At 71.2% G+C, this 57671-nt stretch carries 45 protein-coding genes (1 of these 45 running past the window's edge); 30 read left to right on the top strand and 15 right to left on the bottom strand.

Features of this window, described 5'->3' with window-relative positions; all coding sequences use genetic code 11:
• The 9 genes from ACFZBP_RS35790 to ACFZBP_RS35750 form a co-directional block, all read left to right on the top strand.
• Positions 1–265, top strand: the 3' portion of a protein-coding gene (locus tag ACFZBP_RS35790) for an SLC13 family permease (RefSeq protein WP_391419566.1). It extends 1133 nt beyond the left edge of the window; only the last 265 of its 1398 coding nucleotides appear in the window; its start codon lies off the left edge, out of view; the stop codon is at positions 263–265.
• Between the two features lie 67 nt (positions 266–332).
• Positions 333–1808, top strand: a complete 1476-nt coding sequence (locus ACFZBP_RS35785; protein WP_391419564.1) for an AMP-binding protein — start codon at positions 333–335, stop codon at positions 1806–1808.
• Entirely contained in the window at positions 1801–3579 is a 1779-nt protein-coding gene (locus tag ACFZBP_RS35780) for a carboxyl transferase domain-containing protein (RefSeq protein ID WP_391419562.1), read from the top strand. Before ACFZBP_RS35785 ends, ACFZBP_RS35780 begins: the two co-directional genes overlap by 8 nt.
• Positions 3580–3684: 105 nt before the next feature.
• Positions 3685–4035, top strand: coding sequence for a CU044_2847 family protein (locus ACFZBP_RS35775; protein ID WP_383450831.1), 351 nt, complete (start codon positions 3685–3687; stop codon positions 4033–4035).
• Entirely contained in the window at positions 4032–5720 is a 1689-nt protein-coding gene (locus ACFZBP_RS35770) for a trypsin-like peptidase domain-containing protein (protein WP_391419559.1), read from the top strand. Before ACFZBP_RS35775 ends, ACFZBP_RS35770 begins: the two co-directional genes overlap by 4 nt.
• Before the next feature lie 31 nt (positions 5721–5751).
• On the top strand, positions 5752–6756 hold the full coding sequence (locus ACFZBP_RS35765; protein ID WP_383450237.1) for an AAA family ATPase: 1005 nt from the start codon (positions 5752–5754) through the stop codon (positions 6754–6756).
• Entirely contained in the window at positions 6746–11839 is a 5094-nt protein-coding gene (locus ACFZBP_RS35760) for an SAV_2336 N-terminal domain-related protein (protein WP_391419556.1), read from the top strand. Before ACFZBP_RS35765 ends, ACFZBP_RS35760 begins: the two co-directional genes overlap by 11 nt.
• Positions 11840–12068: 229 nt before the next feature.
• Positions 12069–13133, top strand: coding sequence for a rod shape-determining protein MreB (locus ACFZBP_RS35755; protein ID WP_391419554.1), 1065 nt, complete (start codon positions 12069–12071; stop codon positions 13131–13133).
• Positions 13134–13488: 355 nt separating this feature from the next.
• On the top strand, positions 13489–13791 hold the full coding sequence (locus ACFZBP_RS35750; protein ID WP_383450232.1) for a dsRBD fold-containing protein: 303 nt from the start codon (positions 13489–13491) through the stop codon (positions 13789–13791).
• Between the two features lie 24 nt (positions 13792–13815).
• Here the strand turns inward: ACFZBP_RS35750 and ACFZBP_RS35745 are convergent, their stop codons facing one another.
• The gene (locus tag ACFZBP_RS35745) at positions 13816–14499 is read right to left on the bottom strand and encodes a response regulator (protein WP_383450230.1); all 684 of its coding nucleotides are present in this window, start codon (positions 14497–14499) and stop codon (positions 13816–13818) included.
• The gene (locus ACFZBP_RS35740) at positions 14496–16175 is read right to left on the bottom strand and encodes an ATP-binding protein (RefSeq protein ID WP_383450228.1); all 1680 of its coding nucleotides are present in this window, start codon (positions 16173–16175) and stop codon (positions 14496–14498) included. Before ACFZBP_RS35740 ends, ACFZBP_RS35745 begins: the two co-directional genes overlap by 4 nt.
• A gap of 145 nt (positions 16176–16320) precedes the next feature.
• Here ACFZBP_RS35740 and ACFZBP_RS35735 point away from each other — a divergent pair, with 145 nt between their 5' ends.
• From ACFZBP_RS35735 to ACFZBP_RS35710, 6 genes are all read left to right on the top strand, one after another.
• Entirely contained in the window at positions 16321–17280 is a 960-nt protein-coding gene (locus ACFZBP_RS35735) for a tripartite tricarboxylate transporter substrate-binding protein (RefSeq protein WP_391419767.1), read from the top strand.
• Entirely contained in the window at positions 17277–17816 is a 540-nt protein-coding gene (locus tag ACFZBP_RS35730) for a tripartite tricarboxylate transporter TctB family protein (protein WP_391419550.1), read from the top strand. Before ACFZBP_RS35735 ends, ACFZBP_RS35730 begins: the two co-directional genes overlap by 4 nt.
• Positions 17817–17850: 34 nt before the next feature.
• Positions 17851–19335, top strand: coding sequence for a tripartite tricarboxylate transporter permease (locus ACFZBP_RS35725; RefSeq protein ID WP_383450828.1), 1485 nt, complete (start codon positions 17851–17853; stop codon positions 19333–19335).
• Positions 19336–19353: 18 nt separating this feature from the next.
• Positions 19354–19749 carry a universal stress protein gene (locus ACFZBP_RS35720; protein WP_062724219.1) on the top strand — a complete coding sequence of 132 codons (396 nt, stop codon included), beginning with the start codon at positions 19354–19356 and terminating at the stop codon, positions 19747–19749.
• Positions 19750–19759: 10 nt separating this feature from the next.
• Positions 19760–20902 (top strand): DUF475 domain-containing protein, encoded by a 1143-nt coding sequence (locus ACFZBP_RS35715; RefSeq protein ID WP_391419547.1) that lies wholly within the window; start codon positions 19760–19762, stop codon positions 20900–20902.
• 216 nt (positions 20903–21118) lie between these two features.
• Positions 21119–22858, top strand: coding sequence for a VanW family protein (locus ACFZBP_RS35710; RefSeq protein WP_391419545.1), 1740 nt, complete (start codon positions 21119–21121; stop codon positions 22856–22858).
• A gap of 29 nt (positions 22859–22887) precedes the next feature.
• Here ACFZBP_RS35710 and ACFZBP_RS35705 read toward each other — a convergent pair whose 3' ends face one another.
• The 3 genes from ACFZBP_RS35705 to ACFZBP_RS35695 all read right to left on the bottom strand — a co-directional run bounded on the left by ACFZBP_RS35705 (position 22888) and on the right by ACFZBP_RS35695 (position 25888).
• A complete protein-coding gene (locus ACFZBP_RS35705; protein ID WP_391419543.1) occupies positions 22888–23733 on the bottom strand; it encodes a BTAD domain-containing putative transcriptional regulator in 846 nt (281 codons plus the stop codon).
• Positions 23734–23892: 159 nt separating this feature from the next.
• Positions 23893–25059, bottom strand: coding sequence for an IS701 family transposase (locus ACFZBP_RS35700; protein WP_383450218.1), 1167 nt, complete (start codon positions 25057–25059; stop codon positions 23893–23895).
• A 166-nt stretch (positions 25060–25225) separates the two neighbouring features.
• Positions 25226–25888: a ScbR family autoregulator-binding transcription factor gene (locus ACFZBP_RS35695; RefSeq protein ID WP_383450217.1), complete on the bottom strand. Its 663-nt coding sequence runs from the start codon at positions 25886–25888 to the stop codon at positions 25226–25228.
• A gap of 152 nt (positions 25889–26040) precedes the next feature.
• Between ACFZBP_RS35695 and ACFZBP_RS35690 the strand changes: the two genes are divergently transcribed.
• On the top strand, positions 26041–26952 hold the full coding sequence (locus ACFZBP_RS35690) for a ScbA/BarX family gamma-butyrolactone biosynthesis protein (RefSeq protein ID WP_391419764.1): 912 nt from the start codon (positions 26041–26043) through the stop codon (positions 26950–26952).
• A 59-nt stretch (positions 26953–27011) separates the two neighbouring features.
• Here the strand turns inward: ACFZBP_RS35690 and ACFZBP_RS35685 are convergent, their stop codons facing one another.
• Positions 27012–27776, bottom strand: a complete 765-nt coding sequence (locus ACFZBP_RS35685) for an SDR family NAD(P)-dependent oxidoreductase (protein WP_383450216.1) — start codon at positions 27774–27776, stop codon at positions 27012–27014.
• Positions 27777–27928: 152 nt separating this feature from the next.
• On the opposite strand from ACFZBP_RS35685, the gene ACFZBP_RS35680 reads away from it, so the two are divergent.
• The 3 genes from ACFZBP_RS35680 to ACFZBP_RS35670 all read left to right on the top strand — a co-directional run bounded on the left by ACFZBP_RS35680 (position 27929) and on the right by ACFZBP_RS35670 (position 30804).
• Positions 27929–28501, top strand: a complete 573-nt coding sequence (locus ACFZBP_RS35680) for a GNAT family N-acetyltransferase (RefSeq protein WP_383450215.1) — start codon at positions 27929–27931, stop codon at positions 28499–28501.
• Positions 28502–28522: 21 nt separating this feature from the next.
• Positions 28523–29839, top strand: coding sequence for a nucleotide disphospho-sugar-binding domain-containing protein (locus ACFZBP_RS35675; protein WP_391419539.1), 1317 nt, complete (start codon positions 28523–28525; stop codon positions 29837–29839).
• Between the two features lie 92 nt (positions 29840–29931).
• Positions 29932–30804 (top strand): NAD(P)-dependent oxidoreductase, encoded by an 873-nt coding sequence (locus ACFZBP_RS35670; RefSeq protein ID WP_383450212.1) that lies wholly within the window; start codon positions 29932–29934, stop codon positions 30802–30804.
• A gap of 67 nt (positions 30805–30871) precedes the next feature.
• Here the strand turns inward: ACFZBP_RS35670 and ACFZBP_RS35665 are convergent, their stop codons facing one another.
• Positions 30872–31513, bottom strand: a complete 642-nt coding sequence (locus ACFZBP_RS35665; protein ID WP_383450211.1) for a TetR/AcrR family transcriptional regulator — start codon at positions 31511–31513, stop codon at positions 30872–30874.
• 220 nt (positions 31514–31733) lie between these two features.
• On the opposite strand from ACFZBP_RS35665, the gene ACFZBP_RS35660 reads away from it, so the two are divergent.
• Together ACFZBP_RS35660 and ACFZBP_RS35655 are read left to right on the top strand one after the other, a co-directional pair.
• Positions 31734–32879 carry an acyl-CoA dehydrogenase family protein gene (locus tag ACFZBP_RS35660; RefSeq protein WP_391419535.1) on the top strand — a complete coding sequence of 382 codons (1146 nt, stop codon included), beginning with the start codon at positions 31734–31736 and terminating at the stop codon, positions 32877–32879.
• A 99-nt stretch (positions 32880–32978) separates the two neighbouring features.
• Complete coding sequence (locus ACFZBP_RS35655) at positions 32979–34409, top strand: FAD-dependent oxidoreductase (RefSeq protein ID WP_391419533.1); 1431 nt, start codon at positions 32979–32981, stop codon at positions 34407–34409.
• A 56-nt stretch (positions 34410–34465) separates the two neighbouring features.
• Here ACFZBP_RS35655 and ACFZBP_RS35650 read toward each other — a convergent pair whose 3' ends face one another.
• The 6 genes from ACFZBP_RS35650 to ACFZBP_RS35625 form a co-directional block, all read right to left on the bottom strand.
• Positions 34466–35452 carry an aldo/keto reductase gene (locus ACFZBP_RS35650; protein WP_391419531.1) on the bottom strand — a complete coding sequence of 329 codons (987 nt, stop codon included), beginning with the start codon at positions 35450–35452 and terminating at the stop codon, positions 34466–34468.
• Positions 35453–35577: 125 nt separating this feature from the next.
• On the bottom strand, positions 35578–36963 hold the full coding sequence (locus ACFZBP_RS35645) for an NDP-hexose 2,3-dehydratase family protein (protein ID WP_383450204.1): 1386 nt from the start codon (positions 36961–36963) through the stop codon (positions 35578–35580).
• Positions 36960–37997 (bottom strand): dTDP-glucose 4,6-dehydratase, encoded by a 1038-nt coding sequence (rfbB, locus tag ACFZBP_RS35640; RefSeq protein ID WP_383450202.1) that lies wholly within the window; start codon positions 37995–37997, stop codon positions 36960–36962. Before rfbB ends, ACFZBP_RS35645 begins: the two co-directional genes overlap by 4 nt.
• On the bottom strand, positions 37994–39061 hold the full coding sequence (locus tag ACFZBP_RS35635; protein ID WP_391419528.1) for a glucose-1-phosphate thymidylyltransferase: 1068 nt from the start codon (positions 39059–39061) through the stop codon (positions 37994–37996). The genes rfbB and ACFZBP_RS35635 overlap by 4 nt, the downstream gene beginning before the upstream one ends.
• On the bottom strand, positions 39058–39672 hold the full coding sequence (locus ACFZBP_RS35630) for a dTDP-4-dehydrorhamnose 3,5-epimerase family protein (RefSeq protein WP_383450199.1): 615 nt from the start codon (positions 39670–39672) through the stop codon (positions 39058–39060). Before ACFZBP_RS35630 ends, ACFZBP_RS35635 begins: the two co-directional genes overlap by 4 nt.
• 32 nt (positions 39673–39704) lie before the next feature.
• Positions 39705–40859 (bottom strand): DegT/DnrJ/EryC1/StrS family aminotransferase, encoded by a 1155-nt coding sequence (locus tag ACFZBP_RS35625; RefSeq protein WP_383450198.1) that lies wholly within the window; start codon positions 40857–40859, stop codon positions 39705–39707.
• Positions 40860–41260: 401 nt separating this feature from the next.
• Here ACFZBP_RS35625 and ACFZBP_RS35620 point away from each other — a divergent pair, with 401 nt between their 5' ends.
• The 9 genes from ACFZBP_RS35620 to ACFZBP_RS35580 all read left to right on the top strand — a co-directional run bounded on the left by ACFZBP_RS35620 (position 41261) and on the right by ACFZBP_RS35580 (position 47986).
• The gene (locus ACFZBP_RS35620; protein WP_383450197.1) at positions 41261–41650 is read left to right on the top strand and encodes a YybH family protein; all 390 of its coding nucleotides are present in this window, start codon (positions 41261–41263) and stop codon (positions 41648–41650) included.
• A gap of 37 nt (positions 41651–41687) precedes the next feature.
• Positions 41688–42086, top strand: coding sequence for a DUF4440 domain-containing protein (locus tag ACFZBP_RS35615; protein ID WP_391419525.1), 399 nt, complete (start codon positions 41688–41690; stop codon positions 42084–42086).
• A 44-nt stretch (positions 42087–42130) separates the two neighbouring features.
• The gene (ccrA, locus tag ACFZBP_RS35610) at positions 42131–43456 is read left to right on the top strand and encodes a crotonyl-CoA carboxylase/reductase (RefSeq protein WP_383450194.1); all 1326 of its coding nucleotides are present in this window, start codon (positions 42131–42133) and stop codon (positions 43454–43456) included.
• Positions 43456–44454, top strand: coding sequence for a beta-ketoacyl-ACP synthase 3 (locus ACFZBP_RS35605; protein WP_391419522.1), 999 nt, complete (start codon positions 43456–43458; stop codon positions 44452–44454). The genes ccrA and ACFZBP_RS35605 overlap by 1 nt, the downstream gene beginning before the upstream one ends.
• A complete protein-coding gene (locus tag ACFZBP_RS35600) occupies positions 44451–45335 on the top strand; it encodes a 3-hydroxybutyryl-CoA dehydrogenase (protein WP_391419519.1) in 885 nt (294 codons plus the stop codon). The genes ACFZBP_RS35605 and ACFZBP_RS35600 overlap by 4 nt, the downstream gene beginning before the upstream one ends.
• A 69-nt stretch (positions 45336–45404) precedes the next feature.
• Entirely contained in the window at positions 45405–45935 is a 531-nt protein-coding gene (locus tag ACFZBP_RS35595; RefSeq protein WP_383450189.1) for a flavin reductase family protein, read from the top strand.
• Between the two features lie 36 nt (positions 45936–45971).
• Complete coding sequence (locus ACFZBP_RS35590) at positions 45972–46493, top strand: hypothetical protein (protein WP_391419517.1); 522 nt, start codon at positions 45972–45974, stop codon at positions 46491–46493.
• Positions 46494–46532: 39 nt separating this feature from the next.
• A complete protein-coding gene (locus tag ACFZBP_RS35585) occupies positions 46533–47756 on the top strand; it encodes a cytochrome P450 (RefSeq protein ID WP_391419515.1) in 1224 nt (407 codons plus the stop codon).
• Positions 47753–47986 carry a 4Fe-4S domain-containing protein gene (locus tag ACFZBP_RS35580; RefSeq protein WP_391419513.1) on the top strand — a complete coding sequence of 78 codons (234 nt, stop codon included), beginning with the start codon at positions 47753–47755 and terminating at the stop codon, positions 47984–47986. The genes ACFZBP_RS35585 and ACFZBP_RS35580 overlap by 4 nt, the downstream gene beginning before the upstream one ends.
• Positions 47987–48063: 77 nt before the next feature.
• Here the strand turns inward: ACFZBP_RS35580 and ACFZBP_RS35575 are convergent, their stop codons facing one another.
• Positions 48064–54555 (bottom strand): thioester reductase domain-containing protein, encoded by a 6492-nt coding sequence (locus tag ACFZBP_RS35575; protein WP_391419510.1) that lies wholly within the window; start codon positions 54553–54555, stop codon positions 48064–48066.
• 56 nt (positions 54556–54611) lie between these two features.
• Positions 54612–57671, bottom strand: a 3060-nt coding sequence (locus ACFZBP_RS35570) for a KR domain-containing protein (protein WP_391419508.1), incomplete at its 5' end; no start/stop codon positions are given.

The following is a 57671-nucleotide window of genomic DNA, read 5'->3' as shown; positions in this document are numbered from 1 at the left end:
CATCATGGGCGCCCTCATCCCGCTCGCGGTGCCGTTCCTGGCGCAGGGCGAGATCGGGGCCGTCGGCATGGTGGCGGCGCTCGCGGTGTCGGCGACCGTGGTCGACGTGAGCCCCTTCTCGACGAACGGCGCCCTGGTGCTGGCCGCGGCGCCGGACGTGGACCGTGAGCGTTTCTTCCGGCAGCTGATGGTGTACGGAGGGATCGTGGTGGCGGCGGTGCCCGCGGTGGTGTGGCTGGCACTGGTCGTGCCGGGCTGGGGGTAGGCCGGGACGACAAGCAACCGTGCGGATCAGTCGAGCAGTTGAGTCGAGTACTTAAGGAGTACGACGCGTGTCCTCTCTCTTCCCGGCCCTGGCGGACGCCCCGGCGGACCGAGCCGCCCTGCGGTTCGGTGACCGCTCCCTGACGTACGGCGCGCTGGGCGCCGCCTCCGGTGCCCTCGCGGCGCGGATCGCCGGGGCGGGCAGAGTGGCCGTCTGGGCGACCCCGGCGCTGGAGACGGCCGTGGCGGTGGTGGCGGCGCTGGAGGCCGGTGTCGCGGCCGTACCGCTCAACCCGAAGTCCGGGGAGAAGGAGCTCGGGCACATCCTGGCGGACTGCGGGGCGTCGGTGGTGCTGGCCGCGCCGGGAGACGAACTCCCCTCCTCCCTCGCCGACTTGGACCGCATCGAAGTCGAAGTCGATGTAGATGTAGATGTAGATGTCGACTTGCGGGCGACCGGCCCGCTCGCCGCCGCACCGGCGTCCGACGAGGACCCGGCACTGATCGTCTACACCTCCGGCACCACCGGCCCGCCCAAGGGCGCGGTGCTCCCGCGCCGGGCCGTGTCCCACACCCTGGACGCGCTCGCCGACGCCTGGCAGTGGACCGGCGAGGACGTACTGGTCCACGGGCTGCCCCTGTTCCACGTCCACGGCCTGGTCCTCGGCATCCTCGGCCCGCTGCGCCGCGGCGGATCCGTACGGCATCTGGGCCGGTTCGGCACGGAGGGCGTCGCGCGGGAGCTGAACGACGGCGCGACCATGGTGTTCGGCGTGCCGACGATGTACCACCGCATCGCCCAGGCCCTCCCCGAGGACCCCGGGCTGGCGCGGGCGCTGGGCAAGGCACGTCTGCTGGTCTCGGGCTCGGCGGCGCTGCCCGTGCACGACCACGAGCGGATCACGGCCGCGACCGGGCAGCGGGTCGTCGAGCGGTACGGGATGACGGAGACGCTGATGAACACGAGCGTCCGCGCGGACGGCGAACCGCGGCCCGGCGCGGTCGGCGTCCCGCTGCCCGGGGTGGAGCTGCGGCTGGTGGAGGAGGACGGGACGCCGATCGCGTCGTACGACGGCGAGACCGTGGGCGAGATCCAGGTGCGCGGCCCGAACCTGTTCACCGAGTACCTGAACCGCCCCGACGCGACGGCCGCGGCCTTCACGGCGGACGGCTGGTTCCGCACGGGTGACATGGCGGTGCGGGACCCCGACGGATACGTCCGGATCGTGGGACGTAAGGCCACCGACCTGATCAAGAGCGGTGGTTACAAGATCGGGGCAGGCGAGATCGAGAACGCGCTCCTCGAACACGCGGGGGTGCGGGAGGCGGCGGTCACCGGCGAACCGGACGCGGACCTGGGCGAGCGGATCGTGGCGTGGATCGTCCCGGTCGACCCCCAATCTCCGCCCGGCGCCGAGGAGTTGGCGTCCCACGTCGCCGCCCGCCTGGCCCCCCACAAGCGCCCCCGCAAGGTCCACTACCTCGACGCCCTCCCCCGCAACGACATGGGGAAGATCATGAAGCGGGCGCTGACCCATGACTGAGCGGCGCATGTCGGCACGCGAGGTCGTCGCACTGGTCGCCGACGAGGGTTCGTTCACCGAACTCCCCGCCCCGGAGCGGGAGTCCGGCTCCGGGCAGCCGGACGGCCCGCTGTCCTGGCAGGGCTACGACACCTCCCACGCGCGCGCCCGGGAGCGCACCGGCGAGGCCGAGTCGGTCGTCTGCGGCACCGCGACCGTGGCGGGCACGCGGGCCGTGCTGCTCGCGTTCGAGTTCGGTTTCCTGGGCGGCTCGCTCGGCGAACGCACCGGCGACCGGCTGGAGTCGGCGTACGCCCACGCCCGCGCCCACCGCCTCCCGGTCGTCCCGCTGGTCGCCACGGGCGGCAGCCGCATGCAGGAGGGCATGCTCGCCCTCACCCAGCTCCAGCGCGTGGCCCGCCAGTCGATACTCACCCGAGAAGCGGGCCTCCCCCAGATCGCCGTCCTCCGCGACCCCACCACCGGCGGCGGCTGGGCCACCCTCGGCGCCGGCGCGGACGTGACCCTCGCCCTCCCCGGCGCCCAGATCGGCTTCGCCGGCTCCCGGGTCCGCCCGCCCGACGCGGACCCGACGGCCTACACGGCGGAGGCGCAGGTGGCGGCGGGGGCGGTGGACGCGGTGGTCCGGGCGGAGGAGTTGCGGGGGGTGCTGGGTCGGTGGCTGGGGTTGCTGGCCGGGGCGGGGGCGCGCGGCGCGCCCCGGTCGGCGGTTCGGGGCGATTCCCAAGTGGCGGCTCAGGGTGGTCCCGGCACGGCGGCCCCGCAGGCTGCCGACGCGGCGACTGAGGACGCTGCCGACACGACAGCCCAGGACACGGCCGACACGACAGCTCAGGGCACGGTCGGCTCAGGGGCTCAGGAGGCTGCCGGCACGGCGGCCCAGGGCACGGTCGGCTCAGGGGCTCAGGAGGCTGCCGGCACGGCCGCCCAGGACACGGCCGGCACAGGAGCTCAGGACGCCGCCGACACGGCGGCTCAGGACGCCGCCGACCCGACCGGTGCGGGTACTCCCGGCCCGACAGCTCGACGCCCGGCGCCCGAGGCCCGCGCCGGGGCCGCCCCGGCGAAGAGGCCGTCTCTCGACCTCGCCCCCCACGAGACCGCACCCCCGCCCCCGGCCCCCCTCGGCGCCACGGGCCTCCCGGTCACCGGCTGGGACGCGGTTCAGGGTGCTCGGGCTGCTCGGCGGCCGCGGGCGGAGGCATATCTGGCAGCCTATTTCGAGCAGCGTGTCACGGTCAGCGGTGACCGCTGCGGTGGCGCCGACCCGGAGGGCATGCTCTGTGGGTTCGGTGCGCACGAGGGCCGTACGGTCGCGTACGCCGCGCAGACCGGCACGGCGACCCGCCCGGCGGGCTACCGGACCGCGGCCCGGCTGATCCGGCTCGCGGACCGGCTGGGGATCCCGGTGCTCACCCTGGTGGACACGCCGGGGGCCGCCAACGACGCGGAGGCCGAGCGGCAGGGGGTGGGCGCGGCGATCGCTGATCTGTTCGGGGCGGTGGCCGGGGCGCGTGTCCCGATCACCACCCTGGTCATCGGCGAGGGTGGCTCGGGCGGCGCGCTGGCCCTGGCGGCGCCCGGCAACACCTGGGCCACGCCGGACAGCTACTTCTCCGTCATCGCCCCGGAGTTGGCGGCGGCGATCCTCAAGCGGGGTCCGCGGGAGGTGGAGGCGACGGCGCACCAGTTGCGGATCCGGCCGCAGGACCTGGTGGAGCTGGGGGTGATCCGGGGGGTCGTCGGCGCGTCGAGCGGGAGCGTGTCCTGAACCCCGCAGGCGGATCCTGCCTACCTGAACCGGCGACATCACCAAGCGCCGTCCGTAACAATGGAGTTCGACGAGGTCACACACCACGGGGGAGCGAGCGGCGCCATGGACGGGTTGATGGAGTTCGAGACCGACGGCGGCGCGCGCGTCGTCGTGGAGGGCATCGACGACGAGGCCGGGGCACGACTCGTGTCGCGCGGTGACGGCCCCGCCCGGGCGACCCGCACGTTCGAGAACGCCCTGGACGGCGTGCGCGCGGCGGCGGACTCCGCGTTGCGGGTCTTCCGGGACGGCTCGCTCAAACCCGACTCCGTGGAACTCGAGTTCGGCGTGAAGCTCACGGCGGAGGCCGGGGCGGTGATCGCCAAGGGTTCGACGGAAGGCCACCTGGTGGTGAAGCTCAGCTGGTCACCCGACCGGGCGGCAGGGGGTCAGGACGCCGCCCCTCAATCATGAGCGGGGCAGCTTGGCACGCCCGGATCGCCTGTGGGAACGAGGTCGGCGCGGGGTTCCTGGTCTCGCCGCGCCGCGTGATCACCTGCGCTCACGTCGTGCGGTGGAGCGACACGTCGGCGGTGACGGTGTCCTTCCCCAACAGCAGGGAGCTCAGCCCCCTTTCGGCCACCGTCGCCATCCACGGCGGCTGGTCGGGTGGTGCGGCCGACCCCGGTGACCTGGCCGTTCTGGAGCTCGACCACGAAGTGCCGCTGGCGCCGGTCGAGTTCGCACCGCCCGGCGCGGAACTGGGCGACCCGGCCCCCACACTGGTGGCGTACGGCTTCCCCCGGGGTTACGACGAAGGCATGCTCGCGCGGTATCAGGCCCTGCCCGGCGCGCTGGTCTCGGACGAGTGGCGCCAGTTGGAGGCCGTGACGGCCCACGGACAGCCCCTGGCCGCAGGGTTCAGCGGCGCGGCGGTGACGCTGGCGGACGGCCGGGTGGTCGGCATGGTGGCTGCCGTGGCGGGCGCGCGGGACATCCGGGTCGGCCGGATGCTGCCCACCCAGGTCATCGCCCGCTACTGGCCCGAGCTGGGCGAGCGGGTGCCCACCCCTGACCACGACCCCGACGCCGTACGACGGCTGTACACGCTGGTACGCCGGGCGGTGGCGCAGGGGCTGGACTGCGACGCGAACCGGCTTTACGTCGATGCCGTCGGACCGTTCGGCCCGCTGCTGCCGGAGGGCGGCTTCGCCTCACTGGGCGCGGCCGCCGGGTATGTGCAGTGGGAGGTGCCCGGCGCCGAGGCGGTGACCCGTTTCGCCGACCGGCTGCAAAGCCTGCTGGCCCCTGCGCGCCCGCAGTCCGCTGCCGCCACCACGTCTGCCGCTGCCGCCTCCCCGTCGTGGTCGCCGATCCTGGTCGAGATCGAGCACAGCGGGGCCGGTCCCGACCAGGTCACCGTCGAAGTGTCCGCCTACCGCGAGGGGCATCGTCGGCGCGTGAGCGCGCGGCGGCTCGCGCGCGGTGCCGTTCGGGCATACGTCCAGGAGCAGATCGACGAGGCGTTCACGCAGCTGGCGCCCGACGCCGAGGAGCTGATCACCTTCGTACTGCCTCGTGAATGGCTGAACGAGCCGGTGGCGCGCTGGGAGTGCGGCGCGGAGGACTCCACGCCACTGGGCTGCGCCTATCCGCTCGTCGTGGTGGACCGGTCCCGGCACCGCAGCGGGCGGCTGCGCCATCAGCTCGTCAAGAAGTGGCTCAAGCTGGACGCCGGCTCCGAGACGCGGCTGCACCAAGTGCGCTGCGGCTCCGCGGAGCGCCCGCCGAGCCTGCGCAAGCGGCTGCGCGACGCCGACGCCGACCTGGCCGGCTTCTCTTTCCCGCCCGGCGCCGCGCGCCCGTACTTCGAGGTCGGCCTCAACACCCCGGTACCGGTGCTGCTGTGGCCGCGCTCAGGCTGCGCCGACGCCGGGCACGAGGGCCCCTGCTCCGGGGCCGTGTTCCTCGACGCGCTCACCGCCTCGGTCGCCGGCACACGGCCCACCGAGCTTCCCCGCCGTCTCAGGGAGCTCCGGGAGACCGCGGACGCGGACGACGATCCGGAACGGCACTGGGCGAACGACGTCCAGCTGCTGTGGGACGACCCTCGCTGCTTCCCCGAACCCGCCGCCGGCCTGCACTCCCCGGTCGCCTGAGCCGGCCCCGCCCTCAACGGAGAAGAGACCCATGCCCCTGTGGCCCGTCTACACCGGCACCAACGAGCCGCACGACGGCATCACCCGGCTGCCGCCGCCCCCACCCTGGCGGGCCTTCAACGGCGAGCCGGTGCTCGACGCTCTGGACCCGGCCACCGACGCCGACGCCGTCTCCCCGGACCGCACCCACCGCGCCGAGACGTACCAGGCCACGGCACAGACGGTCCAACTGGTCAACGCGGCCCTCTACTTGAGGCGTCCGCTGCTGGTGACGGGCCCGCCCGGCACCGGCAAGTCCTCCTTGGTCTACGCGGTCGCCCGCGAGCTGGGCCTCGGCCCGGTCCTGCGCTGGAACATCACCAGTCGCAGCACGCTCCACGACGGCCTCTACCAGTACGACCCGCTGTCCCGGCTGTACGCGGCCAGGAACGCACCCGCGGCGGGGATCGGCATCGAGGACCACCTCCGTCTCGGCCCGCTCGGCACCGCTCTCCTCCCCTACGCCCGCCCGCGGGCCCTGCTCATCGACGAGATCGACAAGAGCGACCTCGACCTGCCCAACGACCTGCTGAACGTCCTGGAGGAGGGGCAGTACGAGCTCCCCGAGCTGATCCGCGCCGCGCGCGACCACCCCACCGCCGAGGTGCTGATCGACGGCGCCGACCAGCGGGTGGCGGTGAAGGACGGCCGGGTCCGCTGCCGGGCCTTCCCCTTCGTCGTCCTCACCAGCAACGGTGAGCGCGAGTTCCCGCCCGCGTTCCTGCGCCGCTGTGTCACGCTGCGCCTGCGGCAGCCGGACGACCGTCATCTCGCCGACATCGTCCGCGCCCACTTCGACGAGGAGCCCGACGCCTACGCGCAGACGCTGATCAGCCGCTTCCTGTCCCGGATGGGCGGCGGCGACCTGGCCACCGACCAGCTCCTCAACGCGATCTACCTGGCTCGTTCCTCCGGCTTGGCCGTGGAGTCCCTGGACGAGTTGGCCGAGCAGTTGATGCCCTATCTGAGCGAGGCGTCCCCGACCGATGTCTTCTGAGCGCGCCGGCCGACGCCCGCCGCTGGTCCGCCTTGCCGATGTCCTGGCCGAGGCGGGCGGCGGTGTCCGCCCGACCCCGCTCGAACTGGCCGAACTCCTCTGGCTGGCCCGGCACATGGAGCCCGCGGAGCCTACGGAGCCGGCCCCGGAACCCCCGTCCGAGGACGTACGTCCTGCCGCCCCCCGCCCCGACGCCCCCTCGACGACACCGTCGCATCCGCCCGGGCCGCCACGCGCCCGCACCCCGCCCCGGACCACGCCTCCGCGGCCCCCGCGGCCCCCACGGGCCCCGCTCCATCTACCCGCCCCGCACGGCCGACCGACCTCGGCCGCGTCCGCCGTCCCGCACGCCACCCTTCTGGCCCCCGCGCCCCCGATGCTGCGCAACCCGCTGGCCCTGCAGCGCTCCCTGCGCCCGTTGAAGCGCCGTACCGACGCGCCCGACCGACTCGAACTGGACGAGCGGGCCACCGCCGACCGCATCGCCAGGCTGGGCGCCGCCCCCGAGTGGTGGCTGCCGGTGCTGCGCCCGGCGCGGGAGCGGTGGCTGCGGCTGACCCTGGTGTACGACGCCGGCCCTACGATGGCGGTCTGGCGCCCGCTGGTCCGCGAACTGCACACGGTCCTCGCCCAGTCGGGCGTCTTCCGGACGGTCACCCTGCACCGCGCCGATCCCGACAGCACCGTGCGCCCCGGCACCCCGGCCCCCACCGACGGCCGGACGGTCACCCTTCTCGTGAGCGACTGCATGGGTCCGCAATGGCGCCAGGGCCCGGTCGGTACCCGCTGGTTCGCTGTGCTGCGCCGCTGGGCGCGACGAATGCCGCTGGCCGTCGTACAGCCCCTGCCGGAACACCTGTGGCGGGACACCGCCCTGCCCGCCGCCCCCGGTCTGCTGTCGGCGCCGTATCCGGCGGCGCCTTCGGCCTCGCTCACGTTCCTGCCCTACGACGAGCCCGAGGAGGCGGCCGGGGCCCGGGTCGCGGTCCCCGTCCTGGAGCCGGGTCCGGACTGGCTGGCGAACTGGGTCTCGCTGGTCGCGTCAACGGGCGGCCGGGGCTTCCCCGGCGCGGCAGCCCGGCTGAGCGGGCCACCGCCGGCCGACTCGGCCGACCGTACGGACCTCATGGGCCTGTCCCCGGAGGAGCTGGTCCTGCGCTTTCGCGCCACGGCCTCCCCGGAAGCGTTCCGACTGGCCGGCCATCTCGCGCTGGGGCGGCCGGACCTACCGGTCATGCGCCTGCTCCACGCCACCCTCGAACCGCGCCCCCGCCCCCAGCACCTCGCCGAAGTCATCCTCAGCGGCATGCTCACCGGCGTGCCCGGTCCGCCCGGTTCCTACGCGTTCCGGGACGGGGTGCGGGAGCTGCTGCTGCGCAGCCTGCCGCGGACAGCGCGCGTTCGGACGACCGAACTGCTCGCCGATCTCGGCGCGTTGATCGACACCCGGGCAGGACTGGCGCCCGGTGAGTTCCGGGCCCTGGCCCCGGCACCGTCCGGCACCCGGGCCGACGCGGACGGCGATGTGTTCGCCACGGTCGACCCGGAGAGCGTACGGCGGCTGTCCGACGAGTTCGGGCCGGCCGGGGCGACCGCTTCGCAGACCTGGCGGCTTCCCGGAGACCTGATCGCCGCCGGGCGTTACCGTCTGGTCCGGCGTCTGGACGCGATGGGCACGCACTGGCTCGCGTCGGACACCCGAGAGGGCGACGAGCAGGTCATGGTGCGCACCTACCCGCGTCCGCCTCAGTGGTTCCGCGCGAGTTTCCCGGACATCGCCGAGCGGCTCAGCCGGATCCGGCATCCCGGTATCGGCGCGGTCCGGGATTTCGGCATCGAGGACGACGTCCCGTACCTGGTACGCGACTTCATCGACGGCCGTAACCTGCGCAATCGGCTCAGGCACGCACGCCACGGCCTGCCCGGTGACGAACTCCTCGCTCTCGTCCCTCCGCTCGTCGAAGCGGTCGACGCGCTGCACACCCAGGGCCGGCCACACGGTGGGCTGGACACGTCGCATGTCATCATCACCGCGCACGGCCCGGTCCTCTCCTGCCTCGATGCCATGTCCTACGGCACCGGGAGCCGCCAGGACGATCTACGAGCCCTGGGGCACATCGTGCGCACCGCGCACCGGGGTACGGACGGTCCCGACAGTCAGCAACTCCCGCTCCCCCTGGACGACTTGGCCGTACCCGCGTGGCTCTCGGAGGAACTGGACTCGGCTGTCGCGGAGCTCACCTCCGAGGATGCCGACACCCAGCTGCACGGTGTCGAGCGGCTCCTGCGTCTGCCCGCGCTCGGGGCCGCCCACCGCACCGACTTCTCCCTCCTCGGCCCGCTCCGCATCACGCGCGACGGCCGGCCCCTCGCCAAGGGGTCCCCGCAGGAGCAGGCCATGCTGGCCATGCTGCTCCTGCACAACGGCGGCACGCTGAGCCATGCCCAGCTCGTCGAGGGCATCTGGGGCCGGCGTGACGACCCCGCACGTGCGGCGGCTCTCGTGGGGTCGTACGCGTCGCGACTGCACAACGCGCTGGGCCCTGACGTACTGGTGAGACAGTCCGACGGATACGCCCTCCGGGCCGGCGCGGTCTACGTGGACGTGATCGCCTGCCAGCGCCTGGTGGAGCGCGCCAAGGCGGAACGCTCGGCGGGGAACATCGCGTCCGCCCGCGAGGCCACGCAGGAGGCGCTGAGTCTCTGGCGAGGCACCGCTCTGGACGGCATCCCGGGCCCGGCCGCCGACGCCGCCCGCACGCGGCTCCTCCAGCTCCGCCTCTCCCTGTGCGCGACGCGTGCCGAACTCGACCTGGAGGTCGGCGAGTTCGGGCGCGCGGCCGTCGACCTGGCCGGCCTCGTCGACGACCACCCGGCCCGAGAGGACCTGCGTCGCCTCTTCATCACCGCCCTGCGGCGCCAGGGGCGTGTCGAGGAAGCCCTTGAGGTGTACGAGGAGTACGAGCTGTCCGGTGGGCAGAACCCCGAACTGCTGGTCCTGGGGCGGGAGCTGCGTGACGAGTTCGGCGACGTTCCGGACGGCTCGGCGGACGGCCCCGGGGACGAGGAGCTCTCCGGCACGGCCACGGACACCGATATCGCGTACGGCTTCGTCACGGCTCCCGACGAACTGTCCGAGGGCTTCATCCCTGCGGAGGACGACCACCCGAGGCTGCGGGAAGAGCTGTCCGAGGACACTCCGCTCCCCCAGGACCACGTACCGGACAGCCTGTTCGCCGTCGAAGACACTCTGCTGGCCGAGCAGGTCGAGGACGCGTACGACGAGCCCCCGGAGTTCGAGCCCGACGACGAGCCGGAGACCGACCGGTGTGACTGCGCCTGCTTCGAGTTCGTGGACGGCCCGCCGACCGAGGACGCGCGCGACGAACTGCACCGCCTGGTCACGATTCTGCTGGAGGCGAGCGGGCTCGCCGCGGCGGAGTACGTGCTCGGGGACACGGATCGGGGCTTCACGCTGCTGACGCGGCCGTTCGGGGACGCGTCCCCCCTCTTGCGGATCACTGTGGCCGGGCTGGCGGAACTCCTCGGCCGTCTGGAGGGCCGCCGCCTACGGGTCGTGTTCTGGGAGGCGGAGTTCGGGCCCAACATGGGTTTCGGGCAGGACGAGAGTGCGGAGCACGGCGACCGACCGGCCACCGAGGCGGTCGTGGCCGAGCTGAACATGTCCGGGCAGCAGGCGATCATCGCCGTCTCGGAGTTCTGGCACTCCGTGGTGTTCGCGGACAATTCCATCGGCACGGAACGGTTCACGCGGTTGAGACTCGCCCCGGGTTGGTATCGCACCGTCCATCCCGCCGAGGTGCCCGACCCGTCCGCTGCGGCCGTACTGGTCGACATGACGGACGTGCTGCGCACTCCGGCGTTCACCGGCCCGCCCGCAACCGCACCCACGCCCGAAAGGACGGTGGCGGGCCCCTTCCCCATGCCGCGCGACGGGCGGATCCCCCCTCACCCGAATGAAGCCAGGATCGTGCTCCGGCTGCGCGGCGGCGAGCTGGTGCCCGCGGACTTCGCCCTCGTCCATTCGGCACCCGCGCATGTCCGGGCGGGCTGGCAGTACTTCGCGGTCGACCTGACCGAGCGGCGCCTCGCGCCCGAGCAGGTGCCCGGCGTCGAGGTGAGGTGGCGCGTCAGCGACCCCGTGGCGGCCGCCGCCGACGCGGTCCTGGACGTGCCCGGACTGCTCACCGCCACCCTGCTCGGTGCGCGGGGCGCCTACGGCAACGAGCTCAGGGAGGTGCTGGGCACCAAGCGCGTGCCCGGCCACCTCGTGCGCTGGTCCCTACCGACGGTGTTCCGGACCGCCGCGGCCGGCAGGCTCGCGCACTGGACCCGCCCCGCCCGGCCCTATCCGCCGGACCTGATCGTGCGCGCCGACCGGGTGCTGCTCGGCTTCGACGGAGTGCTGGCCCGGCTGTACACGGCGGAGACCGAGAGCCAGGTCCTCAGGGACGTCGCCCGGCTGCTCACGGAGGAGCGCGATCTGGAGGACGCCCTCTCCGGGCGCCCCCTGCCGGGGCGGGAGGACCCGCTGCAGCCGCTGGAACGGGACGCCAACTCCCTCGACATGCTACGGGCGTTCGCGGGACACGAACTGGCCCGGGAGATACGCGTCCGAGTCGACCTGCACGACGTGCGGGCCGCCGACCAAGCGCCGCCCGTCCCCTCCGCCGGCCAGTTGGTCACGGCTCTGCACGCCGGAGGGGCCCAACCGGCCGTGGTGACCGACCGGGCGCGGGAGGCGGCCGTCAGGTATCTGGAGAGGCACCATCTCCTCTCCCACCTGCCCGGCGGTGTGCACGGCCGCGGCACGGATCTCACCCGCCTCATGCCGGACCCGTTCCCCCTCCACCAGGTCCTCGACGAGCTCCAGGTGGACGCCGCCTCCTGCGTGCTGGTCGGTTCCACCGTCGCTGAACTGCTCGCCGCCCGCGCCGTCGGCATGCCCTTCATCGGCGTCTGCATCGACGAACAGACCCGCAGGCGGCTGCGCGAGCAGGACGGCGACGTGCTCCTCGTATCCGGCCTCGGTCTGCTGGTGACGGCCGCTCGGTACCGATGACCGCACAGTGCCGATGCGCCGCGGTATGGCGGACACCACCCCCCATTCAGCCGCACCCCACCCGGCCCCCTCCAAAAGGCGCCCTCCACCTGCAGACCGCACGATCGATGTCAAGGAGACCCGCCGCGCGGCGGCTCCGTGATCACGACCCCACACGTCCCACCCACCCCAAGCGAGGCCCGCCACCCACCCGGCGGACCCATGGTCTGCGTTATCGGGAGGACCCCCCATGACCGCCACGCTGGAGCAGCTCCGCCGCTGCCACTTCGCCGTCGACCTGGGGGCCGCCAGGACCCGCGTCTATGTGCGGGGCGCCGGACTCGTCGTCGACCAGCCCTCCGCCGCGGCCGTCAACACCCGGACCGGCGCCCTCATCGCGGTCGGTGAGTTCGCGGAGCGGATGACCGGCCGCACCCCGGACTACATCCGTGTCGTACGGCCCGTCTCCGGCGGCACCGTCGTCGACATCGAGATGGCCCAGCGCATGCTGCGGCATCTGCTCGGCGACAAGATGCGCCGCGCCCTGCGCCGCAAGCCCTTCCTGCGGGCCGCCGTCTGCACCCCGCACGACGCCGATCCGCTCGCCCAGCGCGCCGCCATCGAGACCCTGGTCGGCCTGGGCGCCCGGCGTGTCGAACTCGTCGACACGCTCATCGCGGCCGCGGTCGGGTGCGGACTGCCCGTCGAGCAGCCCGAGGCCAGCATGATCATGGTGTGCGGGGCGGCCGCGACCGAGATCGCGGTGCTCTCCCTCGGCGCCATCGTCACCGCCGAACGCATCCGCGTCGGCGGCGAGGCCGTGGACCACGCGATCGTGCAGCATCTGCGGCACCAGCACGAGCTGATGCTGCCCGCCCAGAACGTACGCCCGCTGCAGCTCGCCCTGTCCGGCAACGGGCTGACCTCCCAGGGCCCGACCTCGACCGAGATCCACGGCCGCGACATCTGCACCGGCCTCGCCCGTTCCGTCCAGGTGGACACCGCCGCCGTACGGGACGCCATCCAGACCCCGCTCACCGCCGTGCTCGACAGCATCGGCAAGGTGCTGCGCGACTGCCCGCCCGATCTGGTCGCCGACCTGGCCGACCGCGGGATCATGATGGTCGGCGGCAGCGCGCTGCTGCCCGGCTTCGACGAGATGCTGCGGCAGGCCACCAGCATGCCCGTGCATATCGCCGAGCGCCCCGACGTCTGCGCCGTACAGGGTCTCGGCACCATGCTGGAGGGCAGGATCGAGGCCATGAAGCCGGCCCGGGACCTGGACCAGGACGAGGACCAGGACCCTGTCGACTGAGGCGGGCTAGTACGGCAGGATCCGCCCCGAGGGCGTGCGCCGGTCGATCTCGCCCCTGGTGTCGCGGGGAGCGGCGGGCCGGCGGGTGACACGAACGCGAACGTGGGTCTGGCGGTTCATGGCGCCCTCCTCGTATCTCGGGTCCGTTGCGACCAGCCTTCTCTCCGCAACCTTTCGGCACATCGTGCCCACGGAGGCACTTGTCATGCCTCCGTGGGAGGAGCGGATGGGCGCGCGGCTACGTCCCCCGGATGAGACCGCCCCCGGGAGCGGGCCCCCGACCTGCGCTGGACCCGGCCCGGCAACAGGCGCACGCTCTTCTGTAGGGCCCTCAACCCGTACGGAAGTGATCTCGATGGCAGACAAGCAGAAGGACTGGACCGTCCGGATCCGCATCACCGAGGACGGCGACGACACCCGCGCCGAGGCCGTGCTGACCACCGAGGACGCGGCCGGGGACCCCTCGCCCGTCACCGGCCGGGGCGTGGCCCACCGCAACCCGATCGACCGGCCCATCCCGGAGATCGGCGACGAACTCGCCGCCAGCCGCGCCCTGGAGGACCTGGCGATCAGGCTGCACGACATCGCCTCCGACGACATCGTGGAACTGGCCGGCCCGGCCGACCTGGGCGGCAGCCGGGCGTGGGAGCGGCCGTAGGGCCCTCGCGGCTCTCGGAAGCCCTCAGGGTCTGTCCAGCCAGCTGTACCGGCGTTCCGGGCGGCCCGCCTGCCCGTACCGCAGGGACACCTCCGCCTGCCCCGTGCCGCTGAAGTGCTCCAGATAGCGCCGGGCGCTCACCCGTGACACCCCGAGCCGTGCCGCGCACTCCGCGGCGGAGAGACTGCCGTCGGTCGCCCGCAGCTCGCGTTCGATCAGTTCGGCGGTCTCCACGCTCATGCCCTTGGGCAGGGCTGCCGCCGGGGCGGACGGCGCCGCGCCCCGCGCCAGCGCTCGGTCCACGTCGGACTGTCCGCTGACGACCGCCGCGTAGAGGTTGCTGCGCCGCGCCGCGTACCGCTCCAGACGCGCCCGCAGGTCCTCGGCGTCGAACGGCTTCAGCAGATAGTCGACGACCCCCTGGCGTACGGCCCCGCGCACCGCCTCGGACTCGCGTGCCGCGCTGATCACCATGACGTCGCAGTCGTGCCCGGCGGTGCGCAGCCGGGGGATGATCTCCAGCCCGAACATGTCGGGGAGGTAGAGGTCGAGCAGCACCAGGTCCGGTTGCAGCTCGGCGACGGAGGTGAGCGCCTGCTCCCCGCAGTTCGCCGTGCCGATCACCCGGAACCCGTCGACGCCGTCGACGAATCCGCGGTGGATCCGCGCCACCATGAAGTCGTCCTCCACGATCAGCACATCGATCATCGGACCTGCTCCATCGCTCGGTCGGCCGGACGGCCGACGGACATCCGGGCGGTGAACATGGCGCCCGCCGACGTGTTGGCCACCGACACCTCGCCGCCCCGGCGTTTGCACACCAGCCGGGTCAGGGCCAGGCCGATCCCCCGGTCGCCGCCCTGTGCGGCCTTGGTGGTGAACCCGTGCAGGAACACCTCCTGCGCCAGCTCGGGCGCCACGCCCGGCCCCGAGTCCCGTACGACGATCTCCACGCTGGAGGCGTCCTGGCGCAGCTCCACCTCCACCCAGGCCTCGGGGTCGCCGTCCTCCGCCCGGGAGCCGCTCGCGGCCGCGTCGACCGCGTTGTCCACGAGGTTGCCGAGGACGGTCGCCACGTCCGCTGAGTCCGTCGGCTCCAGCCGGTCCAGTGCGGTGCGCTCGGAGATCCTCAGCCGTACCTTGCGCTCGGCGGCCAGCGCCGACTTGGCCATGAGCAGGGCGGCGACGGCCCGGTCGCGGACCCGGCTGGTGAGGTTCAGGTCCAGCGACTCGCGGTGTTTGCGCAGGGCGCGGACGTACCGTACGACCTCGTCGTGCTCGCCGATCTGGATGAGCCCGGAGATGGTGTGCAGCTGGTTGGAGAACTCGTGGGCCTGGGCGCGCAGCAGCTCCGTGGTGCTGCGGAAGGAGCCCAACTCCCGTTCCATCTGGGCAAGTTCGGTGCGGTCCCGCAGGGTGGTGACGGAGCCGAGGCGGCGGCCGTCCTTGGTGACGTCCATCCGGTTCATCACGAGGACCCGGCCGCGGCGTATGACGACCTCGTCCCGGGGCGCGGGATCGCCGGGCTCGCCCTCGCGCGGGGGGCCGGCCAGGACGTCGTAGAGCCGTCCCTCGATGCCGAGGTCGGCCAGGCTCATCCCGACGCAGTTCTCGGGCAGGTCCAGCAGTCCGCGGCCGACGGCGTTGACGAGCGTGAGGCGCTGCTGCGGGTCGAGGGCGACCACGCCCTCGGCGATCCCGAAGAGCATCGCCTCGCGGTGTTCGGCGAGCCCGGCGATCTCGCGCGGCTCCATGCCGAAGGTCTGGCGTTTGATCCGCCGGGCCAGCAGCCAGGAGCCGGCGATCCCGAGGACGCTGGCGACGCCGAGGTAGACGAGCAGATAGGACGAGGCGCCCACGAGCCGCTGCCAGACCGACGGCGAGGCCCGGCCGATCATCACGGTGCCCAGGTGGTCCCCCGCGTTGCGGTCCTCCGAGCCGAGGACCGGCGCCTGCGCCACCAGCTCGGTGACGCCGTTGACCGGCAGCTCGCCGGACCAGCCGCGGCCCTCGGTGATCTGCGGGCCGTCGGACGGCATCCGGGTGCCGACGAGGGTGGGGTTGGTCGAGGCGACGATCTCGCCGCCGGCGTTCGAGACCGTGGCGGAGGTGACGCCGGACCGGGTGAGGGTGGACTGCAGGAGCGGCGCGAGCATCTCGGCGGGGGCGGGCCGCACCAGCTGGTTGCGGACCAGCGGGTTGCCCGCCAGCTCCTCGGCGAGCGCGGTCACCCGGCGTCCCTCGACCCGGTCGAAGGTCGCCTTCGACTGTGCCAGGGACACCGCGGCCACGGCGGCCAGCACGATCACGACAATGGCGAGCTGCCATACGAGCAGCTCACCGGCGAGCGTCTGGCTCCGTTTGTGCCGTGCCGTTATGACCACTATGAACTCAACCTTCAATGGTCACAGAACCGAGACGGGGTGTCTCAGGAATCGCACAATCATGGCGCCGGATCGGGCCGAGCGAAAGAGATGAGCCATGAGAACTCGACGAGCCGCAGTTGTCGGAGCTCTTGCCGCCGTGTCGATGGTCGCGGTCAGCGCCTGTGGCGCCACCGCCGACAAGGGGGAAGGCAGTGGGGGCGGGGACGGCAAGCCCGTGACGGGGCTGCGCCTCATGGTCCCGAACACCCCGGGCAGCGGCTATGACCTCACCGCCCGCACCGTCACCCAGGTCATGCAGGACACCGACGTCGCCTCCGGCGTCCAGGTGTTCAACCTGCCCGGCGCCAGCGGCACCGTGGGCCTGCAGCGCCTGGTGAACGAGAAGGGCAACGGCAAGATGGCCATGCAGATGGGCCTCGGTGTCGTCGGAGCCTCGTACACCTCCAAGTCCGAGGCGACCCTCACGGACACCACGCCGATCGCCAAGCTGATCGAGGAGGCCGGCGCGATCGTCGTGCCGAAGAACTCGCCGTACAAGACGATGGACGACCTCGTCACCGCCTGGAAGGAGAACCCGAAGAAGCTCGCCGTGGGCGGCGGTTCGACGGCGGGCGGGCCCGACCACCTCCTCCCGATGCAGCTGGCGAAGGCCGTCGGCATCAAGCCGAAGGACGTCAACTTCGTCTCGTACGACGGCGGCGGCGAGCTGCTGCCGGCCATCCTCGGCAACAAGATCGCCTTCGGGGCGAGCGGGTTCGGTGAGTTCCTGGACCAGATCGAGGCCGGCCAGGTGCGCGTCCTCGCGGTGACCAGCGAGAAGCCGATCGACGCGCTCAAGGACGCCCCCACGCTCAAGGACCAGGGCATCGATCTGGTCTTCACCAACTGGCGCGGCATCGTGGCCCCTCCGGGCATCACCGCCGAGCAGAAGAAGACCTGGATCGACTCGCTGACGAAGATGCACGACTCCGACGAGTGGAAGGCGCAGCTGGAGAAGAACGGCTGGGTCGACTCCTTCGTCACCGGCGACGAGTTCGGCACCTATCTCGCCGAGCAGGACAAGGCGGTCGCCGACATCCTGGCCGAGCTCGGTCTCGCATGAGCTCCCAGGTGAAGGACGAACGGACCGTGGAGGACTCCCCTCCGCCGCGGGAGGGCGGGGACCGCGCGCAGTACGGCGTGTGCGTGTTCCTCGCCCTGCTGGGCACCGCCGTGATCGTGGACGCCCTCGGCATCCCGCACATCACCAGCGGCACCGACCCGGTCGGCCCGCGCGCGGTCCCGCTGCTGCTCGGCGGCCTGCTGGTGCTGCTCGCGGCGCTGTACGCCGTGGACGTGGCGCGGGGCGGCCGCGGTGAGCCGGAGGGCGGCGAGGACGTCGACCTGACGAGCGGCAGCGACTGGCGGACCGTCCTGCTGCTGATCGCGGTGTTCGTGGCGAACGCGCTGCTCATCGAGCGGCTCGGCTGGGTGATCAGCGGGGCGCTGCTCTTCTGGGGCACGGCGTTCGCGCTCGGCAACCGCCACTACTTCCGCAACCTGCTGATCGCGGTGACGCTCGCCCTGACGACGTTCTACGCGTTCGCGATCGGCCTCGGCGTGAACCTCCCCGCCGGTGTCCTGCAAGGAATCCTGTGAGGCCTGGCCCGTGACGGACAACCTGAACAACCTGATGCAGGGCTTCGCGGACGTCATGGATCCGCTGAACCTGCTGCTCGCCCTGGTCGGCGTCGTCATCGGCACCGCGGTGGGCGTCCTGCCGGGCATCGGCCCGGCGATGACGGTGGCCCTGCTGCTGCCGGTCACCTACGGCATGGAGCCGGTGCAGGCGTTCATCATGTTCGCCGGCATCTTCTACGGCGGCATGTACGGCGGCTCGACGACCTCGATCCTGCTGAACACCCCCGGCGAGTCCTCGTCCGTGGTCACCGCCATCGAGGGCAACAAGATGGCGAAGGCGGGCCGGGCTGCCCAGGCCCTGGCCACGGCGGCGATCGGCTCGTTCGTGGCGGGCACCATCGGCACGCTGTTGCTGGTCCTGATCACGCCGTTCGTGGTCGACTTCGCGGTCAGCCTGGGCGCCCCCGACTACTTCGCGCTGATGCTGCTGGCCTTCATAGCCGTGACGTCGGTACTGGGCTCGTCCCGTGTCCGCGGCTTCATATCGCTGCTGCTGGGCCTGACGATCGGCCTGGTCGGCATCGACTCGGTCTCCGGCCAGCAGCGGCTGACCCTCGGCATACCGCAGCTGGCCGACGGCATCGACGTCGTCGTGGTCGCGGTCGGCATCTTCGCGGTCGGCGAGGCGCTGTGGGTGGCCGCGCATCTGCGGCGCAAGCCGGCCGAGGTGATCCCGGTGGGCCGCCCGTGGATGGGCAGGAAGGACTGGAAGCGGTCCTGGAAGCCCTGGCTGCGCGGCACGGCCTTCGGCTTCCCGTTCGGCGCGCTGCCGGCCGGCGGCGCGGAGATCCCGACCTTCCTGTCGTACGCCACGGAGAAGCGGCTCACCAAGCACCCCGAGGAGTTCGGCAAGGGCGCGATCGAGGGCGTGGCCGGTCCCGAGGCCGCGAACAACGCGTCGGCGGCGGGCACCCTGGTGCCCATGCTGGCGATCGGCCTGCCCACGAACGCCACGGCGGCCGTGATGCTCGCGGCCTTCCAGTCGTACGGCATCCAGCCCGGCCCGCTGCTCTTCGAACGCGAGGCGAGCCTGGTCTGGGTCCTGATCGCGAGCCTGTTCATCGGCAACCTGCTCCTGCTGCTGCTGAACCTCCCGCTGGCCCCGGCGTGGGCGAAGCTGCTGCAGATCCCGCGGCCGTACCTGTACGCGGGGATCCTGTTCTTCGCGTCGATGGGCGCGTACGCCGTCAACGCCCAGCCCCTCGACCTGTTTCTCCTCCTCACCCTGGGCCTCCTCGGCTTCGCCATGCGGCGTTTCGGGCTGCCGGTGCTGCCGCTGATCGTCGGGGTGATCCTGGGTCCGCGGGCGGAGTTGCAGGGCCGGCGCTCCCTTCAGCTGTCCGGCGGCGAGTTGTCGGGTTTGGTGGGCGGCCCGGTGTCGTACTCGGTCTACGCGGTGATCGTGCTGGTCCTGCTGTGGCCGCTGGTTCGCCGTTTCGTGGTAAGCCCCTTGCGTGCGCGAAACGCCGCCGCCTGAGACGTCTGGAGTGCTGAGATGACCATCCTGGTCGGCTACGTCCCCTCCCCCGAGGGCGAGGCTGCCCTACGGGCGGGGATCGACGAGGCCCGCCGCCGCGGCGAGAAACTGCTGGTGGTGAACACGACCAGGGGTGATGCCCTGGTGGATCCGCGCTTCGCCCAGGAGCCCGATCTGACTCATGTGCGCGAGGACCTCGCGGCCCTGGGCGTCGACTTCGACATCCGTCAGGTCCTCGGCGCCCGTGACGCCGCGGCGGAGATCATCGACCTGGTGGAGCAGACGGACGCGTCCCTGGTGGTGATCGGCCTGCGCAAGCGCAGTGCCGTCGGCAAACTGATCATGGGGTCCGCGGCCCAGCAGATCCTGCTAGGGGTGGACTGTCCGGTCCTCGCCGTGAAGGCGGCGGGGTGAGGTGACGACGATGCTGCGAACCTTCGGCTGGTCGTTCGCCATCACGGTGGTCGGCCTGACCTTCGCCGCGTGGCAGTGGGGCTGGGAGGCCTTCGGGATCGTCCTGATCCTCTCGATCCTGGAGATCTCCCTCTCCTTCGACAACGCGGTCGTCAACGCCGGGATCCTGAAGAAGATGAACGCCTTCTGGCAGAAGATCTTCCTCACGGTCGGCATTCTGATCGCCGTGTTCGGGATGCGGCTGGTCTTCCCGGTGGTGATCGTCGCGATCAGCGCCAAGGTGGGGCCCGTGGAGGCGGTCCAGCTCGCCCTCGACGACCCCGACCGCTACCAGGACCTGGTCACCGACGCCCACCCGGCGATCGCCGCCTTCGGTGGCATGTTCCTGTTGATGATCTTCCTCGACTTCATCCTCGAGGACCGTGACATCAAGTGGCTGACCTGGCTGGAACGGCCGCTCGCCAAGCTCGGCAGGATCGACATGCTGTCGGTCTGCGTCGCCCTCGTCGCCCTGCTGGTGACGGCGATGACCTTCGCCACCCACGCCCACGTCAGCACGGGGCACGCGGACAAGGCGGCCACGGTGCTGCTGTCCGGGGTGGCGGGCCTGATCACGTATCTCGTCGTCGGCGGCCTCTCGTCGCACTTCGAGGAACGGATCGAGGAAGAGGAGGAGCAGGAGGAGGCGGCGGAGAAGAAGGCCAGGGCGGAAGGCAGGCCGGTCTCGTCGGTCGCCCTCGCCGGCAAGGCCGCGTTCTTCCTCTTCCTCTACCTGGAGGTCCTGGACGCGTCCTTCTCCTTCGACGGCGTGATCGGCGCCTTCGCCATCACCAACCACATCTTCTGGATGGCGCTCGGCCTGGGCATCGGCGCGATGTACGTCCGTTCGCTGACGGTCTACCTGGTCCGCCAGGGCACCCTCGACGACTACGTCTACCTCGAACACGGCGCCCACTACGCCATCGGCGCCCTCGCCGCGATCCTCCTGGTCACCATCCAGCACCAGATCAGCGAGATCATCACCGGCCTGATCGGCGTCGTCCTGATCACCGCGTCCTTCCTGGCCTCCGTCCGCCGCAACAGGGTGCTGGCGGCGCAGGAGGCGGACGGGAAGCCGCAGGAGGAGAAGGGGGAGGTGCGGTCGGGGGCGTGACGAGCGGCTCACGCCGGCCGGGGTGCCGAGGGTGCCAGGGGTGCCCCGCCCGGTCCCCCGGGACGGGCTCGGCTGCGGCGTGCGCGTGATCTGCGGTGGACGTGGTCTGCGACATAGGCGTTTTCGCCCGATTATGGCTAGCTGGATGTGCTTGCCTCGCGCACAGCGTCGCGTCATCGGGCGCGTTGTCCTGTCGTTCCTCCGCCTGGGAGACCCATGCGTCTGCGCGTACCCTCCGCTCCGCGAGACCCCTCCACCCCCCGGATCGCCTCGATTCCGTCGATCGTCCTGGCCGGCGGCGCCCTGGCCGTCGGTGTCGGCGGCCTCTACCTGGCCGGGCTGCTGCTGGCGGGAGGGGACATAGACGCCGGTACGACCGTACGCGGGGTGGACATCGGCGGGCTGAGCCGTACGGAGGCCATCCGGAAGCTGGAGGAGCGGCTGGGGTCGGCCGGCGCGCGGGACCTCACGGTGACCGTCGGTGACCGCGAGGGCGCGGTCGATCCGCGGCAGGCCGGCCTCACCTTCGACTTCGCCGGGACCGTCGACCGGGCGGCGCGGACCCACGCCGCCGATCCGTTCACCGTGATCGGCGGGCTGTTCCGCACGGGCGGCCCCGTCCAGCCCGTCGTACGCGTCGACGAGGACAAGGCGCACGCCGCCCTGAAGAGGGTGGCGAAGTCACTCGATCAGAAGGTCCGCGACGGCGCCGTCGGCTTCGCGGACGGCGAGGTCCGCCGGATCGCCCCGCACAACGGCTACGCGCTGGACACGGACGCCGCCGTGGCCCCGCTGCGTGACGCCTTCGTGCGCGGCGACGCGGGAGCCGTCACGGACCTGCCCGTGCGGGAGACGAAACCCGAGGTCACGGCGGCGGAGGTACGACGGGCGGTACGCGACTTCGCCGAGCCGGCGATGTCGGGTCCGATCAGGCTGGAGGCGGCCGACCGGCGGTTCACGCTCTCCCCGGACGACCTCGGCGCGTACCTGACGATGCGGCCGGACGCCAAGGGCCGGCTCACCCCGAAGCTCGACGCCGAGGGCCTGCGCGCCTCGCCCGTCGTGGCCCGCAACCTGTTCGGCCTGCCCGCCGAGCCCCGTAACGCCACGTTGCGTCTGGTCGGCGACCAGGTCGTGGCGGCCGACGACGCCAGGCCCGGCGTACGGATCACGGACGACGCGCTGGGCGCGGCCGTCATGCCCCTGCTGACCAAGTCGGGAGCCGCCCGCACCGGCGAGGTGGCCGCGCGGGTGCTCCAGCCGCAGGTGACCGATGACAACGCCGCGCGGCTGGGGCTGCGGGAGAAGATGTCGTCCTTCACGGTCAACTTCGAAGCGGCGCCGTACCGCACCCGGAACATCGGCCGGGCGGTGGAGCTCATCAACGGCTCGGTCGTCATGCCGGGCAAGACCTGGAGCTTCAACCGCACCGTGGGCGAACGCACCGAGGCCAACGGCTTCGTCGACGGCATCATGATCCTCAACGACGAGTTCACCAAGGCCCCCGGCGGCGGTGTCTCCGCCGTGGCCACGACCGTGTTCAACGCGATGTTCTTCGCCGGGGTCAAGCCCGTGGAGTACGGCGCCCACTCCTTCTACATCGAGCGCTACCCGGAGGGCCGCGAGGCCACGGTCGCCTGGGGCAGCCTGGACCTGCGCTTCAACAACGACTCCGGCAACGCGATCTACATCCAGGCCGAGTCCACCGACACCTCCGTGACCATCACGTTCCTCGGCACCAAGAAGTACGACGAGATCGGCTCCGTCACCGGGCCGCGCACCAACGTCAAACAGCCCGAGAAGAAGGTGAACGCCGACGAACAGTGCGTCCCCCAGACCCCGCTGGAGGGCTTCGACGTCACCGTCCAGCGCGTCTTCGTCAGCGACGGCCGAGAGGTCGGACGGGAGCCGTTCCGCACGCACTACACGCCGCGCGACGAGATCGTGTGCGAGTGATCCCTCGGCCGACCGCGTACGATCCGCGGTCAGCTGGCCACGGCCGAGGCCCACAGCGGGGTGTAGCCGGTGGTCGCGGACGGGTTCTTGGGGCGGGGCATCCGTACCAGGTGGTCGTCGGTGCTCGCGTTGAGGATCTCTGCTTGCAGCCGCTGCAGTTCCTCGGAGGGCTCCAGGCCCAGTTCCCGCCTGAGTACGGAGTAGAGGTTCTGGTAGGCCTGGAGGGCTTCCGCGCGGCGCCCGGCGCGGTGGAGTGCGGAGATGAGCCGACCGTGGAACCACTCGTGCAGCGGGTGGTCGTTGACCAGGATGCGCAGCTCCGGGAGGACCTCCCGGTAGCGGCCCAGCTGGAATTCGGTTTCCACGCGCAGTTCGAGTGCCCGGATTCTGAGTTCTTCCATATGGGCTATTCGGCCGGTGAGCACCCCGGCGATGGGCACATTGCTGAGCATCGGGCCGTGCCACAGCGCGCGGGCCCGGTCCAGATGGGCGGCGGCCTTTTCGGGTGCGCCCTGGTGGAGTTCCTGTTGGGCGTCCCGCACGAGTTCTTCGAAGACACAGGCGTCCACTTCGTCGCGGGTGATGTCGAGGAAATAGCCCGGGGCCTGAGTGAGCAGCAGCCTTCTCTCTCCGCGGACCACTCGTGCGTCATGCAGCATCCGGCGGGCGTGGTAGACGTGCGTCTGGAGGGTGCGTGGTGCACCGCTCGGCGGGTCTTCTCCCCAGAGCTCACGGACCAGCGTGTCCGTGGCGACGGCTTCGCGTGACTGGAGTGCCAGCACCGCGAGCATCTGACAGATCTTTGGTGCCTTCGGAGCGAACGTGTCGCCTTCATCGGTCGTGATCCGGAAAGGGCCGATGAGGTGGAACTGCACTGGTCACACGCTCCTTCCGCCGCCGTCAGGCGTCTGGTTTCGGTGCCTGGCTGGTCGATCCAGACAGCTTTGACGGTAAGGAGTGGAGGGCTGTGAGTCTTCTGTGGCGGACCGAGAGTGTCACATTACCGGACGGTAGGTCTGTTCATGTGGAGCACGTCACTTTCGAGCCGCGAGAGGAGCGCCGGAGAGCACCGGGGCACTTTCCAGGGCGACGGCCAGGTGGGCGGCGGAGGCCAGGGTGACGTGCCGGTGCCAGCCGGGGAAGGAGCGCCCGGCGAAGTCCCGTATCCCCACCTTGTCCGCGATCGAGTTGAAGTCGCGCGCGACGACCAACGGCAGCACGGTCAGCCGCAGGACCATCGGCAGCGACTGGACGCCCCCGCCGACCAGCCACAGCTTCCCGGGTCTGGCCACTGCTTTAGGCCACTCGCCCACCAGGGTCATGCCACCGCCGCCGGCGGTCGCCACGGCGGCCGTGACGGGTATCGCCACGGCTGTCGTGGGGCGCTCCCCCGAGTTGATCTGCTGCCGCAGGCTGACGAGGGAGGAGGCCAACTCCGCGGCCGTACGCACCCGATCGCCGTACTTCGGCAGCTTCGACCGGTCGATGCGCAGCTGTTCCTGAGGGTCGACCCGCACGACGAAGGGGACGCCGGCGGAGGCGAGGTGCCGGGCCAGGGCCACCGCGTCGATACCGTCGACGTCCACCACGACCGGCCCGCGCTGGACTCCGGCGATACCCGTGACAGCGTCCACGGACTCGCGTACGCACTCGTCGAGGGTGTCGGCCGTGACCCCGGCGGGGATGCCGGCCCGCTGCCGGAGGGGGTTGCTGAGCCAGCGGCCGGACAGCCGCAGCCGCCAGTCGACGGGAACCGCGGTGCGGCCGGACACCAGCCACGCCCCGATGGCCTGCTGACCGGTGACGGACTGCCCCATGTGCGGCAGGAAGTGCTGGTCGACGCCGATCGAGTGCGAGCCGACCTTGGGGATCATCGTGGACCTGACGACCCAGGCCTCCGGAGCCAGGTGCCGCTGCGTGTACCGGGCCAGGTCATGGCGCACCGGCGTCCATTCCCAGGGCGACTCGCTGATGAAGTGGTGGACGCTCTGCTGCGCCGCGCCGCCCTCGAACTGGGCGGCGATGGTGCGCAGCGTCTTGCGTCCCGGTGCGGTCAGCAGGCCGCGCACATAGCGCTCGGCCTTGAGTCGCTGACCGCTGCGCTGCAGGGATCCGAAGAGTTGAGCACCGAGTTCTTCCAGCTGGGATTCGCAGGACGAATCCAGGTGTGTGCAGACGGGTTTGAGCAGGCTCAGACGCACGGATCCCCCTGTTGACGTCGGTCATGCGATCGACGAGGTGCGGCGTAACGCGCGCACCCGCTCGTCCACTCTTACACAAACAGACACTCGGTCCGGTTTCTTTGCGCGAAGACCGACCTCAGCCGTTGCGGGGGGCACGGACGCCTTCAGGGCCGTGACCGCCGCGTCAGGACGACGCGACGGGGACGGGCCCAGCGTCGGCCGACCGGGCCGCCGCCAGCAGGTGTTCGGCCCGGTAGCTGGAGATGTCCAGCTTGGCCAGTACCTCGGCCGGCACGATGCTGGGCAGCAGCAGGGCGAACAGAGCCGACACCTCTTCCGACAGATCCTGCTCGGGCTGCGTCACGGTGACCAACTGGACGCCGGTCCACGCCCCGACCACGAGCCGGGCGATCTGCGCCGGATCGATGTGGAAGTGCAGTTCACCCCGTTCTTTGGCCTCCGTGAGCAGCTCCGTCGACACGGTGATCCAGTCCGGCCAGCGCGTGCCGAAGAGCGAGCGCGCCTTGGGGTCGACCGACAGCTGTATCGAGGCGCTGAGCACGGGCTCCCTGGGGACGCGGTAGGCAAGGAGGAGCGCCAGGTCCACCCATTCCTGCATCTTCAGGGCCTGGGGCACGACTCCTTCCCTGGTCACGGCCTCGTCGAGCACGGCACGGGCCAGCTGCTCCTTGGAGGTGAAGTGGAAGTACAGGCCGCCCCGGGTGAGTTGGATCCGCTCGATGAGCATGCCGATCGTGCTGGCCTCGTACCCCAGCTCGTTGAACATCTGAGAGGCGGCTTCGAGGATGGCTCTGCGTGTGCGGATCGCGCGTTCCTGCCTGGCCACTCACATCACCATGACCTTTCCTTTACTAGTGCTTGAGCTCACACTTACTCAACCTCCAAAACCGGACGAGGGGCCGGTACTTTAGCAACGCAACTCATGTAGCTGCCTTGCAGGCCAGATCCAAGGGGGAGATCTTGCCCGAAGTCCCTGTCGTGCCTCGCTTCTCGTCCCGGCCACGGGGTGAATCGCCGTCGCGGTTACTTCTGGGTGCCTACACCCACCTCAAACACGACGACGCCGTTCTCATAGACAGTTGGCAGCGGGTGAGCGAGAACTCGTTCACGCTGCGTCTCCACTGGCCGGCTGCCCCTCCCGGACAGCCCTACGACCCGCGCCTTCTCACTCAGACGATCCGACAGAGCGGCCTGGCCATCGCCCACGCGGAGTACGGCGTGCCGCTGGAGCACCAGACCCTGCTGAACTGGCTCGACCTCACCGTCTCGCCCGACTTCCGGGTGCCGGACACCACCTCCGCGACCCTGCTCGTCGACCTCACCGTCGCCCCGGGCAAGAGCGCCAGACGCGCCGCCCATGCGATGCACATGGACATCCGCACGGCCCCGGACGCCGCGCCGGCCGTCCGGGCCGACACCGAGTTCTGCTGGATATCGCCGGCCGCCTACCGACGGGTGCGCGGCGACCATCTCACCGTCGACTGGGGTGGCTGGCCGCTGCCCGCCCCCGTCGAACCCGAACTCGTCGGCCGTGACCACGTCGTGGACGTGGTGCTCGCCCCGACGGCAGTCCCCCACCGGTGGCAGTTGCGCAATGACACGGGCAATGCGCTGCTCTTCGACCATCCGGTCGATCACGTCCCCGGACTGGTGCTGTGGGAGGCGGCTGAGCAGGCGGCCCGAGCCCTCTTCGCCCCGAGCGTCTCCCTGCCCGTGTCATTCGCCATCACCTACCTGCGCTACGTCGAGTTCGACCTGCCCTGCTTCATCGAGGCACGCGTACTGCGTCCGCAGGGCCAGGGGCGGTTCGCCGTCCGCGTCACGGGCACCCAGGCCGGCGCACCGGCGTTCACCGCGGACATCAGCATGGGCACGCGACCGGCGAGCTGACGCCTCGGACCGGGGAGTGTGTCCGGCGCCGGGCACCGGACGCACTCCCCGGTCCTGTGTCACTGATTGACGAAGCCGCCGTCCACCGGCATCACGGTGCCGGTGAGGAAGGGGCAGCGGTCGCTCAGCAGCCAGGCGGCCGCCTGGGCGATCTCCTCCGGTTCGGCCGTACGCCCCTGTGGTGTCAGAGAGTTGACCAGGTCCTGAAGCCCCGGGTTGCGGCCGAACCAGTCGAGGGTGATCTCACTGCGCGTGGTCCCCGGCGCGATGGCGTTCACCCGGACCCCCTGCTTGGCGTACTCGTCGGCGGCGGCCCGGGTCAGTCCGACGACGGCGTGCTTGGACGCGATGTACGGGGCGGCGGTCGGAATGGCCACCAGACCGCCGACGCTGCTGTTGTTCACGATCGAACCGCCGCCGGTCGCGAGCATGGCCGCGATCTCGTGGCGCAGACAGTTGAAGACACCGCGGACATTGGTGTCCATGACGGTGTCGTAGACGTCGTCGGTCATCAGATGCAGCGGGGTGCGGTCACCGCCGATCCCCGCGTTGTTGAACGCGGCGTCGAGGCGCCCGTACTCGGCGACGGTGAAGTCCACCGCCCGTGCCACGTCCTCGGCGACCCGGACGTCACCCACCACGTACGCCGCCGTCGCCCCCTTGTCGCGAAGCTCGCCGACGAGAGCGGCCAGCCGGTCCTCCCGCCGGGCGGTGACCACCACTGTCGCGCCCTCCTGCGCGAACACCCGTGCCGCGGCCTCGCCTATGCCACTGCTCGCGCCGGTGACAAGGACGACTTTCCCCGTTAAAAGATCACTGGTCATGGGGGGAGTCTGACAGGCGCGCGCCCCGGGCGCCTGGGGCGGTTCGTGATTACCGGTCGATGACCAGGCCATTGACCGTGCGTCATACGTTGCTGGGGCTCTGGCTCGGCACAAGAGACGGAGAATGACGGCCCGTCACCACAGGAGACAGCATGCTCGGTGCAGACCTCGGCAACGGTGTCGAACTACGTCCGACGGAGCCATGGCAGGCCGCCGAGTTCGCGGCATTCATGGACCGCGTGCGTGCGGATCTCGATCCCTGGCTGCCGTGGGTGCACGAGGTCACGGAAACCGGGCCCGCCCGGTCCTGGCTGCAGGACCTGGCGGACAGCCAGGCCAAGGACGGGGCCCGGATCTATGGCATCCACCTCGGCGGCGAGCTGGTCGGCGGCACCTGTTTCGCGCTGTTCGAGCCGGCGACCGGGCTGTGCGAACTCGGGGTCTGGCTGGCACCGGAGGTGCGGGGCCGGGGTCTTGCGACCACCGCGGCGCACCTGATGACCGACTGGGCGGTCCGCGTGCGCGGCATGTCCCGGGTGCAGTGGCGAGTGGCGCCGGACAACCATCCCAGCATCGCCGTGGCCAAGCGGCTCGGCATGTCCTACGAGGGTGTCATGCGCAGCTACCTCCCCGTCCAGGACCGACGCCTGGACCTGGAGGTTTGGTCCGTGCTGGCCGAGGAGTGGACGGCCGACGTGCAGGGCCCCGCATACATCCGCGAATGAAGCCAAGAATCGGAGACACCTGTGCGCGTCTTGTTCACCGTCTGGCCCGCGGCGGCACACCTCTTTCCGAGTGTGCCGCTCGCCTGGGCCCTGCAGGCAGCGGGACACGAGGTCTGTGTGGCCTCCCGGCCGGCCCTGGCCGGCCCGACCAAGGCCGCCGGGCTGGCCGCCGCCCCCCTCGTCGACGAGAGCGATCTGCCCCGTTCGGTCGGTGCCGCCAACCCGGCTTCCGAGGAGTCCCGGCAGGCGTGGTCGCGCATCACCGAGGCGATGGCGATCGACCCCGTCGACGATCCGGTGGCCACGCACATCTGGCGCCTCCACCGCGACTATGTCGCCCCGGCACTGCTCGACCTCCAGCCGGCCGATGCCCGCCCCGACCGCCCGCAGCCGGTCCTGGACGCGCTGGTCCGGTTCTGCCGGAGCTGGCAGCCGGACCTGGTGCTCTGGGACCCCACGATGCCGGCCTCCGCGGTGGCGGCCCGAGCCGTGGGAGCCGCGCACGCGCGGCTGCTGTGGGGACTGGACCACGTGGGCTGGTCCCTGCAGCGCTACGCCCGGCGCAAGGAGGAGTTGGGTGAGGAGCTGTCCGACGGGGACCCCGTGGTGACGGCGGTGCACGCGATGGCCGAACGGTACGGCTTGGCGTTCGATGAGGAACTGCTGCACGGTCAGTGGAGCCTGGATCCGATGCCCGCCGCGATGCGGCTGCCGACGGAGCGGCACACCGTCCCGATGAGCTGGATCCCGTACACCGGTTCCGGCGTTCTGCCGGAGTGGCTGCACGAGCGCACCGGCCGGCCACGTGTGGCCCTCACCCTCGGCGCGTCGATGCGCGCCTTCAGCAAGGACAGCACGCCGCTGATCGCCAATCTCCTCGAAGCACTGGGTGAGATGGATGTCGACGTGGTGGCCACTTTGGACGCCTCGCAGTTGGAGGGTGTGGTCCGCGTGCCCGACAACGTGCGGACGATCGACTACCTCCCGCTCTCCCAACTGCTGCCGACCTGCTCGGCGGTGATCCATCACGGCGGCTACGGCACCATGTGCGCGGCCGCCGCGGCCGATGTGCCGCAGATCGTCGCGATGGACGGCGACGCGGTCATGGAAGGGCCGATCAGCGCGGCGCATCTGACCGAGCGGGGCGTGGGGCTTTTGCTGAGGCACGAGGAGTGCTCGGTGGACGACATCCGCAAGATGGTCACCAGGGTTCTGGAAGAGCCCTCCTTCCGTCAGGGCTCGCAGGCGCTGCGACGGGATCTCCTCGCCTCCCCGAGCCCCGCCGAAGTCGTACCGGTTCTCGAACGGCTGGTGGCCGAGTACCGCGTCGCGGTCTGAACTCAGTAACTAGAGCGTTCTTTTTAGCCTCGTGCTAGCCTGATCACTGGTTAGAACGATCGATCCAATGAGGAAGCGAGTTAGGGGTCTTCATGCAGAAGCAGCCGGTCACCGTCATCGGGTTGGGCCCGATGGGGCACGCCATGGCCAGCACGTTCCTCGACAACGGCCACCAGGTGACCGTGTGGAACCGGACCGCGAGCAGGGCGGACGACCTTGTGGCCAAGGGAGCCGTCCTGGCCCCCACCCCGGCGGAGGCCTTGTCGGCCAGCGAGTTGGTGGTCCTCAGCCTGACCGACTACGACGCGATGTACGCCATCCTGGAGCCCGCCACGCAGGCGTTGGCGGGCAGGACACTCGTCAACCTCAGTTCGGACACCCCGGAGAAGGCCCGGGAGGCGGCCAGGTGGGCGGCCCGCCACGGCGCCGAGTACCTCACGGGCGGTGTGCAGGCCTCCCCCACCGGTATCGGCCAGCCGGAGTCCTTCACCTTCTACAGCGGCTCCCGGCCCGTCTTCGAGGCGGCCAAGGAGACACTGGATGTGCTCACCAAGACCGACTACCGGGGCGAGGACCCGGGCCTGGCCGCGCTGTACTACCAGCTGCAGCTGGATGTCTTCTGGACGACCGCGCTCGCGTACCTGCACGCGCTCGCGGTGGCCGACGCCCACGGGATCAGCGCGCAGGACATGCTGCCGTACCTCTCCGGCACGGTGGGCTCGATGCCCGACTTCTTCGGCTTCTACACGCCCCGCATCGACGCCGGTGAGCACCCGGGCGATGTCGACCGGCTGGCCATGGGCGTGGCCAGCGTCGACCATGTGGTGCAGACCGCCAAGGACGCCGGCGTCGACGCCGCACTGCCCGCCGCGGTCCTGGAGATCTTCCGACGGGGCATCACCGCCGGATACGCGGCCGACAGCTTCACCAGCCTGATCGAGACCTTCAAGAAGCCCACGGCCTGAACCGCGTCGAGGGCGCGCGCACGCCACGGGCGTGCGCGCGCCCTTGGCGTGTGTGGGGGCGGTGTCGTCAGACCCGTTCGGCGGGGGCCCCGCGGAAGCTCGCGATCAACCGGGCCAGGTGCCGGCCCGCGGCCTCCAGCGGCGCACTGCTCCTGGTCACCTGAGCCGTCAGCTCGGCACCCTCCAGGGTGCCGATCACCGTGTGGGCGAGCGCACGGGCGTCGTCCTCGTCGATCCCCGCCTCGCGCAGCTTGTCGAACACCAGGAGGTGCCAGCGCGTGAACGCCTCCGAGGCCGCCGCCTGAATGTCGGGAAAGCGGCCCGAGGCGCCCAGCGCGGTGGTCGTGATCGGACAGCCGTCCATCCAGTCCGACCCGCGCAGTCCGTCGGCGAGCCTGCGGGTGAGGAGCACGATCGCATCGGCCGGGTCCTTCTCCTCGTCGAACACGGCACGCAAAGCGTCGATGAACTCCATATCGCCGCGCCGGATCGCCTCGACGGCCAGTTCCAGTTTGCCGCCCGGAAAGAAGTGATAGACCGAGCCGAGAGTCGCGCTGGCCTCGGCGGAGATCTGTTTGATCCCCGTGCCGTCGTATCCCTGGCGTTGCATCAGCCGCGAGGCCGCCCGGACGATGCGTTCACGGGTGGCGACGACTGGCTCGGAGGCATCCTCCGACCGCTTCTCGACACTCACGGGCTTCTTCTTCACAGGCCAAGGCTACCAGGTAGAGCGTTCTTTCCAATGCCCTCGGACGGGTACATCGGCGGTTCATCAGCCGGGGCGCTGATGCCCTGAGCCGGAATTACCGGCTCATTGACGGTGGCCCGATACCGTCCTTCCGAACCAGGCAGAAGCAATTTCCCCTGACCCACGGACCGTTGAACAGAGAGAGGGCTGAATGGTCGCCACGGAGAAGGATTTCGTGAAGGTGCTCGAAGCGATTCGGGAAATCGCTCCGACCCTCCGGGGCAACGGCGTGCGCGCCGAGGAGGAGAACTGGATACCAGAGGCGAACATCGAGCTGCTGGAAAACGCCGGCCTGTTCCGCGCCGCCGTACCCGAGCGATTCGGTGGGCTCGATCTGCCGGCCGAGCAGCAGGCCGCCCTGCTCACCGAGACGGCGCGGGCCTGCGGCTCGACCGGATGGGTCTCCATGGTCTGGGTGACGACGGCCTGGATGGCCACCCTGTACCCCGACGCCGCCCAGGAGGAGGTCTTCGCGGACGGGAGCGTACGGATCTCCGGCGGCTTCAGCCCTTCCGGTTCTCTCGTCCCGACCGAGGGTGGATACATCCTGAACGGGTCCTGGCGGTTCAACACCGGTGTCCGGGGCGCCCACTGGAACGTGTGCACCGCCCTGGTCGAGCACGAGGACGGGCGGGTCGAGGAGCTGTTTCCGCTGGTGCCCGCCGGTGAGCTGACCGTCGGCGACGACTGGGACGTCTTCGGCGGCGCCGGCACCGGCAGCGTCACCTCGACCGCCAAGGACGTCTTCGTCCCCGAGCACCGCGTGGTCGACGCGTCGGTGTACGAGGCCGCCACGGCGGACCGCTGGAACGCGGACCTCACCGGCCGCAACTACGGCCTGCTCAGCTACATCCTGGCCACGACGGCATCCGTGTTCATCGGACTGGGCCAGGCGGCCCTCGATGAATTCATCGCCCGCCTGCCCGGAAAGGGCATCACCTACACGAACTGGTCCGAGCAGAAGGAGCATCCGCACATCCAGATCCAGGTGGCCGTGGCCGCCAACAAGATCGCGTCCTGCGCAGGGCTTCAGCGAGCCCTGCTGGAAACCGTGCAGCGACGCGCGGACCACGGGGAGCGGATGACGCTGGAGGAAAAGGCCACGGTGCGCGGCCAACTCGCCTTCGTGGCACAGACCACGAAGGACGCCGTCGGCGCGCTGCTCACGCTGAGCCCGGCCTCGTCCATCGCGCGAAGCGCGGTGCTGCAGCGCGTCCACCGGGACGTCACGGCGCTCTCCCTGCATGGTCTGCTCGCCCCGATCGGCTCACTGGAGGCCCAGGGGCGGGTACTGCTCGGGTCTGATCCCGGCACCGAATACCTCTGATCGGGCCCCGCGCAGCCGCCCGACGGCTCGGGCGGCTGCGCGGGTGGCTCGTGCCCCGAGCCCGATCAGCGACGGAAGAACAACCAACAAGGAAACTCAGTGAAATCTCGCAGAACCGAACCCGCACGTCATCGCCGTGTCGCCCGGCGGCCTCTCCTCAAGGCAGCCGGAGCTGCCGTAGTCGCCGCCTCGGCAGGCGGCGTCTGGTCCGCCCACGCGGCGAAGTCACCCTCCGCGGCGGCGGACGAGTCCGCGGACGCCCTCATCATCGGTGCGGGCTACGCCGGTGTGACGGTGGCTCGCGAACTGGCCGCGCGCGGGCTGAAACCGCTCATCCTCGAAGCGAGGAACCGCACCGGCGGCCGAATATGGACCGACACCTTCTCCGGTGAGCAGGTGGAGATAGGCGGCGGCTGGGTGGGCGAGCAGCAAAAGCTCGTGCAGCGGGAACTCACCCGCTACGGCATCACCACGACCCCGGACATAGGCCCCGAGCGCATGCTGTTGCCGGGCGACAAGGAGTTGGAGAGCCTGACGCCGGAAGAGGCGGTCGGGGCGCTGAGCCCGCTGTGGTCGGAGTTCTACCGGGGCTCAGAGAGCTACTTCGAGCGTCCCTACGAGCCGCTCCACCGCAAGGACCTGCTCCAGAAGGTGGACGGCCTGTCCCTCGCCGACCGGCTCCGCCAGCTCTCCCTGGCGCCCAAGGAGTTCCAACGGCTGAACAGTGAGACGTCCCTGTACTCCGGCGGGCCGAGTTCCATCGGCGCCCTGACCGGGATGGCGCAGTGGTTCCAGCTCGCCGGCGGGACCTACGAGAGCTCCCTGTCGATGAACCAGAAGCCGGCCGGGGGCATGATCTCGCTGCTCAAGGCCATGCTGAAGGAAGCGGGCACCGAGGTACGGCTGCAGTCGGCGGTCACCAGGATCACCGAGTCGAAGGGACTCGTGGCCGTGGAGGTTTCGGGCGGGAAGCGGTACACGGCCCCGCTGGTGGTCGTCGCGACCCCGACGAACGTCTGGAAGGACATCGCCTTCCATCCCGGCCTGCCCCCGGCGCACGCGACCGCGGCAAGGCAGGGGATCGGCGTCCCGCACTCGAACAAGCTGTGGATCCATGTCCGTGGCCGGACCGAGGCACTGTTCGCCCAGACGCCGGAGGGCTCCCCGATCAGCATGATGCTGCCGCAGCAGCAGCTGTCGGACGGGCGCCTGATGGTCGCCTTCGGCGGACCGTCCCTCGACGCCGGGGACCCGGCGGCCGTCCAGAAGGCCGTCCGGCAGTTCCTCCCGGGCAGTTCGCTCATCCGGTACCGGACGATGGACTGGGGCAGGGACCGGTACTCGCGCGGCGGCTGGGGGCTGCGCAGGCCGAACCAGTTGCTGAACCTGTTTCCGCAGATCGAGGAACCGCACGGCCGGATCCTGTTCGCCGGCGCGGACATCGCGCAGGGCTGGCACGGCGCCTACATCGAGGGCGCGATCGAGTCCGGCCTGCGTGCCGCACAGCAGGCGATCACACTCGCCCCGTGACGGGCAGCGAAGCGCCGCCGCGGACCTTCCAGGGTGCGGCGGCGCTTCGGCATGCGCTACCGCGCCCATGCCTCCGGCCCCGGGCCGCCCCTTCCCACCGGCGGGAAGAGCTCGTCTAGGGTGCGCAGCACGTCGTCGCTCAGACTCACCCGCGTCGCCCGCAGGGCTCCCTCCAACTGCTCCACGCTGCGTGGCCCGATCACCGGTGCCGTGACCCCTGGCCGGGACATCACCCAGGCGAGGCCCACCTCGGCGGGGTCCGCCCCGAGGTCCGCGCAGAGCTTCTCGTACGCCGTGACCGCCTCGCGGTGGTCCTCCAGGGCCTCGGCGGCACGGCCCTGGGCGCTCTTCATCGCGCTGCCCTCGGCCAGTTTGCGCAGTGCCCCGGCGAGCAGCCCGCCGTGCAGGGGTGACCACGCGAGGACGGCCACGCCGTAGCGTTGGCAGGCCGGGATCACCTCCAGTTCGACGTGGCGGGTGACGAGGTTGTACACGCTCTGCTCGGAGACGATGCCGAGGAAATGGCGGCGTGCGGCGGCCTCCTGGGCCTCGGCGATGTGCCATCCGGCGAAGTTGGAGGAGCCGACGTAGCGCACCTTCCCCTGCTGGGTGAGGGTGTCCATCGCCTGCCACACCTCCTCCCAGGGGGCATGCCGGTCGATGTGGTGCATCTGGAACAGGTCGATCCAGTCGGTGCGCAGCCGCCGTAGCGACGCCTCGCACGAGGCGATGATGTGACGTGCCGAGAGCCCGGAGTCGTTGGGCCAGTCACTCATGGGATTGGCGACCTTCGTGCCGAGCACGACCTTCTCGCGCCGGCCGCCGCCGCGGGCGAACCAGGACCCGAGGAACTCCTCGGTGAAGCCCTTGTGTTTCTGCCAGCCGTACTGGTTGGCGGTGTCGAGGAAGTTCACGCCCTGCTCCAGCGCGGTGTCGAGGATGGCGTGGCTCTCCTCGTCGCTCGCCCTGACACCCAGGTTCAGGGTGCCCAGGCAGATCTCGCTGACTTTGAGGGCGGTCCGGCCCAGATGGGTGTAGCGCATGGTGATGTCTCAACCCTCGTTCCTCGAATCGGGACTCGGACGACGTTACGGAGGCGAACTCAGTCGCCGTCCACTGCGAGGTAATCGCGTAAGGGACAGACAACCGGTCCTCGATCAGCCCCGCGTCAGATCCGCACCGCCCCGCAGTTGAGTGCGGCGAGCAGTGTCCGCGCCTGGACGTTGACGTAACGTCCGTGTCTCACCAGCGAGTTGAGCTGCCCGGGTGTGACCCAGCGGTAGCCGGGTGGCGGTTCGTCCGGGGCCTGGTCCGCGTCCGCCGCCACGAACAGATAGCGGCTCTCCGCGTTGAGGAAGCGGCCGCCCTCCTCCGAGTGCACCGCCTCGTAGTGGACGCGCGACGGGTCGGCGGACAGCACGAAGTCGAGGAAGGGCGGACGCTGGTCGGCGCTGCGATGGGCGTAGTTGGCCGGGATGTACTGGACGGTGGGGGCCAGTTCGACCGTGTCGAGGAAGCCGCCCTCGACCCGGGCATGGACCAGGACGTGCGGGACGCCCCCGAACCGGCGCGTCACGAAGGCGACCACGCCGCGCGCGCAGGGTTCGATCAGCGGCTGGGTCCAGCTGGTCACCTCCCGGTTGTCCGCCTGCACCGAGACGGCGACCACGCTGAAGTACCGCTGTCTGACGTGCTCGATGGTGGTGGGTGTGCGTATCCAGTCGGTGACCTGGGTCAGGGGCACGCTGTCCACGCGTACGTCGTGCCGGGAGCGCTCCGCCGTGAACCAGGATCTGACCTCGGTGTCGGAACTCAGTGCGCCGTCCTCGGCGGGTTCCGTGGGAGCGCAGGCCAGTACGGTGCGCGCGTCCATGTTCACCACGTTGTCGCGGTGCAGGAGTTCGCCGATCTGTCCGAGGGTGAGCCAGCAGAAGTCCTCGTCGACCGGTACGTCCTCGTCCGTCTCGACGATCATGTTCCGGTTGGACTTGCGCAGGAACCAGGCGCCGTGTTCGGACTGCAGCACATCGGCGAGGACCCGGCCGCGACCGGGCCGGACGAAGTGGTCGATGTACTTCACGTCCGCGCCCCGGTGGACCTTGGTGTAGTTGCTGCGGGTGGCCTGGACGGTGGGCGAGAGCTGGAGCAGGTTCGGGTTGCCGGGCTCCATCTTGGCCTGCATCAGGAAGTGCAGTACCCCGTCGAATTCCTTGGCGAGGATGCCGAGGATCCCGACCTCCGGCTGGTTGATGATGGGCTGTTGCCAGCGCAGGCCCGGCTCGGGGCCGACGGTGACCGAGATCCCCTCGACGGTGAAGAACCTGCCGCTGCGGTGGCCGAGCTTCCCGAAGTCGTCGCGGAACGACCAGCCGTCGAGCTCCGCGAAGGGGATGCGGTCCACGCGGAACCGGTGTGCCGCGGCGCGCTGTTCGAGCCAGCCGGCGAAGGCCTCGGTGGGCATGGCGGCGCCGGCCCGGGTGGCGGCCGCGGACCGGGCGAAGCGGGCGGTCAGGGTGGTGTCGACGCGTGGGCGCAGGAGGCTCGCGGTGGTCATCGCGTCCCCTCCTCGGAGCGCGCAGCCGCGGGAAGCTCCTCGCGCTCGCCGTTCGATGGGCGGTGGCTGCGGTGCTTGGACGCCTTCCACCAGTGAGCGTTGTCCCGGTACCAGGCGACCGTGTCGGCCAGGCCCTGGTCGAAGTCGACGCCGGGTGCGTAGCCCAGTTCCTCGCGGATCTTGGTCTCGTCCAGCGAGTAGCGCTGGTCGTGTCCCTTGCGGTCGGGGACGTAGCGGATCCAGGAACCGTCGACGCCGACCAGCTCGATCAGCTGCTCGGTCACGGCCAGGTTCGTCCGCTCGTTGCCGCCGCCCACGTTGTAGATCTCGCCGGCCCGGCCGCGGGTGAGGACCAGCTGGATGGCGCGGGAGTGGTCGTCGACGTGCAGCCACTCGCGGATGTTGAGGCCGTCGCCGTAGACCGGGACCGGCTCGCCCTCCAGGAGGTTGGTGATGAACAGCGGGATCAGCTTTTCGGGGTGCTGGTGCGGGCCGTAGTTGTTGGAGCAGCGGGTGATGGACAGGTCCAGGCCGTGGGAGCGCCAGAAGGCCCGGGCGATCAGGTCGGAGGCCGCCTTGGACGCGGCGTAGGGCGAGTTGGGCAGCAACGGCCAGTCCTCGGTCCATGAGCCGTGCTCGATCGTGCCGTAGACCTCGTCGGTGGACACGTGCACCACTCGTTGCACGCCGGTGCTCAGACAGGCCTCCAGGAGTACCTGGGTGCCCAGGACGTTGGTGCGGATGAAGGCGTCGGCGGACGCCAGGGAGCGGTCCACGTGGGACTCGGCGGCGAAGTGGACGACCGCGTCGTGGCCGGGCAGGAGTTGGTGCAGCAGGTCGCGGTCGCAGATGTCGCCCACCACCAGGTCGAGCAGCGGGTGGCCGAGGGGGATGTTCTCGCGGTTGCCGGCGTAGGTGAGCTTGTCCAGGACGGTGACGTGGGCGTCCTCGTATCCCTCGTAGCCGCCCGCGAGCATGGTGCGGACGTAGTGCGAGCCGATGAACCCGGCACCGCCGGTGACCAGGACTCTCATGCGGCCACCTCCACGCGCGTGTGGTCGCCGACGACCAGCCGGTGGTGGGCGTCGACATGGGCGCTGGGCCCGACGGTGGCGGCCCGCCCGATCAGGGATCCGGCCAGTCCGGGGACCTGGGTGATGGTGGCGCCCGCCATGACGATGGAGTCGGCCAGTCGGGTGGCGCGCAGCAGGCAGTGCTCGCCGATGGCGCTGTCCGGCCCGATGTGGCTGTCCTCGACGACGGTGTGCGCGCCGATGATCGCCGGTCCCACGATGCGGGAGCGCACGACGCGGGCCCCGGCCTCGACGACGACGGGGCCGACGATCTCGCTGGTGGCGTCGACATCCCCGACGATGCGCGGGGCGAGCCGGGCCAGCAGCCAGCGGTTGCACTCCAGTACGTCCTCGGCGCGGCCGGTGTCCTTCCAGTAGCCGGCGTACTCCCCCGCGCGCACGTCGGCGCCCTGGGTGACCAGCCACTGGATGGCGTCGGTGATCTCCAGTTCGCCCCGCGCACTGGGCTCGATGGCCTCGACGGCCTCGTGGATGGCGGAGGTGAAGAAGTACACGCCTACCAGGGCGAGGTCGCTCGCCGGCCGTTCGGGCTTCTCCACCAGGCGCACCACGGTGCCGTCCGGGCCGAGTTCGGCGACGCCGAACGCCCGGGGGTCGGAGACCTTGCGCACGACGACCTGTGCGGCCGGGCCGTGCTTGTGGAAGTCGGCGGCGATGTCCTCGATGCCCTCGGGCAGCATGTTGTCGCCGAGGTACATGACGAAGTCGTCCTCGCCGAGGAACGACCGCGCCAGGCGCACGCAGTGCGCGAGCCCCAGTGGCTCGTCCTGCCGGATGTAGGTGATGCGGGCGCCGAAGCGGACGCCGTCACCGAGGACCTGCCTGATATCGGCGGCCCGGTCTCCGACGATGATCCCGATGTCGGTGACACCGAGGTCGCGGATGCTCTCCAGCACGTGCTCCAGGACCGGCTTGTTGGCGACGGGAATGAGTTGTTTGGGCATCGAATAACTGAAGGGGCGCAGGCGTGTACCCGACCCGCCCGACAGCACCAGAGCCTTCATGTCAGTGAATTCCTTACGGCGATGGATTGTGTGCCTTGTGTCGCTGCCGGCCACTTGGCGAGAACCCCGGCCGCTTCGGCCTCCGCGACGCCGGGGGCGCGCGCGTCCTTCTCCGACATCACCGGTGGCTCGTCGAAACCCCAGGGCAGGTCGAGATCGGGGTCGAGGGGGTTGATGTCGATCTGGGTGCCGGGCACATGCTCGCTGGACAGGACGTAGCAGATACAGGTGTCGTCGGTGAGGGCGAGGAATCCGTGCCCCACGCCTTCCGGAATGTAGAGACCGCGTCCCGATTCCGCGTCCAGGAGGGTGGTCTCGTAGGTGCCGAATGCCGGTGAGCCCACGCGCAGGTCCACGACGATGTCGCGCAGTGCCCCGCGGACACAGGTGACGTATTTGGCCTGTCCCGGCGGGATGGCCACGCTGTGGATGCCGCGCAGGGTGTTGCGGCGGGAGACGGAGTAGTTGATCTGCCGGGGGACGAAGGGATGCCCCAGCGTCTCGGCGAGCAGCTCGGCTCGGAAGTGCTCGAAGAACACGCCGCGCTCGTCGACGAGGTGGTGGGGGGTGATGACGTACGCCCCGGGAACCGCTGTTTCGGAGATGCGCACGGACCGGTCCGCCTTCCTTCTCGCGGGCGGTGTCAGCGGCCGGTCGCGGCCAGGCGGTGCTCGACCGCCTTGCGCAGTTCGTCCGCCACGGTGCGCACCTCGGAGTCGTCCAGGCCCTGGTGCAGGGGGAGCAACAGCGTGGTCTCGGAGGCCTCTTCGACGCCGGGAAGGTCCAGGGGTGCGGAGGCGTAGGCGGGCACCTTGTGCAGCGGCGGGTAGCGGAAGGTGGTGTAGATGCCGCGGGACAGCAGGTCGGCGGCCACCTGGTCACGGATCGCCGGATCCATCTGCACCCAGTAGAAGTAGTGCGTGCTGTGGTGTCCGTCGGGCAGGGCGGGCGGCAGTACGACGCCCTCGATGCCGGCCAGCAGCTGGTCGTAGAGCCGGGAGATCTCCTGGCGCCGTGCCACGAAGGCGGGCAGACGGCGCAGTTGCACGGTGCCGATCGCCGCGGTCAGGTCGTTCCCGATCAGTCGGCGGCCGAACTCCTTGACCTCCAGGTCCCACCAGCGGTCGGACACCTTGGCCTTGGCGAAGCCGGTGGCCTTGTTGTCCAGGCCGTGGTAGGCCAGCCTGCGGGCCTTGCGGGCGAGTTCGGCGTCGCGCACGTACAGCATGCCCCCGTCCCCGGTGACCAGGACCTTCATGGCGTCGAAGCTCCACACCCCGAGGTCGCCGAAGGTGCCGCAGCTGGTCCCGTCGGCGCCGGAGGCGACGGCGCACGCGGCGTCCTCGATCAGCGGGACGCCGCGGGAGCGGCACAGCTCGGCGACGGCGGCCACCTCGCCGGGCAGGCCGCCGTAGTGCAGCAGGAGCACCGCCTTGGTACGGGGGGTCAGCGCGCTCTCGACGTGCGCCGGCGTCGGGTTGAGGGTGCGCGGGTCGACGTCGCAGAAGACCGGGCGGGCACCGGTGGCCGCCACGGCGTTGGCGGCGGCCACGAAGCTCACCGAGGGCAGCACGACCTCGTCGCCGGGCCCGAGGCCGAGGAGTTCGGTGGCGAGGAACAGTCCGGCCGTGGCGGCGTTGATGAAGATCGTGTGGTCCGGGGAGACGCCCAGGTGCTCGGCGAACAGGGCCTCGAACTCCTTGGTCCGGGGGCCGTGTCCCAGCCAGTTCGCGGCGAACACTTCTGAAACGGCCTCGAGTTCCTCAGCACCCAAAGTGGGCTGAAACACGTTGATCATCGTGATGCTCCGATCGGGGGTCGCGGTGCATTTCACTGCCGCACGGCAGCGGCGGATACGGGACCGCTTCCACGGCCGAGAGGCGGGGGATCCGGGACCGAATGGGCAGCGGAATTCGAGCCACCGCCGCCTGACGCCTGACGCCTGACGCCTGACGCCTGACGCCTGACGCCTGAGGAAGCTACACGCGCCTTTCAAGAAGGCAGTAACGGCGCAGTAACCACCGGCTCTTGACCGAGCTGACGGCCTCAAGCGACGCGGAGGGAACCTGCGATGCCAGCCGATGACCGGCTGATGGGACGGCCGCCCATAGCGTGTGAGGGAGCTTTCTGAGTTCCGTGACTCAGCCGTGCCGACGTGCCAGCCGAGTCGAATACACAGAGAATGGGAGCGGTATCGCCATGACCGATATCAGCGACGAACTCACCAAGGAAGTCCTCGCCCACGCCGAGAACTATGTCCGCGCCTTCAACTCGGGCGACGCGGCCGCCGTCGACCGGCTCTACACCGATGACGCGGTTTCCGTCTGGGAAAAGGGAAAGCCGGTGAGCGGCGCCGAGCGGAGGGCCGGTCTCGCGGAATACCTGGCGCAGCGGCCGGTGATGCAGATCGAGGTTCTCGAGTCCTACGTCATCTCGGACACCGCGCTCCTCGCCGTGGACTGGACGATCGACATTCCCACGGCGCAGGGCACCGAGCGCCAGCAGGGCATCGGCGTGGACGTGCTGCGGCGCGGCGCCGACGGCCAGTGGCGCTTCGCCGTCGACAACCCGTACGGCACGGACATCTGACGTTCCCCACCCCACCTGGAAGCGAGGAATCCCGACCATGAGCCAGGCCCTGGATCTCACCCTCACCGACGACCCGCACCAGCAGAACGACGTGTTCACCGACGCCTTCAACTCCGGTGAGGGCGCCATCTTCGACCAGCTGTACCGGTCGGACGCGATCTCCAACCTCACCGGCCGGCCCCTGACCGGCCCCGCCCGCACCCAGGCCATCACCGAGTTCCTCGCCACCAAGCCGAAGCTGACCGCCAAGGTGCAGCGGACCTACCGGACCGGGGACACGATGCTGCTGATCGTGGACTTCTCGGTGGAGACCGTCGGTGCGGACGGTACCCCGGAGAAGCTCGACGGCAGGTGCACGGACGTCCTCGTACGGGACGCGAACGGCAAGTGGATCATGGCGATCGACCGTCCGGTGATGCACGCCCCGAACGCCTAGGACCGCCGCCCCCGCAGGCCCACATCTCACGAGAACGGATCACGATGGATTCTCTGACCGAGGCTCTCCTTTCGGGTGCTCCGGGGGAGGTACTTGAGCGCGAGAAGCTGCCGGACCACTTCGACGCCGCCCATCTGCGCGCCGAGGACGTCGGCATGTTCGAGGGAGCGCAGGACAAGGACGTACGCCGGTCCATCCGGGTCGGCCCGGTGGCCATGCCGGAACTGGCGCCGGACGAGGTGCTGGTGGCGGTCATGGCCGGCGCGATCAACTACAACACGGTGTGGTCCGCCACCTTCGAGCCGGTGCCGACCTTCCGGTTCCTGGAGCGCTACGGCCGCCAGGGCGGTTACGCCGCCCGGCACGACCTGCCGTACCAGGTGATCGGCTCGGACGCCTCCGGTGTCGTGGTCCGCGCCGGCGCCGCGGTACGGCGCTGGCGCCCGGGCGCCCATGTCGTCGTCTCCTGCGTCCAGGTGGACGACCATGAGCCGGCCACCCACGCCGACGCCATGCTGGGCGAGGAACAGCGCATCTGGGGATACGAGACGAACTTCGGCGGCCTCGCCCGGTACACCGTGGTCAAGGCCAGCCAGCTGCTGCCCAAGCCGGGCCATCTGACCTGGGAGGAGTCGGCCGGTGTGCTGCTCACCGCGGCCACCTCCTACCGCATGCTGATCAGCGACAAGGGCGCCCGCATCAAGCTCGGCGACGTGGTGCTGATCTGGGGTGCGACCGGTGGCCTCGGGGCGTTCGCGGTGCAACTGGTCAAGCAGGCCGGGGGGATCCCGGTCGGTGTGGTCAGTTCCGAGCACAAGGCGAAGGCGCTGCGCGCCCTGGGCTGCGAGGTGATCATCAACCGGGCGGAGATCGGCCTGGGCGAGGCGACGACCCCCGAGGAGACCATCGAGCAGGGCAAGCGCCTCGGGCGGATCATCCGCCGCGAGGTCGGGGAGGATCCCAGTGTCGCGTTCGACTACATCGGCCGCGCCACGTTCGGCGTCTCGGTGTTCGTCGTACGCCGCGGCGGGACCGTGGTCACCTGCGGCTCCAGCACCGGCTACCAGCACGTCTACGACAACCGCTACCTCTGGATGAACTCCAAGCGGATCGTGGGCAGTCACGCCGCGAACCTCCAGGAGCAGGCGGAGCTGAACCGACTGGTCGCGCTCGGGAAGATCTCCCCCGTGCTGTCGTCGGTGTACGGCCTGGACGAGGTGGGCGAGGCGGCCCGGCTCGTGCAGACGAACCAGCACCTGGGGAAGGTGGCGGTGCTGTGCCAGGCGCCCCACGAGGGCCTCGGGGTCACCGATCCGCAGCTGCGGGAGAAGATCGGTGCCGATGCGCTCAACCCGCTGCGGAGCCTGTGATGGACGAGCGGCCCGTCGGGATCCTGGGCACGGGCTCCTATCTGCCCAAGGACGAGGTCGGCAACGCCGAGATCGCCGCCCGGGTGGGAGTCACCCCGCAGTGGATCGAGGAGCGCACCCACATCACCGCCCGCCGATTCGCCGCGCCCCACGAGGCGACTTCGGACCTGGCGGTGCGGGCCGCCGAACGCGCGCTGGAAGCGGCGGGGGTGACCGCGTCGGAGATCGACTACCTCATCGTGTCCACGTCCACGCCGGACTCCCCGCAGCCGCCGACGGCGTATCACGTCCAGCGTGGTCTGGACGCCCATGCCGCGGTCTGCTTCGACATCAACGTCGTCTGCACCGGTTTCGTGTACGCCCTGGAGGTCGCGCGCCGGCTGCTGGCCGGGCGGCCGGGCGGACGTGCGCTGGTCGTGGGGGCCGATGTGTACTCGCGGATCCTCGACTTCACGGACCGGCGTACGGCCGTGCTGATGGCGGACGGTGCGGGCGCCGCCGTGGTCGGCGAGGTCGGGGAGGCTCGTGGGTTCCTCGGCGTGGAGCTGGCCAGCCGGGGTGACGCCCACCGGCTGATCCGGGTCGAGGCGGGCGGCAGCCGGCTGCCGGCGTCGGAGCGGACCGTGCGAGAGGGGTCCCACTTCTTCCGCATGGAGGGCCGTGCCGTACGGGACTTCGTCCTGGAGAACTTCCCCGGCCTGGTGGAGACGCTGTGCCGGCGTACGGGGGTGCCTCGCGACCGGATCGACCACTTCGTGCCGCACCAGCCGAACGGGGTCATGCTCTCGCAGATCGTTCAGCGGTCCGGCCTGGAGACCGCCACGACCCACCGGACCCTGCACCGGTACGGAAATCCCGGAAACGCCGCCGTCGCCGTCACGCTCGACGCGGCGGTGCAGCAAGGCCATCTCAACGACGGCGACATCGTGCTGCTCGCGGGCTTCGGCGGCGGCATGTCCATGGGCGCCGGACTCATCCGCTGGGGAGTGACAGCATGACCACGACTGTGCCGACCGCGCCGGACATCCATCGGGTGGGGATCGTCGGCTGCGGCCAGATGGGCGCCGGGATCGCGGAGATCTGCGCGAAGGCGGGCCTGGACGTGACCGTGGTGGTCTCGCGTCCGGAGTCGATCGCGCCGGGCCGACGCCGTATAGAGGCCTCGCTCGATCGTGCGGTGGCCAAGGGGAAGCTGGCAGCGGACGAGCGGGACGCCGCCCTGGCCGCCATCACCCTGACGTCGGACCTCGACGAGCTGGCCGACCGGCAGTTCGTCGTCGAGTCCGTACGCGAGGACGAGAGCACCAAGGTCGAGCTGTTCGCCCGCCTCGACGGCATCGTCAAGGACCCGGAGGCGATCCTGGCCTCCAACACCTCCTCCATCCCCATCATGCGGCTGGGACGTTCCACCGGCAGCCCGCAGCGGGTGGTCGGGGTCCACTTCTTCAGCCCGGTGCCCGTGCTCCCGTTGGTGGAGCTGACGGGGTCGCTGCTGACCGACGACGACGTCCGCGACCGCACCGAGCGCTTCGTGACGGAGGTGCTCGGCAAGCAGGTCGTCCGGACCGAGGACCGGGCCGGCTTCGTGGTCAACGCCCTGCTGATCCCCTACCTGTTGGCCGCGGTGCGCATGGTGGAGTCGGGGTTCGCCACGCCCGACGTCATCGACCGGGCCATGCAGCTGGGCTGCTCCCATCCCATGGGCCCGCTGCGGCTCGCGGATCTGATCGGACTCGACGTCGTCGCCTCGATCGCGGACTCGCTGTACGAGGAGTTCAAGGAACCGCTGTACGCGCCGCCGTCGCTGCTCGTCCGCATGGTGGAGGGCGGCATGCTCGGGCGGAAGACGGCACACGGCTTCTACTCGTATGCCGGCTGAGCCGCCCGACGGCGACCCGACGCCTCCCCCGATCACGTTTCCTCGCCCCAGTCTTCCGGAGGTTTCAGGATGAGTTCCCCCACCGCCGCGCAGGGCGCCGAGGCGCTGCGGGCGACGCCGGACGAACTGCGCGAGGCGATGTCGCGGTTCGCGACCGGTGTCGTCGTACTCAGCGTGGGCGGCGACAACATCCACGCGATGACCGCCAACGCCTTCAGCTCCGTCTCCCTCGCCCCGCCCAGCGTGCTGTGCTGTGTGTCCCACAGCGCGGTGATGCACAAGGCGATCACGGCCGAGCGGCGCTTCGGCGTGTCGGTCCTGAGCTCGGAACACGAAGGGCTGGCACGTCACTTCGCCGACAAGAACCGGCCCCTGGGCGCCGAGCAGTTCGACGGGGTGGACTGGGAGCCGGGCCCGCTGACCCGGGCGCCACTGCTGCGGGGCGCGCTGGCCTGGCTGGAATGTGAGCTGTCCGAGTCCCATGACTCGGGCGACCACTCGATATTCATCGGGGACGTGGTCGGCGCCCGCAGCGGCTCCGCCGACGCCGGTCTGCTCTTCTTCGGCGGCCGGTTCCAGCACACCGCGCCCCGTCACTGAGATCCACTGACCTTCCGCCCGGGGGGCTGAGCAGCCATGCACACCGACATCGAAGCAGAGGACAGCCTCGGCGTGGTGGACGCGGCCGCCGCGGGCCGCTGGTTCACCGAGGCGCTCAACGAGGGCCTGGCACGGGCGACGGCACAGCGCGGCCGTACCGCGGCCGGCCGGCCGCCCACGGGCCGTCCCTCCGCGGGACACGTTTCCGCAGCCGGCCGCGGCCCGAGTCCGGAGCCGGCCGCCCCCTTCCCCACCGCCGTGCTGACCGCGTTCGAGGCGTCTCTCGCCCGCGTCCTCACCACGGCGGAACAACGTGACAGCACCCTGCGGGCCGCTCTCTCCCGAGAGGCCCGCAGGGTGCTGTTCGCCGTCGGCGGCGGCCCGGCGGAGCTGTCGGCCGGTCACCGGGCCCTGGTCTCGGCGCTCGTCCTGGAGTGCCTGGTCCTCGTCCTCGCCGAGAACCCCGCCGCCGTGGACGCCTCCGTGCGCCTTCACTCACTGGCACGTGAACTGGGCAGGTCGACGCGTGCCGCGTTGCCGCGCATCAGTTCCCCGTGAGCCACCACCTCGTCTCCAACCCAGTTGAAAGGGTCTTCCATGACGACATCAGCGCCGCCCAGCGAACTCTTCGGGTTCGACTACTACCAGAACCCGTATCCGACGCTGGAATGGCTGCGCGAGAACTCCCCGATGCACCAGTTCCACTTTCCCGTCGGCGACATACCCCTGTGGATAGCCACCCGCTTCGACGATGTGCAGAAACTCCTCGGCGATCCTCGTTTCAGCACCAACCCGTCCTGGGCGAGCAAGGAGTTCGTCGACGGCGGGATGGCGGTGGGCAGGGGCACGGCGATCGAACGGATCATCACGATGCTCGATCCGCCGGACCACACGCGGGTGCGCCGACTGGCGATGAGCACCTTCACGCCGCGGCGCGTCGCGGAATGGGAGGAGCCGACCCACGCGGTCGTCGAGGCGGAGCTCGATCGGCTGGAGAAGCAGGACCGGCCCGATGTCATGGACTACGCGGGTGCGATCCCGGCGGCGCTCATGGGCAACGTCCTCGGCTTCCCGCTCGATCGCTTCAACGAGATGATCCACGCCATCGAGCGCGCCTTCCACACCGATCCGGAGGACGAGGGCGCCAACCAGCGGGCGTTCGAGGAGATCGCGGAGTACGGTCGCGGACTTATCGCCCACAAGCGTCGCAACCCCGCGGACGATCTGGCGTCCGCACTGATCGAGGCCCGGGACGGCGAGGACCGGCTCGACGAGACCGAGCTCGTGGCCATGATCGCCGTATTGATCATGGCCGGCCTCGACACCACCCGGAACCTGATCGGGACGTCCATCCTGTCCCTGCTGGAGCGGCCCGACCAGCGCAGACTGCTCCTGGAGCGGCCCGAGCTCAAGGACACGGCCGTTGAGGAGTTCCTGCGCTTCAACGGCGGTGTGGCGGTCGGCTTCTTCCGGTTCGCCAAGGAGGACCTGGAGTTCGCGGGGGCCACACTGCCCGCGGGTGCGCCGGTGATACCCGCGGTCGGATCGGCCAACCGGGATCCGCGCCGCTGGCCGGACGCCGACAAGCTCGACATCACCCGTACCGGCCCGCGCCATGTGGGGCTGGGGCACGGCCTGCACAACTGCATGGGGGCGGCGCTCGCCCGGCTGGAGGCGGGGATCGCCATTCCCGCGATCATGCGGCGTTTTCCCGACATGAGCCTCGCGGTGCCCGCCGAGGAGCTGCGCTACGACGAGATGTGGCTGGTGCGCAGCATCAAGTCGTTCCCGGTCCATCTGCACGGCGAAGGAAAGCGGTGAACGCCCACCGCCGGGAGGGCGACCTCATGGCGAGGCTTCGGGTCGACCAGGAAGCGTGTGTGGCCTCCGGGCTGTGCGCCGCCATGCATCCGGCTCTCTTCCGGCTCACGGAGGAGGGCCGGGGCGAGCCGGTGCGGGGCGATCTCACCGATGCCGACGACATCGAGTCCGCCGAGGACGTGGCCGCCTGCTGCCCGGGCGCGGCGGTCACCGTGTCGGACTCGGACTGACCGACGACCTACGAAGAGGGAGCCGGCCTTCACGGGCCGGCTCCCTCTTCGCGTGCCAGGGATTTCAGGACGGTGCGTCAGCCCTGCTCACGAGCGGGAAGATAGCCGTTCTCCGCGAAGAACCCGATGTACCTGTCGAGGAGTTCGTCCGAGACCGGCGGGCAGCTGATGCCGGTGCCTTCGAGGGCTGCGGCTGTCTGGGTGGTGGAGATCGCCGGGTAGAAGGACTCACTGTCCTCGATGAGCAGTTCGACAGCGTCCAGCAGGGGCGCGACGGCGTTGTCCGGGTCGGCCCTGACCAGGTCGAACCAGTCGCCCTGGGCGATCTCGGCAACGTGGTGGCCGGCGGCGCGCAGCCGGGTCACGATCCGTTCCAGCGTCACATGGGTGTCGTTGTAGAGGTGGAAGGTGCCTCCGGCGGCGTCCTCGGTGCGCGACAGGGCGACCAGGGCGGCGCTGGCGTAGTCCACCGGCATCAGCCGGAACACGCCGGGCAGGTCCCGGGGTACCGAGCCCGCCTGGAGGACACCCTTGACGGTCAGCCAGACGAAGTCGCGGGTCTGGCAGGCGCCGTTGACCTGGTCTCCGGCGACCTGGTCGACGCGGTAGACGTTCACCGGAAGGCCCCGGGAGCGGGCGATGCCGATGATCTGCTCGGCCACCCACTTGCTCTGCGTGTAGCCGTTGGGCAGTGCCGCGCCGGGGCCGGTCGGGTCGGTGACCTCCAGCGGCACGCCCCGGGTCACGGGCCCGGGGAAGACGCCGGTGGTCGAGACGTGGTGCAGGGGCACGGTGCGGTGCCGGGCGGCGAGCCGCAGCAGTTCCCGGGTACCGGCGACGTTGGCCGCGCTCAGCGTGGGGTACGGCTGGATCCAGTTGACCGCCGCGCCCGCGTGGTAGACGGCGTCCACGGTCCGGGCGAGCCGGTCGAAGTGGTCCTCGTCGAGCCCGAGCCCGGGCGCGGCCAGGTCGCCCACGACGACACGGATGCGGTCCGGGTCGATCTGGTCCAGGATGCGGTACCACTCCAGGTTGGCCCTGATCCGCCGCAGCCCCTCGTGCTCGTCGGCGGCCCGGACCAGGCAGTGCACCGTGGCCTCGGTCGACGTGACGAGGTCACGCAGCAGGAAGGCACCGAGGAACCCGGTGACGCCGGTCAGCAGCACCTCGCGGGGGCTGCTGGTGACGCGCACCACCTCCTCGGCGGGCCGGATGTCCTCGTCGAGCGTGATCTCCGCGGCGAAGTCGGTCTTCGCGGCCGGGGCCGAGGTCTGGTCCCCGCCCGGCAGCACCTCGGCGCACAGGTGGGCGGCGAGCTCACCCGGGGTGGGCCGGTCGAAGACGAGGCTGGCCGGCAGTCGGCTGCCCACCGCCTCGCCCAGGCGGTTGCGCAGTTCGACGGAGGTGAGCGAGTCGAAGCCCAGCTCGGTGAAGCGGTGGTCCGACCGGATGGCGCCGGGGTCGGGGTGGCCGAGGACCGCGGCCACCTCGGCGCGGACCAGGTCGAGCACGATGTCGTACCGCTCCTCGGCCGAGCGGCCCTCCAGGAGGGCGGCCAGCGAGTCCGCGCCGAGGCCGCCGTCCTGGGCGCTGCGGCGCAGCGGTGTGCGGGCCAGGTCCGCGAACAACAGGGGTGCCCGGGTGGGCTGTTCGCGCAGGGTGGCCATGTCGACGGGCACGCCGACCAGGGTGGCGTGGCCCAGCCGCAGCGCGAGGTCGAGGGCGGCGGGTCCGCGGTCGGAGGCCACGAGCCCGAAGCCCGAGCGGACGATGCGGTCCACATCCGCCTCGTCGAGGTTCGCCGCCATGGCGCTCAGCTGCTCCCACAGGCCCCAGGCCACGGAGGTCGCGGGGAGCCCGTGGGCCTTTCGGTGCAGGGCGAGGGAGTCGAGGAAGGAGTTGGCCGCGGCGTAGTTGGACTGACCCGCGCCGCCGATCACTCCGGCGAGGGAGGAGAACAGCACGAACGCCGACAGGTCGAGGTCGCGGGTGAGGTCGTGCAGATGCCAGGCGGCGTCGACCTTGGGGCGCAGTACGGCGTCGAGGCGTTCGGGGGTCAGCGCGGTGATGAGGCCGTCGCTGAGGACACCGGCCGCGTGCACCACACCGGTCAGGGGCCGGTCGCCGGGGACGGCGGCGAGAAGTTCGGCGAGGGCGGAGCGGTCGGCGGTGTCGCAGGCGGCGACGGTGACGTGGGCGCCCAGGGCGGTGAGCGCGGCGCGCAGTTCGCCGGCGCCGGGTGCGGCGGGGCCGCTGCGGCTGGTCAGCAGCAGGTGTCGTACGCCGTGCTCGACGACCAGGTGCCGGGCGAACAGGGCGCCGAGGGTGCCCGTGCCGCCGGTGATCAGGACGGTGCCGTCCGGGTTCCAGGTGCCGCTGGGCGCGGTGCCGGCGGTCGCGGCGTCGACGCGTGCGACGCGCGGGACGAGTGCCTGGCCGGCCCGGATCGCCACCTGGGCCTGCCCGGAGCGAACGACCGCGGGCAGCGCCGCGAGGGATGCCTCGTCACCGTCGGTGTCGACGAGGACGAAGCGGCCGGGCGACTCCGCCTGCGCGGAGCGCAGCAGGCCCCATACGGCGCCGGCCGCGAGGTCGGTGACGTCCTCGTCGCCGACCGCGACGGCCCCCTGGGTGACCAGGACGAGCGGGGTGGATTCGAGCCGTTCGTCGGCGAGCCACTCCCGGACCAGGGCCAGGGCGCGGTGGGTGGCGTCGTACACGGCCCGGACCGGGTCGGCGTCCGTCGGTGCCGCATGCCGGGAGAGCACGGCGGCCGGGGGGCGCGGCCCGGCGGCGGCCGCCCCGACGGCGGCCAGGTCGGCGGTCCGTGCCGTATCGAAGTGGTCGGTGTCCAGCTGCAGCAGGGCGAGGGGTTCCGTTTCGGTGCTGAGCCGGACGGGCCGCCAGCCGACGTGCAGCAGGTCGTCCTGCACACGGGCGGCGCTGCGGCCCAGTTCGTCGGTGGTGACGGGGCGCGCGGTGAGCGACTCGATCGTGGCCAGCGGCCGTCCTTGCTGGTCGGCGACGGTCACGGACACGGTGTCGGACCCCAGGGGGCGGATGCGGACCCGCAGGCCGGCGGCTCCCGTGGCGTGCAGTCGGAAGCCCTGCCAGCGGGAGGCGAGCCACGCCCCCGGGGCACCCGGCAGGTCCACGGTGAGCGGCAGCACCTGGAGGGCGGCCTGAAGGAGTACGGGGTGGAGGCCGAAGTCCGTCGCTTGGCGCTGGAGTTCGTCGGGGAGGCGGACCTCGGCGTACAGCTCGTCGCCGCGGCTCCACACCCCGGTCAGCGGGCCGTCGTCCGTCGCGGTCGCCCCGAGGCGTTCGCCGATGTCGTGCGGTGACAGGGGCACGGCGTCGGCGGGCGGCCACTGGGTCAGGTCGGCGGCGCCGCCGGTGCCGTGCCGACCGAGCCGGCCGGAGGCGACGCGCTGCCAGGTGACGTCGCCGACGTCGGGCCTGGCGTGCACGGTGAAGGTGCGTGCCGAGGCGGAGTCGTCACCGGCCACGGCGAGCTGGATCTGGAGTCCCTGCCGGTCGGGCAGCACCAGGGGCTGGTGGACAGTGAGTTCGTCGACGGCGTTCAGGGCCAGCTCGTCGCCGGCCCGTACGGCCAGTTCCGCGAGGAGTGCGGGCGACAGGACGGCGGCGTCGTGGACGGTGTGCTCGGCCAGCCAGGGGTGGGTGCGTGCCGAGAGCCTGCCCGTGAGGAGGGTCTCCCCGGAGGAGGCCACGGTGACGGCGGCGCCGAGCAACGGGTGTTCGGCCGCGGCCACGCCCAGCCGGCCGGCGTCGGTGCCGGCTGCGGATGCCTCGTACCAGTGGCGCTCGCGCTGGAAGGCGTACGTGGGCAGGGGCACGCGACGGGCCTCGTGGCCGGCGAAGAGGGCGTGCCAGTCGACGGTGCCGCCGCCCGTGTGCAGCTTGGCCAGCGAGGTGAGGAACTGTGTCAGGCCGCCCGATTCGCGTCGCAGGGTGCCGACGACCACGGGGTTGTCGAGGCTGTCCTCCAGCACGGGGGCCAGCACGGGGTGGGGGCCGACCTCGACGAAGGTGTGGTGGCCGTGGCCGACCAGGGTGCGGGTGGTCTCCTCGAACTCCACGGGGTGGCGCAGGTTCCGGTACCAGTACTCGGCGCCGAGCTCGGTGGTGTCCAGCAGGCCCGCGGTGACCGTGGAGTAGAAGGGCACGGTGCCCGGCCGGGGCCGGATCGGCGCCAGGTCGTGCAGCAGCCGGTCGCGGATCTCCTCGACCTGGGCCGAGTGGGAGGCGTAGTCGGCGTGGAAGCGGCGGGTACGGATGCCTTCGGCCTTGCATTCCTCGACGAACTTCTCCAGTGCCTCGTGGTCGCCGGAGACGACCGTCGAGCCGGGACCGTTGACGACCGCGATCGACAGCCGGTCGCCCCATCCCTCGATACGGGCGGCGAGTTCGTCGCGGGACAGGGCCACGGAGGCGATGCCGCCGCGGCCTTCGAGCGCGCTGGTGACCTGGCTGCGGATGGCGGCCACGCGCGCGGCGTCCTCCAGGGTCAGTCCGCCGCTGACGTAGGCCGCCGCGACCTCCCCCTGGGAGGAGCCCACGACGGCCGCGGGCTCGACTCCGTGCGCCCGCCACAGCGCGGCCAGCGAGACCGCCACCGCGAAGGACGCGGGCTGGATGACGTCGACCCGGTCGAGCGAGGGGGCGCCGTCGGCCTGGCGCAGCACGTCTTCGAGGGACCAGTCGACGTACGGGGCGAGCGCCTTGGCGCAGGCGCGGATCTGCGCGGCGAACACCTCGGAGTCGTCGAGGAGTTCCACGGCCATGCCGGGCCACTGGCCGCCCTGGCCGGGGAAGACGAAGACGGTCTTGCCGGGTTCGGCGACCCGGCCGGTGACGAGGTGCGGCGAGTTCTCGCCGTCACTCAGCGCGCGCAGGCCCGCGAGTACCTCGTCGGGTCCGGTGCCGACGACGGCGGCCCGGTGGCTGAGGTGGGAGCGGCCGGTGGCCAGGGAGTAGGCCACGTCCCACGGCCGTGGGCCGGGCTCGTCCCGGAGGTGGTCCAGGAGCTTGCGGGCCTGGTCCCGTAGCGCCTGGGCGGACCTGGCGGACAGGGTCCAGGGCGGTGTGATCGGGCCGGTGGCCGACACGGGTGTGCCGGGCTCGTCGGTCCGGTCGCGTCCGTCGGTCTCGGCGGTCTCGTCGGCCGGGGGTGCCTGTTCGATGATGACGTGGGCATTGGTGCCGCTGGCGCCGAAGGCCGACACGGCGGCGCGGCGGGGGCGCCCGGTCTCGGGCCAGGGCCGGGCCTCGCTCAGCAACTCCACCGCGCCCGCGTCCCAGTCCACCACCGACGTCGGCTTCTCGGAATGCAGCGACTTCGGCAGCACGCCGTGACGTATCGCCTGCACCATCTTGATGATCCCGCCGACACCGGCCGCCGCCTGCGCATGCCCGATGTTCGACTTCAACGACCCCAGCCACAACGGACGCTCACCGTCCGGCCGCTCCTGACCATAGGTGTTCAACAACGCCTGCGCCTCGATCGGATCACCCAGCGTCGTCCCCGTCCCGTGCGCCTCCACCACATCCACATCCGCCGCACCCAACCGGGCATTCGCCAACGCCTGACGAATCACCCGCTCCTGCGACGGACCGTTCGGCGCCGTCAACCCATTGCTCGCACCGTCCTGATTCACCGCCGAACCCCGCACCACAGCAAGAACCGTGTGCCCGTTACGACGCGCATCCGACAACCGCTCCACCAACAACAGGCCGACACCCTCCGACCAGCCGATGCCGTCGGCCGAGGCGGAGAACGGCTTGCACCGGCCGTCGGCGGCGAGGCCCTGCTGCTGCGAGAAGTCGATGTGGCCGACGGGGTTCGCGGCGACGTACGACGCTCCGGCCAGGGCCAGCGTGCATTCCCCGGCGCGCAGTGACTGCACCGCGAGGTGGAGTGCGGTCAGCGACGACGAGCACGCGGTGTCGACGGACACGGCCGGGCCTTCGAGACCGAGGACATAGGCGATGCGGCCCGATGCCATGCTGCTGAGCATGCTGGTCATCAGGTAGCCGTCGAACTCCGTGGGCGTCGGCAGACCGAGGTAGCTCTGCTCGACGAGCCCGGTGAACACACCCGTGCGTGTGCCCTTGAGGCCGACCGGATCGATGCCCGCGCTCTCGAACGCCTCCCATGCCGTCTCCAGCAGCAGGCGCTGCTGCGGGTCCATGGCCAGGGCCTCGCGGGGGGATATCCCGAAGAAGGCCGCGTCGAACCGTGTGGCGTCCTTCAGGAATCCGCCGTGCCGGACATGGGTGCGGCCGGGCTTGGCGGGGTCCGGGTCGTAGAGGTTGTCCAGGTCCCAGCCGCGGTCCGTCGGGAACTCCGAGATGGCATCGGTCTCGTCCATGACCAACTGCCACAGGTCGGCCGGGGAGTCGGCACCGGGGAAGCGGCAGGCCATGCCGACGATGGCGATGGGCTCGTTGCGGCCCGACTCGAGCTCGGCGACGCGCCGGCGGGACTTCTGCAGGTCGGCGGTGACCTTCTTGAGGTACTCGAGCAGTTTGTCTTCGTTGGACATGGTGGACATGGGGAACCTCTGTTCCTCTGTGTACTCAGGGGCGGGGTCGTACCGGATCAGTCGGTGGATCCGCCCAGTTGGTCGTCGATGAGGGCGAAGATCTCCTCGGCGGAGGCCGTCTCGATACGGCCGGTCAGGTCCGCCGACTGAGGCTCGTCGTCGGCCTCGGTCAGCCGTGACAGCAGGGTCTGCAGACGTACGACGATGTCGTGCCGCTCCGTCGCGTCCTCGGGCGCCTGGAGCAACAGCGCCTCCAGGCGCCGCAGTTCACCGTCCACGGGTGAGAGGGGCGCGGCCTCGTGTTCCGAGCTGAGCTGGGCCAGTAGGTACTCGGTGAGCGCCGCCGGCGAGGGGTGGTCGAAGGCGAGTGTCGCCGACAGGGCGATACCGGTGCGGGCGGTGATGCGGTTGCGCAGCTCGACGACGGTCATGGAGTCGAAGCCGAGTTCCTGGAAGGCCCGGTCGGCGGCGACGGCGCCGACGTCCGCGTGCCCGAGCACGGCGGCCGATTCCGCCCTGACCAGGTCGAGGACGCTCTGCTGCCGCTCCTGCGCGGTCAGCCCCTCCAGACTCAGCGCCGGCGTGCCGGACCCGGCACCCGCCGCCCGAGCCCGCCCGGATGTCCCGGCGAGGGAGCTCAGCACGGCGGGGAGGCCGGCGCCGGCCCGCAGTGCGGCACCGTCCAGGCGTACCGCGACCAGCGCCGGCCGGTCCGAGCGCAGTGCGGCGTCGAAGGCGTCCGCCCCGTCCTGGGCCGTGAGTTCACGCAGCGGGAGGCGGGTGACGGGGGATCCGGTCGTCGAGGCCTGGTCGAACGGCCCGAGGGCCAGCGCCGTGGCCGGGAGGCCGAGGGCCGTGCGGTGGCGTGCGAGGCCGTCGAGGTACGCGGCCGCCGCCGAATCGCCTGCCCGGCCGGCCCCGCCGATCGCGCCCCCGGCGGAGGTGCACAGCACGAAGGCCGACAGGTCCAGCTCACGGGTGAGTTCGTGCAGCTGCCATGCCGTGTCCGCGGTGGACCGCAGCATGGACTGCAGACGCCCGGGCGTCAGCTCGGACAGCCCGATCTGGTCGGGCACCGCGGCGGTGTGCACCACCGCGGTGAGCGGACGGTGCTCGGGTATCGCGGTGAGCGCCGCCTGCAGGCTGGGGCGGTCGGCGGTGTCGCAGGCGAGGGCGGTGACGTCGGCCCCCGCCGCGCTCAGGTCCGCCAGCAGTTCGGGCCCGGGCCAAATGCCGTCGGCCCGGTCGTCCAGGAGCAGGAGGTGACGTACGCCGTGTTCGGCGACCAGGTGCCGGGCGAGGACGTCGGCCAGGGCTCCCCCGGCGCCGGTGACGAGCACGGTGCCGTGCCCCCACTCACTCGGGGTGGCGTCCTCGGCGTCCTGTTCGACGCGCTCCAGTCGGGGCACGCGCAGCGTGCCGGAGCGCACCGCGGCCTGCGGTTCGCCCGAGGCCGGCAGACCGGCCAGCACGGTGTCCGACACCGGAGCGCCGTCGGTGTCGAGCAGCACGATCCGCTCGGGAGCCTCCGTCTGCGCGGACCTCAGCAGCCCCCAGAGGGCGGCGGCCTCCGGGTCGTCGACTCCCTCGGCGTCGACGGCGACGGCGCCTCGGGTGAGGACGACCAGGCGGGTGTCGGCCAGGAGCGGCTCGGCGAGCCACTGCTGGACGAGGGTCAGTGCCTGCCCGGTGAGACGTCGTGGGGAGCCGGTCTCCGCGAACTCCACGAGCAGGTGCCGGACCGGTGCCCCGTCCCGCACCGCGGCGGCGAGCGCGGGGACGTCCGGGAACCGGGGTGCGTCGAGGCCTGCGGTGCCCGCAGCGTCCTGTCCGTCCTGCGGGCCGAGCACGGCCCAGCCCTCGGGCGAGGTCGCGGACGGGGGAGGCGTGAGGGGCTGCCAGGCCATGGCGTACAGCGGGAGGGTCCGGCCGTCCGCCGGTGCGAACCGGTCGTCGGGTAGGTCGCGGTAGGTGAGACGGCCGACCGTGAGGACCGGCTGCCCGGCGGTGTCGACCAACCGCAGCGAGAGCGAGTCCCCTTCGCCGGGTTCGGTCAGGACCCGCACCGCCGTGGCGCCCGTGGCGTGCAGGCACACGTCCTGCCATCGCTCGGCGAACCGGGTGCTGCCCGCCGGTGCCGGGCCGAGCGCGCCGCGTACAGCCTCTTCGACGAGCGCCGGGTGAAGTTGGTACCGGGCGGCGTCGGGCAACAGGTCGTCGGGCAGCCGGACTTCGCCCCGCTCGTCGCCCCGGACGACTTCGGAGGGCCGGTCGTCGGGACCGAGCTCTCCCTCGGCGTGCAGGGTCCAGGGGGACTCCGCGTCGTCGGGGCGGAGATGGACCGACAAGGGGCGCCGGCCCGAGCCGTCCTCGGCGTGGACGACGATCTGCAGTTGTGCCGCTCCGTCCCCGGGAAGGACCAGGGGCCGGTGCACGGTGAGGTGACGCAGTGTTCCGGCGTCCCCGTGGTCGGCCATCCGGGTCAGCGCCTCCACCAGGGCGGACGGGGGCAGCACCGGGGCCTCGAGGATCGCGTGGTCGGCGGTCCAGCCGTGGGTGTCGGGCAGGATGCGGGCGGTGAAGAGCAGGTCGCCGGTGTGTGCCGCGGCCGTCCGATGGCCGAGGAGGGGGTGCCCGGTGTCGTTCGGCCCTGCCGCGCCGGCGGCACCGCCGTGGTCGGCGCGCATCCAGTACCGCTCGCGCTGGAAGGCGTAGGTCGGCAGCGTGACGGGGCGGGCCCCCGTGCCGGCGAACCAGGTGGGCCAGTCGACTCGCAGGCCCCAGGTGTGCAGCGTGCCGAGGGCCTTGGCCAGGGTGTGGGCTTCCGGCTGGTCGCGGCGCAGGGTGGGCAGGACCGATACGTCGTGGTCGTCGTCGAGTGCCTGCTGCGTCAGGGCGGTGAGGGTGCCATCAGGCCCCAGCTCCACGAACCGGGTCACACCCTGCTCACGCAGATGCACCACCCCGTCGTGGAACCGCACCGCCTCCCGCACATGACGCACCCAGTACTCCGCCGAACCAAACTCCTCCACCCCCGCCACCACACCGGTCACATTCGACACGACCGGAATACGCGGAACCCCGAACTCCACCCCCTCCAACACCCGCCGGAACTC

This window comes from Streptomyces sp. NPDC008086, assembly GCF_042957325.1.
GTDB lineage: Bacteria > Actinomycetota > Actinomycetes > Streptomycetales > Streptomycetaceae > Streptomyces.
The sequence above is the reverse complement of the archived record's forward strand: the minus strand, read 5'-3'. Positions and strand labels throughout refer to the sequence as shown.

Bases quoted from the DNA above. Each gene is read 5' to 3' on its own strand.
- ACFZBP_RS35770 (WP_391419559.1), top strand. From the start codon at position 4,032: ATGAGCGGGGCAGCTTGGCACGCCCGGATCGCCTGTGGGAACGAGGTC.
- ACFZBP_RS35670 (WP_383450212.1), top strand. From the start codon at position 29,932: ATGCAGAAGCAGCCGGTCACCGTCATCGGGTTGGGCCCGATGGGGCAC.
- ACFZBP_RS35745 (WP_383450230.1), bottom strand. From the start codon at position 14,499: ATGATCGATGTGCTGATCGTGGAGGACGACTTCATGGTGGCGCGGATC.
- rfbB (WP_383450202.1), bottom strand. From the start codon at position 37,997: ATGAGAGTCCTGGTCACCGGCGGTGCCGGGTTCATCGGCTCGCACTAC.
- ACFZBP_RS35755 (WP_391419554.1), top strand. From the start codon at position 12,069: ATGACCGCCACGCTGGAGCAGCTCCGCCGCTGCCACTTCGCCGTCGAC.
- ACFZBP_RS35720 (WP_062724219.1), top strand. From the start codon at position 19,354: ATGACCATCCTGGTCGGCTACGTCCCCTCCCCCGAGGGCGAGGCTGCC.
- ACFZBP_RS35685 (WP_383450216.1), bottom strand. From the start codon at position 27,776: ATGACCAGTGATCTTTTAACGGGGAAAGTCGTCCTTGTCACCGGCGCG.
- ACFZBP_RS35725 (WP_383450828.1), top strand. From the start codon at position 17,851: ATGCAGGGCTTCGCGGACGTCATGGATCCGCTGAACCTGCTGCTCGCC.
- ACFZBP_RS35590 (WP_391419517.1), top strand. From the start codon at position 45,972: ATGCACACCGACATCGAAGCAGAGGACAGCCTCGGCGTGGTGGACGCG.
- ACFZBP_RS35615 (WP_391419525.1), top strand. From the start codon at position 41,688: ATGAGCCAGGCCCTGGATCTCACCCTCACCGACGACCCGCACCAGCAG.
- ACFZBP_RS35635 (WP_391419528.1), bottom strand. From the start codon at position 39,061: ATGAAGGCTCTGGTGCTGTCGGGCGGGTCGGGTACACGCCTGCGCCCC.
- ACFZBP_RS35710 (WP_391419545.1), top strand. From the start codon at position 21,119: ATGCGTCTGCGCGTACCCTCCGCTCCGCGAGACCCCTCCACCCCCCGG.
- ACFZBP_RS35575 (WP_391419510.1), bottom strand. From the start codon at position 54,555: ATGTCCAACGAAGACAAACTGCTCGAGTACCTCAAGAAGGTCACCGCC.
- ACFZBP_RS35735 (WP_391419767.1), top strand. From the start codon at position 16,321: ATGGTCGCGGTCAGCGCCTGTGGCGCCACCGCCGACAAGGGGGAAGGC.
- ACFZBP_RS35620 (WP_383450197.1), top strand. From the start codon at position 41,261: ATGACCGATATCAGCGACGAACTCACCAAGGAAGTCCTCGCCCACGCC.
- ACFZBP_RS35595 (WP_383450189.1), top strand. From the start codon at position 45,405: ATGAGTTCCCCCACCGCCGCGCAGGGCGCCGAGGCGCTGCGGGCGACG.
- ACFZBP_RS35605 (WP_391419522.1), top strand. From the start codon at position 43,456: ATGGACGAGCGGCCCGTCGGGATCCTGGGCACGGGCTCCTATCTGCCC.
- ACFZBP_RS35625 (WP_383450198.1), bottom strand. From the start codon at position 40,859: ATGATCAACGTGTTTCAGCCCACTTTGGGTGCTGAGGAACTCGAGGCC.
- ccrA (WP_383450194.1), top strand. From the start codon at position 42,131: ATGGATTCTCTGACCGAGGCTCTCCTTTCGGGTGCTCCGGGGGAGGTA.
- ACFZBP_RS35645 (WP_383450204.1), bottom strand. From the start codon at position 36,963: ATGACCACCGCGAGCCTCCTGCGCCCACGCGTCGACACCACCCTGACC.
- ACFZBP_RS35750 (WP_383450232.1), top strand. From the start codon at position 13,489: ATGGCAGACAAGCAGAAGGACTGGACCGTCCGGATCCGCATCACCGAG.
- ACFZBP_RS35715 (WP_391419547.1), top strand. From the start codon at position 19,760: ATGCTGCGAACCTTCGGCTGGTCGTTCGCCATCACGGTGGTCGGCCTG.
- ACFZBP_RS35730 (WP_391419550.1), top strand. From the start codon at position 17,277: ATGAGCTCCCAGGTGAAGGACGAACGGACCGTGGAGGACTCCCCTCCG.
- ACFZBP_RS35760 (WP_391419556.1), top strand. From the start codon at position 6,746: ATGTCTTCTGAGCGCGCCGGCCGACGCCCGCCGCTGGTCCGCCTTGCC.
- ACFZBP_RS35585 (WP_391419515.1), top strand. From the start codon at position 46,533: ATGACGACATCAGCGCCGCCCAGCGAACTCTTCGGGTTCGACTACTAC.
- ACFZBP_RS35600 (WP_391419519.1), top strand. From the start codon at position 44,451: ATGACCACGACTGTGCCGACCGCGCCGGACATCCATCGGGTGGGGATC.
- ACFZBP_RS35650 (WP_391419531.1), bottom strand. From the start codon at position 35,452: ATGCGCTACACCCATCTGGGCCGGACCGCCCTCAAAGTCAGCGAGATC.
- ACFZBP_RS35780 (WP_391419562.1), top strand. From the start codon at position 1,801: ATGACTGAGCGGCGCATGTCGGCACGCGAGGTCGTCGCACTGGTCGCC.
- ACFZBP_RS35775 (WP_383450831.1), top strand. From the start codon at position 3,685: ATGGACGGGTTGATGGAGTTCGAGACCGACGGCGGCGCGCGCGTCGTC.
- ACFZBP_RS35680 (WP_383450215.1), top strand. From the start codon at position 27,929: ATGCTCGGTGCAGACCTCGGCAACGGTGTCGAACTACGTCCGACGGAG.
- ACFZBP_RS35765 (WP_383450237.1), top strand. From the start codon at position 5,752: ATGCCCCTGTGGCCCGTCTACACCGGCACCAACGAGCCGCACGACGGC.